We start from the raw sequence: 57,201 nt of genomic DNA on the forward strand, positions 1-57,201 counted from the left end.
GGGCATCACCTTGTCCTCGGCCGCCCAGGCCACCAGGGCGGGGCCGGTGAACCCGGCCAACGCATCCGTCCACCGCAGCAGTTCGGCCTTCGGCGGGACGCCGAGGACGTACCTGCGCAGGTCCCGCAGGACGCCGGGGGTGGTCCACGCGGGACGGAACCAGGCGTCCATCACCTCGGGCTCCACCGGCCGCTTGGACATCCACCCCCAGGTCATCGGGAGCCGACGCAGGGGACGCCACCGCAGGGCGGCGAACGCCAGGCGCAGACCGCCGGGCACCTTGGCCGAACGGACCAGGTTCGCCCCGGGCAGCCCGGGCGGGAAGTTGTCGAACGCCTCGCAGGAGGTGATGACCAGGCGGCCGATCCGCTCGTCCCGGCCGAGGGCCACCAGGGCGAGCGCACCGCCCCAGTCGTTGACGGCCAGGGCGACGTCGCGGAGGTCCAGCGCCTCCAGGAACTCCGCGACCAGCCCGGCGACCCCGGCGACGGACAGGTCGGCGTCCTCCCGCATGGGCGTGCGGTGACCGCCGAGCGGGAGGGTGGGCACCACCACGCGGTGGTCGGGCGTCAGCGAGGGGACCACGGACCGCCACAGCGTGCCGTCCATGGCGACCCCGTGCAACAGCACGACGACGGGGCCGTCGCCGCCGCTGTCCGTGTACTCCACCGTCCCCGCCGACAACAGCACCCGAGCCATGTGGCCCTCCCCCTCACGACCTTGGGGCTCCGGCCGCCCCGTGAACGTCCTGGCGTCCACACGCTATCGGGGACCGGGCGGCGAGGCCCGTCGGGCGCCCCCTTCCGGACGCCTCCTCAGGCGGCGACCGCCTCCACCACGCTGAGCACGGTCGGGGTGTCCACCACCCGGTTCAACCGCAGCCCGGCCGCGGCGAACAGGGTCCGGAACTCCTCGCGGGTGCGTTCGCGGCCCACCAGCGAGGCCATCATCAGCAGGTCCAGGTCCTTCGCCTGGTGGGGACGCCCGTCGGACCGCACCACGGCGTCGACGATCAGGACCCGGCCACCGGGTGCCAGCGCCCGGCGGCAGTGGCTCAACACCCGTACGCACTGGTCGTCCTGCCAGTCGTGCAGGATCCGTTTGAGGACGAGGAGGTCCCCCGTCGGCACCGCGTGGAAGAAGTCGCCCTTCTCGGTCCTCCACCGGCCGGTGAGGGCCGCCTCCCCGGCCAGCCGGTGGCCGGCGAGCACGTGTCCGCGGTCGTGGAGGACACCGGTCAGCCCGGGGGCGCGGCGCAACGCGGCGGCGAGGAATCCGCCTCGGCCGCCGCCGATGTCGACCACGGTGCCGGTGGCCGGGAAGTCGTAGGCGTCCGCGATCGGTCCGTCCTCGACGGAGGACATGGCGGCCATGCCGTCGTGGAACACGGCCGCGGTCGCCGGGTCCTTCGCGAAGTGGTCGAAGAAGGGCCGGCCGAAGACCTCCGGGAAGACGGACTCCCCGGTCCGCAGGCAGTGGTCGAGACGTGCGGCCGGATCCCAGAAGGCGGGGTCGGTGAGCATCAGCACGGCGTCGCGCAGCGATCCGCCCTCCCCGCCGCACAGCGACCGCCCCTCCTCGGTCAGCGCGAACCGCCCCTGCGGGTCCTCGGTGAACACGCCGCGGGTGGCCAGCAGGCGCAGCACCCGGTGGAGGGCGTCCGCGTCCAGGCCGCTGGCCGCGGCCAGTTCGGGGGCGGTCAGCGGTCCCCCGGCGAGGTGGTCCGCCACCCTGCACGAGGCGACGGCGCGCAGTGCGGCCGGCACCACGTAACCGAGCACCTCGTCGAGCAACCGGATGCCGGGCACCCTCCGTTCGGCGCTCCCGGCATCTCCTGCACGCTCCGTCATCGCGCCTCCCTCGGTCTCGTTCACCGGTCCGTCCCTGCCCTTCCCCTCCCGGTGGCCCGCCACCCGCGACGACCTCGACGAACACGCGTGCGACCCGATGCGGGTGGGTCTCCCCGGTCCGTCAGCCGGGCGGGGCGGCGAAGGCCCCGCCGGCGCCGAAGGCGTGCCGTGCGAAGTTCTCGGCGATGCGCCGGTGCCCCGCCGGATCGGGGTGCACGGCATCCGGCAGCGGGAACTCCTCGTGGTCCACCTCCCCGTAGAGCGCGCGCCCGTCGAGGTGGTGCAGGTGCGGGTCCTCGTCCGACCGCTCGGCGACGATCCGGGCGAGTGCGTCGCGGATCACGGTGAGCGTCAGCCGGCCGGCGGACCGTTCGGCCGGGTCGCCGACGGCCTTGAACCGCAGGGTGCCCCCGGTGAAGTCGGGGGCGAGGGGGCCCGGGGTGTCCTCGTGGACCGGACAGAGCAGGGGGGACACGAGCAACAGCGGTGTGGTCGGATGCCCTTCGCGGAGGGTGTCCAGGAAGCCGTGGACGGCGGGGACGAAGGCGCGCAGCCGCATCGCGTCGGTGTTGACGACGTTGATGCCGATCTTCACGCTGATCAGGTCCGCGGGGGCGTCGCGCATCGCGCGGGCGGTGAACGGGTCGAGCAGGGCTCCGCCGCCGAATCCCAGGTTGACCAGTTCCACGCGGGCCCGGGCGGCGGCGAGGGCCGGCCAGGTGGCGGTGGGGTGGGTGGCGTTCGAGCCGTGGCTGAGCGAACTGCCGTGGTGCATCCACACCGGGCGCCCGCGGTCCGGGGCCGGCTCGACCGGGGCGTCGGTGCGCAGGGCGATCAACTCGGTGATCTCCGTGTGCGGGAGCCAGATCTCGACGTCCTTGTCCCCCGCGGGCAGGTCGGTGAAGCGAGCGGTGCCGGCGGGGCCGGGGAGCACCTCCACCGAGGAGGAGGCCGGGTCGAGGATGCGGAGGTTGCCGCCGGCCACCGTGGTGCGGGCGGTGAGCCGACCGTCCACCAGCAGGTCGTACACCCCGTCCGCCGGGTCCGGGAGACCGCGGTAGCGCCGTTTGGTGGGCAGCACGTCCACCGCGACGGTGGTGGCCCGGGTGCGGAAGACCAGCCGCACGCCGGAGGGCTGGGCCTCGGCGGTGGCCAGTTGGTCGTCGGGGATCTGTCGCCGGGCCCGGGCGGGCAGCCGGTGCGGCAGCAGGCCGTGCGCGGTGGTCTCCGCGTCGAGGTGGCCGCGCAGGAGGTCGGTGGTGATCGGGGTGGTGATCCGGGCGTGGTCGGTGGTCATCGTGCGCGTCTCAGTCCCTCGGTCGGGGGTGTGGTGCCGCGTGCCCGGGGGCCGGGGCCCCGCCCCGGGTGCGTAGCAGGGCGTCCAGGGAGTCCACGATCCAGGCCCAGGACTCCCGCGCGTCGACGGCCGTGTGGGCGAAGCCGCCGGCCGCCTCCAGGCTGATGTAGCCGTGGAAGACGCTGCCGAGCAGGCGGACCGCGTGCGTCTGTTCCGGCTCGCCCAGGTCGTAGCCGCGCAGCACGGCCCGGGCCATCCGGGCGTGCCGCACCCCGGCGCTGGCCGCGGCGGTCTCGGGGTCGAGCCGGAGCCGGGCCGCGTCGTAGCGGCCCGGGTGCTCCCGGGCGTAGTCGCGGTAGGCCGCCGCGAAGGCCGCCAGGGCGTCCCTGCCGGCCCGGCCGGCCAGGGCGTCGGCGCACCGGTCGGCGAGTTCCTCCAGGGCCAGCAGGGCGATCCTGGTCCTGAGGTCCTGGGAGCCCTTGAGGTGCGAGTACAGGCTGGCGACCTTGACGTCGAACCGCCGGGCCAGCGCCGAGACGGTCACCTGGTCGAATCCGACCTCGTCGGCGAGTTCGGCCCCCGCCAGCACGAGGCGCTCCACGGACAATCCGGCTCGGGCCATGAACCTTCTCCCTCTAGGCGAAAGCCATTATGTATGTGGCTAAAGCCTTTAGGCAAGAGTGGAGGGGGCGTCCGTCACCGCCGTCCCGGAGCCGGCGCGCCGGTCGGGACTCCGCAGGGCACCCCCGAGGCGGCCCGCTCGGCGAGGGCGCGGTAGGAGACCTTGCCGGTCGGCCCCAGGGGCATCTCCTCGACCAGCAGCAGGTGTTCCGGGTGCTTGTGCCGGGCCAGTCCCCTGGCCCGCAGATGGGCGACCACCGTGTCCAGGGTGGGCGCCGCGGCACCGGGCGCCGGGCGGACGCAGGCGCACAGACGCTCGCCGAGGTCGGCATCGGGCACCGGCACGCAGGCCACCTCCGCGATCGTCGGGCAGGTGCCCAGCTCCGCCTCCACCTCCGCCGCGCTGATGTTCCGGCCGCCACGGACGACGATCCGCTTCGACCGTCCCAGCACGTGCAGCCGCCCCAGGGCGTCCAACCGGCCCAGGTCCCCGGTGCGCACCCAGCCGCCGTCCGGGCTGCGGTAGCGGGCGTCCAGCTCGGGGGCGTCGACGTAGCACAGGGGCGTCATGGGGCCGAGCGCCTCGATCTGTCCCGCCCGCCCCCGCGGCAGCACCCGGCCGTCCGGGGCCGTGATCCGGATGCGGGCGACCTCCGGATCGGGGGTGCCGGTACTGCCCGCGACCGGGACGCGCTCGCCGGCGGTGTGGCAGTTCACCCCGTCCGAGGACCCGTACACCGTGATCACCGGACGGCCGAAGCGGGACCGGCACAACAGGGCCGTCGACGCGGGCAGGGCAGCACCGCTGGAGACCACGGCGCGCAGGGACGAGAGGTCCTCACCGGCCGTGCGGGGCAGGTCGGCGATCCGACGGAGCATGGTCGGCACCCCGAAGAGGTGCGTCGGGCGGTGCGCGGCGACGAGTCGGAGCGCGTCGCCCGGGTCGAAGGACTCCTGCACGACGAGCGTGCCGCCCAGCACGGCCAGGGTGACGGGGGTGCCGAGCGAGCCGAAGGACGAGGCCAGCGACACCAGCACCAGGTGGCGCGGGGGCACGGACGTCTCGGGGTGCAGGGCACGGACGTAGCGGGCCCGCCCCCCGGCCAGGGCCTGATGGCTGTAGGCGACCATCGTGGGTTCGGCCTCCGAACCCGAGGAGACCAGGATGCGCGCCGGCCCGTAGGGGTCGACGCACCGCTGCGGAGGGGCGGAAGGGGTCCCGGGGACGTCCTCGGCGCCGGGGACCAGGACCGCACACGGCAGGAGCGGTGCCGCGAGCGCCGCCCGTTCGTCCGCCGGGAGGACCACGGCCCGGGCCCGGCTGCGCTCCACCAGTCGGCGCAGGTCCCGGTCGTCACCGCCGGGCGGCACCGGCAGGGCGACCGCGCCGCAGGCGTACACCGCCAACTCCGCCGCGACCGCGTCCCGTCCGTTGGGCAGCCGCAGCGCCACCACGTCCCGGGGGCGCACCCCGGCCCGCGCCCACCGCGCCGTCCACCGGAGGACCAGGTCGTGCAGGGCGGCGTAGTCGAGGACCCCGACCGGATCCACCAGGGCGTCCCGGTCCGGGTGGGCCCGGACCCGCCGGACGAACAGGGTGTACAGGTCGTCGTCCGGGCACAGGCCCGCCCTCGCCCAGGCCGCGCGCCGGGCCCGGGGCACCAGATCGGGGAAGGCGAGTCCGGCCCGCGAGGTCCACGCCCCGGCCGGGGCCACGGCGGGGGCGTCCTCGTGGAGCGGTCGTGCCGTCGGGCTCACGCGAACTCCCAGGGGGCGGCCGGTCGGGCGGGGACCGGTGGGCGGGCGTCGGGCTCGGCCGGCAGGACCGCCGAGCGGAAGTCCGGGTCCTGCGGCAGGGTCGCCAGGTCCGTGCGGACGGGGACCGCGGACAGGCCGGACGAGGCGAGGTGCGCCACCAGTTCCGCACTGGTCAGGGTGTGGCCGGGGGCGGGGAGGTGCGGCAGGCCCCCCGGTCGGGAACGGGCCTCCCGGCCCAGGTACACATGGCCGTCCGCGGTGGGCAGGGGCAGGTCCCGGGGCGTCCAGCGGGCCCGCCGCGCGGGGCGGGGCACCAGTGCCGCGGCGGAGGCCAGGGAGGATTCGACCCGGGCGCCGCGTCCGGTCCGCTCCCGGGAGAGCAGCGCGGCGAGCACGCCCTGTGCGCAGACCAGACCGCCGAGCACGTCGGTGAGGGTCATCAGGGACGGCGCCGGCGGGGTGCCGGCGGGGCGCACGGCCGCGGCGAGCCCGTCGTGGACCTGGGCCAGGTAGTCGGTGCCGAGCACCGGCCGGTCACCGAGCGCGGAGCCGAACCCCGAGGCCCAGGCGTGGACCAAGCCGGGACTGTCGGCGGTCAGTGCGGGGGCGTCGAGGCCGAGCCGTTCGGCCCTGCCCGGTGCCCAGTTGTGCAGGAAGACGTCCGCGTCGGCGGCGAGTTCCCGCACCGTCGCCCGGCCGGCCGGGGTGGTGAAGTCCGCCTCGACGACCCGTTTGCCGGCGTTCAGGGCCGCGAACCGGGCGGAGCACTCCCCGACCATCGGGGGCAGCCAGCGCATCGGGTCGCCGCCCGGCTGTTCGATGCGGACGACCTCGGCGCCCAGGAGCCGCAACAGGTGTCCGGCGAGCGGGCCCTGGACCCGGCGGGTGGACTCCACCACGCGCAGTCCGTGCAGGGGTGCCGTGGCCGTACCGCCGGCCGGCCGGGTGCGGGGGCGCCGGGGCGCGGGGGCCGTCGGGTGCAGTGTCCAGGGCTCGGGCCCGGTGATCGGCGCGGGGTCGTCCCCGACGACGAGCAGGCTGACCCCGGTGGCCTCCGCGACGGCCCGCAGCACGGCCGACGGGGTGCCGGCGGCGGCGGCGCGCAGGGTGGACGGCAGGGGGCACACGGCGGTGGCGAACCGCTGCTGGAAGGGTCGCCAGCCCCGGCCCGCGGTACCGGGCGGGAGCCCGAGCCGGGTCCAGAAGTCCCGCCAGGCGTCGGGGTCCAGGGTCTCGATCTCCACCCGGACGCCGTCCGCCGACACCAGGGTCGCCGTACCCGGCCGCTCGGGGGGTTCGGCCTCGTCCGGGTGCCGGGCGGTGGCCGCCGCGAGGTACTGGGTCACGGCCACCAGCGCGCCCTGGGCCACCGAGGTGCGCACCGTGCTCAGTGCGAGGCCCCTGGCCCGGGCGAGCAGGACGGCGGTGGCGCCCTGGGCCGCGAGCGCTCCGGCCACCACCGAGGCGTAGTCCACGGCCAGGGGGAGCGGCCCGCCGGTCGCCCGGCCGTGGACGTGCATGATGCCGCACACCGCCTGCACCGAGCGCTCGTCGGTCAGTTCGGCCCGTACCGGTCCGGCCCAGTCGACCTCGTACGGGACGGGTTCCTGGTCGGGTGCGGCGCGGCGCAGGAGGCGGGCGGCCACCTGCCGGGCGACCTGCGGCCGGAGGACGGTCGGGGTCGTCGTCACCGTGGCCCTCCCCCGGGCCGGCGGCCCTGCACCGAGTAGAAGGGGCTGGAGGCGGCCCGGAAGGAGGGGTCGCGCATCAGGGTGCGCACCCGCGTCAGGTCCTCGTCGGTGAGCCCCTGCGCCCGCAGCCGGTCCCGCAGGTTGTGGGTGTGGTTGTGCTGGAGGCCCAGACCGGGTTCCCCGGCGTGCCGCACCGTCAGGTGGATCTGCACGTCGATGTCGGTGAGGCCGGCCGCCCGCATCGCCGCGGGGGCCTCGCGGCCCCAGTGCGGATCGCCGCCGGCCGCCCGCATCGCCGCGGTCTTCGCCGTCAGGAAGCGCCGGTAGAGCGCCCCGGACGCGCGGTCCGGGGTGAGCAGCGGGGGCTCGTAGGACGCGTCGATCTCATCGACCTGGAGCACCCCGCCGGGCCGCAGCGCGCGCACCAGGACGCCGAGCACGGCCTCGCGCGCGGGCAGGTGCTGGAGGACCAGCCGGGCGACGACCAGGTCGTACGTCGACTCCGGCAGCGGGTCGACGGCCAGGTCCAGGGCCGCCACCTCCAGGTGCGGGCCCGGGCTCAGGTCGCGCGGGTCGACGTCGGTGGCGAGCACGCTGCCGCCCGGGGCGACCCGGTCGGCCAGCCAGCGGGCGACGCTGCCGCCGCCGGCCCCGACCTCCAGGCAGCGCCAGCCGGGACCGACGCCGAGCGCGGCCAGACGGGGCAGGGTGACGGGGTCGTAGGCGGCGGCCAGCCAGCGTTGTTGGTCCCGGCTGTGCGCGGTTCCGTTGCCGAAGACGCGGTCGTCGGACGGGGGCATCGGGTTCTCCTGGGCGGGAAGGGGGTCAGGTCCAGCGGCCGGTGCCGAGGAGCGCGCCGACGCCGGTGAGGCGCTCGGCCAGCACCGCGCGGCGGACCTTGCCGGTTCCGGTGCGCGGCACCTCGTCCCAGCGCAGCACGACGGGTTCGGCGAGCTCCGGCAGCTCGGCGACGGCCCGCTTCCACTCCCCCGGGTCGAGTTCGCCGTCATCGGTGACGACGACGGGCAGCGGGGGCCCGTCGGGGACGGCCAGCACCACGCACTCCAGGGCCTGCGGGAGTCGTGCCTCCACTTCGTCCTCGGTGCCCAGGCAGCTGAGCTCCGGTCCGCTGTCGACCTCCCGGTCCAGCAGGGTGACGCTGCCGTCGTGGTGGTGCACCCCCAGGTCGCCGGTGGACCACCAGCCGCCGTGGCGCTTGGCGTTCCAGCGCTGCGGCTCCTCGACGTAGCCGAGCGCGAGGGCCGCCGTCCGGACCTGGAGCAGCCCGGGCCTGCCCCGGGGCACCGGGCGCAGGGTGTCGCGGTCGACCACCCGCAGCCGGGTGCGCAGGGGGACGGGGCGCCCCAGTCGGCGGGCGTCGCTCGCGGGGCCCAGGGCGGCGCGGCGGGTGTGGAACCGGAAGGTCAGCGGACCCGTCTCGGTCTGCCCCCAGCCCTGCATCCAGACGGGGCGGGCGGCCCGGGCCGCGGTCAGGTAGTCCCGCAGGACCGGTGGGTGCACGGCGTCGTAGGTGCTGATGTAGAGCCGTACCGCGCGGAAGGGGTTGTCCAACCGGGTGGTGAGGGGGCGCAGCCGTACGTAGGTCGAGGGCAGTGCCTCCACGACCGTGGGGCGGTGCGCCCGCAGCAGCGGGTCCGCGCGGTCGGGGTCGTCGCCGGTGAGGATCACCACGGTGGCCGGCGCCCGGGACACCATCACCGCCGTCCAGCAGAAGGTCCGCCCGTGGGCGTAGGCGCTCGCGTTGAGCAGCACGTCCCGGGCGCCCACCCCGATCCGGGGCAGCGGAGTGGTCTCGAAGCGGGCCAGCTTGTGCACCAGGGTGCGGGTGGAGTGGACCACGAGTTTCGGTGTGCCGGTGGTGCCGGAGGTGTGGTGGATGACCAGCGGCTCGTCGTCGTGGCGGCGCACCGGGTCGCAGGGGCCGGTGGGGTCGAGCGTGGCGAGGTGGGTGGCGGCGGGGGCGGGGCCGTCCACCGTGACGCGGATCGGGACGGTGCGGGCGGGGCAGCGGGCGAGGACGTCGACGGTGGTGACCAGGGCGGCCGGGGCGAGCCGGGTGAGGAGCACGGCGAGGGCGTCGTCGTCGAGCCGGTCGGAGAGTTGGGCGGGGACGGCGCCCAACCGCACCACGGCGCAGGCGAGCAGGTCGTAGTCCCAGTGGTTGTCCTTGACCAGGGCCACCCGGTCACCGGGCCGGACCCCGGCGGCGGCCAGCCGGGATGCCGTGGTGCGGACCAGTCCGGCGAGGGCGCGCATCGTCCACCGGGTGCCGGCGTCGGGGGCGATGTCGAAGGGCCGGTCCAGGTGGACCACGGTGCGGGCGCCGTGGTCCACCGCCTCGTCGAAGAGGGTGCCCATGTCATGCGGCCGCACGGTTCGGCTCCGTTCGTTCGGTACCGGACGGCACGGGCCGCCCGAGGTGGCTCAGGACGCGGGAGGCGGCGAGGGCTCCGGAGCGCACCGCGCCCTCGGCGGCCGGCCGCAGCATCACCCAGTCGCCGGCGTACTCCACGGCGCGCGCCGGGCGGGCCAGGAACGCGGGGCGCTCGTGCAGGGCCCGGGGCCGGGCTTCGGGCAGTCCGTGCCGGAAGGCGTGCACGAAGTGGCGGACCACCGCGTCGGGTTCGCCGAGCCCGGGTACGTAGCGCTCGGCGGCCCGGGTGAGTAGGCGGGCCGCCTCCTCCTCGGACGCCGCCAGCAGTTCGGGTACCCGTGCGGGAGCGGCGACCAGGCTGATCAGCCCGTGTCCGGCAGGGGCCCGGCCGGGGTGCTTGGCGTGGTCGACGACCACCCCGGAGAGTTCGGCCTCCTCGACGGCGGGGGTGAGCAGCACGTGCACCGGTCGGTCGCCGGCGGGGTGGAGGGGACGCCGTAGCAGGCAACTCACCTTCAGCATGGGGGTGAAGCTGCTCGCGGTGAGGAACGGGACTTCGTCCGGCGGGAGTTCGGGACGCAGCGCGACCGCGACCGGGGCGGGGACGGCGAGCACCACGGCGCGGGCGGTGACGGCGTCGCCGTCGGCGAAGCGCAGCACGGCCCGGTCGCCCTCGTCGACCACCTCGCGCACCGTGCGGTCGGTGACGACGTCGAGGTCGGCGGCGAGGCGGCGGGCCAGGAAGTCCATCCCGTCCCGGTAGGTGAGCCAGGCCGAGGGGGCGCCGCACTCCCGCAGGATGTCGAGCAGGGGGGCCGCCGCGGATCGGGCGGCGTCCCAGCCGAAGAAGCAGCCGGCGACCGGTTGGAAGAGGTAGTCGTGCAGGTCCGGGTGGTAGCGGTGGGTCAGGTCGCGCAGGGTGGCGGCGCCGGGGCGGGCGAGGGCCGCCCCGGTCAGGAGGCGGAGCAGGTCGAGCCGGGCCCGCGGGGCCAGTCCGGCCCCGGTGAGCGGGGCGGTGGGTTCGCCCACGCCGTACCGGGCGCGGCCCTCGCGCCACACGGCCAGCCCGGCCCCGACCCGGGTGACGTCGTGGGGTGCGACGTCCATTCGGCGCAGCAGTTCCCAGGTCGCGTGGTAGCCGCGTGCCGAGAGTTGTTCGGCCCCGGTGTCCACCGTCCACCCCCGGTGGCGCAGGGTGCGCATCCTGCCGCCCACCTGCGGCGACCGCTCGTAGACCCGGACCTCGCGACAGCCCGCCCGGCGCAGTTCGTGGGCGGCGGTCAGCCCGGCCGGGCCCGCCCCGACCACGGCGACGTCCAGTTCGGGTGCGGCGCTCATCCGGCGACCCCCGCTCCGACCAGGACGTTGGCCGCGACCATCAGCACCACGCTGAGCCGGTGGACGCGGAAGCCGAGGCGGCGGGCGGTCATGATGTCGCCGCGGACGAACCCGGTGCGGTACTGGTGGGTGCGCAGCGCGGTGGCCGGCAGCATCAGCAGCACGAACCAGACGGGGGCGGCTCCGGTCGCCGAGGCGAGGGCGCCGATCAGGAACTCGGTGGCGCACAGGGCGGCGATGAAGACCGCGTTGCCCCGCTCGGACGTGAGCGCGGCCACGGTCGGGCGCCCCACCGCCCGGTCGCCGGCCACGTCGTTGGTGTTGGAGTACACCCCGAACATCAGCGGTCCGAAGCCGAACAGCAGTGCCTGCGTCATCAGGAAGCCGGAGAAGCCGCCGGTGAGCAGGGCGTGCGGAACGATCACCAGGACCGCGCCGAGGGCGACCAGGAACACCTCCTGGAACCCGTGGTAGCTGAGCTTGAGTCCGTAGGAGTACTGGAGCGACACCACGAAGAGGGCGCCGGCCGCGATCAACGCCCAGCCGGGCCGGTGCGGGGCGCACAGCACCGCGGCGGTCCACAGCACGGCGCCCCCGACCGCCGACGCCACGGCGAAGCGCAGCGCCTGGGGCACCGTCAGGGTGCCGGCCACCAGCGGCTTGCGGGCCTTGGCCCGCAGCCGGTCGTCGGGGGCGTAGTTGGTGAGGTCGCTGCCGTCGCGGAAGCCGGTCACGTCGTCCAGGGCGACCATCGCCATCAGCACGCCGACCGAGCCCGCCGTGAACAGCACGAGCACCAGGGCGTCTCGGCCCGTGAACGCCGCCAGCGGGAAGGCCACGGCGGCGAGCACCATGAAGACGCCCAGGTAGTAGTCGTACACATCGAGCTTCCCGAGCCGCGCGTAGGTGCGCAGCGGGCTTTCGCGGTGTTCCGCGGCCGGCCGGGGGCCGGCGGCGACGCTGTCCGTCAAGGTGACCTCTCTGGTGTGTCGGGAGGGTGCGCGCGGCGCGCGGGCCCGGATGACGGACCGCGTTCGCGGTGCCGCTCAGACGCGGGCCCGCCGGCGGACGAAGGAGACGACGCCCTCGGCGACCCGTTCGACCTGGGCGTCGGTCAGCAGGTGGTGGACCGGGAGGGCCAGGTGCCGGTCGGCGGCGGCGCTCGCGTGCGGCCAGTCGGTTCCGGCCCGGGCGTACGGGGCGAAGGCACGGTGCTCGGGGAGCGGTCGGGGGTAGTACACGTGGGTGGACACGCCCCGCTGCGCGAGGTGGGCGGCGAGGGCGTCCCGTTCCTCGGCGAGGACGGCGTACACGTAGAAGCAGCGGCCGTCCGCGTCGGGCACCGGCGGGTGCACCCCGTGGTCGGCCAGCGGAGCGAAGCGCTCGGTGTAGTGGGCGGCGATCTCCGCGCGGCGCGCCAACCGGTCGGCGAAGCCGGGGAAGCGGTGCGCCTGGAACGCGGCCTGCACCTCGTCGAAGCGGCTGTTGACGCCCACCGCGTGGTGGACGAAGCGCTGCCCCGGCCGCTGGCCGTGGTTGCGCAGCATCCGCAGTCGGTGTCCGAGTTCCTGGTCCCGGGTGGTGATCACGGCGCCCTCGCCGGGCATGCCGCAGGTCTTGACCTGGACGAAGGAGTACACCCCGGCCTCGCCCCACAGTCCGGCGGGCACCCCGCGCAGCGTGCCGCCCTGGGCCACTGCCGAGTCCTCCACCAGGCGCAGGTCCCGGCGGGCGGCGAGGTCGACGAAGCGGGGCATGTCGGCCATCACGGAGAACATGTGGGCGGGCATCAGCGCCCGGGTCCGGGCGGTCACCAGGCGTTCGGCCCGGTCCGGGTCGATGGTCAGGGTGTCCGGGCGGACGTCGGCGAAGACGGGTACGGCGCCGGCCCGGATCACGGAGGCGGCGAGCGGTGCGCAGCCGAAGGCGGGCACGATCACCTCGTCGTCCGCGCCGATCCCCATCGCCGACAGGATCAGGGTGAGCGCCGAGGTGCCGCTGGAACAGGCGATCACGTCGGCGGCCCCGAGCGCGGTGCGCAGGAGGTCCTCGAAGGCCGCGGTGCGACGGCCGAGGATGAACCGTTGTTCGGGGTCGAGCCCCACCTCGCGGACCAGGCGGATCAGGGCGTGCCGGTCCTCCTCGAAGAGTCCGGGCGGGAAGAAGTCGACGGTGTCGGGGGTGCCCGGGGCGCCGCGGTGGGCCGTGGGGGCGTCCGCGCGGCGGACGGGGTGCGGGGTCATCGGGTCCTGTCCGTCGGGGTGGTGTGGAAGTCGCGGACGACCGCGCAGACGCGCTCCAGCCCGGCGGTGTCGAGGTCGGGGTGGAAGGGCAGGGCGACGGCGTGGCGGGCTGCCGCCTCGGCGTGCGGGAACTCCCCCAGCCGGTGGCCCAGTTCGGCGAAGGCGGGCTGGTGGGGCAGTGGCAGCGGGTAGTACACCTCGGTCTCGATGCCGTGGTCGGCGAGGTGCTCCACCAGGGCGTCCCGTCGTTCGCTCTCGATCAGGTACACGTAGAACACGTCGCGGTCGCCCGGCTCCTTCGCCAGGGAGCGGGGGAGCCTCAGCAGGCCGGGCAGGCCGTGCAGACGGGCGGTGTACTCGGCCGCCAACTCGGCCCGGCGGGCGATCTGTTCCTCCAGCACGGAGAGCTTGGCCAGGAGCACGGCCGCCTGGACGTCGTCCATCTTGCTGTTCACTCCGGGCAGGGCGCTCTCGGTGGCGACCGCCGGGAAGTCGTCGAGGGTGCGGCCCCCGCGTCCGTGGTGGCGCAGGGCGTCGACGGTCGCCGCCACCGACGGGTCGTCGGTGAGCACCGCGCCGGCGTCCCCCAGGGCGCCGAGCGTCTTGGAGGGGAAGAAGGACAGCACGCCGCCGACGCCGTGCAGGCCGGCGTGCACACCGGCGCGGCGCATCCCGATCGCCTCGGCGCTGTCCTCCACGACGGTCAGCCCGTGGTGCCGGGCCACCGCGGTGATCGCGGCGGTGTCGGCCATGGTGTGGAAGAGGTGGACGGGCATCACGAAGCGGCTGTCCGGGGTCACCGCCGCGGCCAGCGCGTCGGGGTCCATGGCATAGGTCTCCGGGTCGATGTCCACGAACTGGGGCCGTCCGCCCGCGAGGACGACCGCGGAGGCGGTGGCGAAGAAGGAGTAGGCGGGCACCAGGACGCCGTCGCCCGGCCGCAGTCCGCAGGCGCGGAGCAACAGGACCAGGGCGTCGGTCCCGCTGTTGACGCCGATCACATGGCGCGCGCCGGTGTACGCGGCGAGCGCCTCCTCGCACGCGCCCACCTGTTTTCCGTGCGAGAACTTTCCGTTGTCGAACACCTCCCCCAACAGGCTTTCGATTAACGGCCACAAACGTTCGAACGACGACGCCTGGGAGAAGAAGGGGATCGCGGCGCCCCCTCCCTCCTCGGACGCGTCCGCACTCCCCCGACTCGACAGGGAATCCCCGACACCGGCCACTTCCCGCCCACCCCCTCGGAACTCAGACCGGGAACGTTAGTCAGCTCGGCGCGGGAGGGGGAAAACAAAAGGATCATGTTCACACGTGCGGGTTATATGAATTCGAAAGGCTTGACGTTCCCGGTTCCGTACGGCAATAGTCCCTGGGCGCCTCCCTGTTGGCGGCACCGGAATCCGTCCGCCCCGCGCCGGGGACGGAATCCCGTGGGGCCCGTGCGGGGACGCGGTTCGCCGCGGGTCCGCCGCACCCCGTCCCGAGCGGGGCCGCGACCCATGCCCTCGGCCGGCCCCACGGCCGCCCCCCTGACGGAGGTCACATGCTGCAACCGCTCCTGGTCGGACTCGGTCGGTCCGGTGTCGGGCTCCATCTGCGGACCCTTCGGAAACTGGCCCACCGCCCCGTCCCGTTGGTGCGCTTACCGGCGGTCGGCTGCGACCCCCGCGCCGCCGACCTCGCCCTCGACTCCCCCGACCTCCTCGTCGTGCCCACCCTGGAGGACGCCCGGTCCCGCCTGGACCCGACCGACACCGTCGTCCACCTGTGCACTCCCCCGGGCAGACGCCTGCCCGCCCTGCGCACCCTGGCCGAGCTCGGCTTCCGGCGGGTACTCGTCGAGAAGCCGCTCGCCGCCGACCGGGACGAACTCGACGCCCTGGTGCGGTTGCGCGAGGAAGCCGCCCTCCACCTGGTCGTCGTGGCGCACTGGACCACCTCGCAGCTGGCCGCACGGCTGCGCGCGCTGGTGCGTTCCCACGGACTGGGAACCCTGCGCGGCATCACCATCGACCAACACAAGCCCCGGTTCGCCCGGTCCTTGGCCAACCACGGCCATCCGAGCGCCCTGGACGTCGAGATCCCGCACGGCCTCGGCCTGGCGCTCGACCTGGCCGGCCCCGCGGACCTGCACACCGCGCACTGCTGGGACCTGCGGTGCCCGGACCGCACCCTGCCCCGACTCGGCGGTGCCCGGGTCGAACTCCGCCACCACAACGGCGTCCTGACCCGTCTGCGCTCCGACCTCGGGGCGCCCGTCCGACAGCGCAGCGTGGTGTGCGCCTTCGACCACGGCACGGCCACCGCCCACTTCCCGCTCAGCGAGGACGACCACCACGCCCAACTCGTCCTCGACCCCGGTCCGACCGCCGGCGAGGGGGCCGCCGGCGCCGATCACCACGTCCTCCACGACGACGCCCTCACGGACTTCCTCGCCCACGCCTACCGGGCCTTCCGATCGCCCGGGGCGACGGGCCCGAGCCCGGCGTCCGGCCCCCGCACCGACTTCCCCGCCGCCCACGACGCCGCTCGCCTGCTCTGCGAGGCCAAGGAGCGCTGCGCCACGCCCCACGACCCGACCGGGACCCATGACTGACCCCGCACCGCACCGCTTCGGCCCGCTGACCGGCATCGGCGACGAGGCCGCCCACGCCCTGCCCGACCAGATCGCGGCCGTCCACCGACTGGGCTGGCGACACCTGGAACTGCGCAACGTCGACGGCACCGCACTGGCCGACCTCGACCGCACCGCCTTCCGCGCCCTCGTCCGACGGCTGTCGGACGCCGGGATCGGCGTCGCCGCGGTCGCCTCCCGGGTCGGCAACTGGTCCCGGCCCGTCACCGGCGACTTCGACCTCGACCTGCGAGAACTCGACACCCTGGCCGACCGGTGCGCGGCCCTGGACTGCCGCATCGTACGGATCATGTCGTATCCCAACGACGGCCTCGACGAAGCCGACTGGGCCGACCGCGTCCTCGACCGCACGGCCCGCCTCGCGGAACGCGCCGCCGCGGCGGGCCTCGTCCTCGCCCACGAGAACTGCGCGGGCTGGGCCGCCGACCGGGCCGACCGCGCACTGCGCCTGGTGCACGCCGTGGACAACCCGGCGCTACGGCTGCTGTTCGACACCGGCAACGGCGTCCCCCACGGCTACGACGCCCTCGCCCTGCTGCGCGAGGTGGCGCCCCACGTCGTCCACGTCCACGTCAAGGACGCCGTGCGCGCCCCGGACGGCACCACCCTCTACACCCTGCCCGGCCACGGGGACGCGCAGGTCGCCGAGTGCCTACGCGTCCTGGCGGCACACGGCTACCGCGGCGCCCTCTCCCTGGAACCGCACCTCGCGATCCAGCCGCACGCCGACCTGCTCCGGCACGGCGAGGACGCCCCGGACCTCTTCGTCAGGGCCGGACGGGCGCTCACCGGGCTGCTGACCACCGACCGGCACCCCGTCGGGAGGCCGGAGTGAGCACCCTGTTCACCGACCGTGACCGCGAGCTCCTGCTCGCGCTCCTGCGCCTGCGGACCGTCAACCCGCTGGAAGGACCCGAAGGCGCGGCCTCCCCGGGGGCGTTGGCCGAAGCCCAGCGGAGGTACGCGGCAGCCGCCGCGGCGACGGGACTGCGCACCGTGCTCCACGCGAGCCCGCCCCCGACCGTGCTGGAGCGCCCCGGGGTGCCCGCGCCGGTCCTCCGCGCCGCCCGCGACCCCGGCTTCCTCGCCGCCCAGCCCAGCCTGCTGCTGCGCCTCGGCCCCCCGCAGCCCCCCGCCCGCACCCTGATGTTCAACGTCCACCTCGACACCGTCGCCGGGGCCGAACCCGTCGCCTTCGACGGCGTGCGGTTCACCGGACGCGGCTCGGCGGACGCCAAGGGACCCGCGGTCGCCCTGCTCGCCGGGTTGCGGGCGGCAGCCGCCCACCCACGGGTGGGGTCCGCGCTCTCGGTCCTGGTCCAGGCGGTCGCGGGAGAGGAGGGCGGCGCCCTCGGCACCTACGGCACGCGCCCCCTGATCGAGGCCGGACACTACGGACGCCTCAACGTGTTCTGCGAACCCACCGGGCTGGTCGCGCTCCCCCGGGCCACCGCCGCCATGACCGCCCGGATCACCGTCACGGGTCGGGACGCGATCGACGACCGCCCGGACGCCGGGCACAACGCGAGCGTGCTGCTGGGCTTCCTCGCCCACCACCTGGCGCGAGGTCTCGACGGCGCCGTGCCCGGCACCCGGGTCTGCGTCGCCGGACTCCACACCGGGCACCTCCACAACCGGGTGCACGGCACCGGCACCCTCCTGCTGAACCTCTCCTACCGCACCACCCGGGGCGGGGCCCGGCTCGCCGACGCGGTCGCCGAGCACCTCGACGCGGGGCTGCACTCCTTCGGCGAAGCCTTCGGCGCGACCCGGGAGTTCAGCCGTACCGCCCGGGACGCCGCGCGCATCACGCGACTCGACTGGGACAAGCGGGACCTGCCCGCCCTGGACAACCCCCGACCGTGGGCCGATCGACTGCTCGCCCGGGCCGGCGCCCTGCCCGCACCGCCAAAGGACCCGGGCTTCACCTGCGACGCCATCTGGGCCGCCGGCCTGGAGGACGCCCACACCACCGTGCTCGGCCCGGGCCGGCTCGACGCCAACCGGGCGCACGCCGAAGGCGAGTTCATCGACCTGGACGACCTGGAGGCCTACGCCCACCTGGTCCACCGGCTCACCACGCTGTACGCCGAGAGCCTGCCGCCCCGGGACGACACCGGCGACACCGGCCGGCCCCGGCGGGCTTCCGCCCGACCGTCATCCCCTCACCCCTCCCAGGAATCACCATGACCACACCGCCCGCACCCGCCCCGACCGACGGGAACGCTCCCGTCCTCGTGGACCATCCACGGTTGCGCACCGCCCTCACCGAGTTCTTCGCCCGGCACGGCCTGCCGTCCGCTCGCGCCGAACTGGCCGCCGACGCACTCTGCCACGGCGATCTCACCGGCCACGCCTCCCACGGGGTCTTCAACCTCGCCCGGCTCTACCTGCCCCTGCTGGAGTCCGGCCGGTGCGACCCGGGGGCCACCCCGCGCACCCTCACCGACCTGGGCGCCTGCGCCCTGGTCGACGCCGAGCGGGCGCTCGGCCTCTGGGCCGCGGCCGAGGCCATGGACGACGCCGTCGCCCGCGCCCGCCGCCACGGGGTGGGACTGGTGTCCGTGCGCGGCGCCACCCACTTCGGGTGCGCCGGCTTCCACGCGGCGCGCGCCGCCGAGGCCGGCATGATCGGCGTGGTCATGAGCAACTGCGGTGGACAGCGCATCGCCTGCCCGCCCGGCGGCACGCTGCCGATGCTGGGCACCAACCCGCTGAGCGTGGCCGCGCCGGCCCTGCCCGGACACCCGTTCCTCCTCGACATGGCGACCACCACCGCCCCGTCCGGGCGCGTCCGGCTGGCCGCCCGCGAAGGCCGTCCGGTGCCGGGCGGCTGGCTGGAGGACGCGGCGGGGAACCCGGTCACCGACCCGGCCGCCTTCGACCGCGGCGAAGCGTTCCTGCGCTGGTTGGGCGGCACCCCGGACGAGGGGGTCCACAAGGGCTACGGGCTCGGGCTCGCGGTGGAGCTGCTGGCCGCGGTGGCCTCCGGCGCCGGTCGGGGTCCCGCGCCCGCCGCCCTCGACGGCGACGGCGGCCCGCACGGCCGCGACGACGACATCGGCTTCCTCCTCCTCGCCCTCGCGCCCGACGTGCTGCGCCCCGGCGCCGACACCCCGGCCGAGGCCCGGTCCCTGTTCACCGCCCTCACCGACTGTCCGCCCCGGCCGGGGCGACCCCCCGTGCGCTACCCGGGCTGGCACGAGGCGGAACGCGCCCGTCTGCGCCGCCGGGACGGGATTCCGCTGCCCGGACACGTCCACGAGGAGCTCGCCGCCCTCGGATTGTTCGCCCCCGCGACGGGAGGCGCCCGATGACGCGTCCCCTGCGGTTGGGCGTGATCGGCCTCGGCGCGATCTCCCCCTACTACCTCGCCGCCGCCGAGCGCTCCCCGCGCTGGGAGCTGGCCGCGGTCTGCGACACCCGCCCGGCCCGTCCGGACCTCGACGCGCCGCACTTCCGCGACCACCGCGAACTGCTGGACCGGGTCCGGCCCGACGCGGTGGTCGTCGCCGTCCCCAACCACGCGCACCTGGAGGTGTGCCGGGACGCCCTGCTCGCCGGGGTGCCGGTCTGCGTGGAGAAGCCCCTGGCGCTCACCGCGGCCGAGGGGCGCACCCTGGTCGACCTGGCGACGGTCCGGGCGGTTCCGCTGATGACGGCCTTCCACCGCCGTTACAACGCGGCGGTGCACGATCTGCTGGACCGGATCGGCGACCGCCCCGTCCGCTCGGTGCGGGTGCGGTACCTGGAACGCATCGAGGAGCACCTGGGCGGCGAGGACTGGTACCTCGACCCGGCCCGGTGCGGCGGCGGCTGTCTCGCCGACAACGGCCCCAACGCCTTCGACCTGGTACGGCAGTTGATTCCCGACGTGACCCTCTCGGTGACCGCGGCGGAGGTCCGGCGCGACACCTCGGGGACCGACCGGCAGGCGGTGGTCGAGCTGCGCGCCGGCGCCGCATCGGCACGGGTGGAGCTGGACTGGTCGTACCCGGGGGAACGCAAGGACCTGGAGGTCGTGCTGGCCGACGCGTCGACGCTCCGGGCAGACGTGCTCGCCGGGCACACCGGCTTCAAGGGCTCCCTGTGGCACGAGTACGAGGCCCTGCTGGCCGAGTTCGCCGCCCTGGTCGAAGGACGTGCGGCCCTGGACCGGGGCGCGCACGGCGGCCTGCGGGCCCTGGAGCTGGTGGAGGCCGCCTACGCCCTCGCGGCCGAGCGGGCCGAGGGGGCCGACCCGGCGACGGCGAACACGGGCGCGGACCGGTGAACCCCGTGGAGGACGGCCCCAAGCGGACGGTCACCGGGCGGGTGGTGAAGGTGCTGGTCCACCGCCGCACCGACCGCGGCATGCGGCTCCAGGAGTACGCGTCCCGCTGTGTGCGCCGGGGCGAGGTGCACGAGTTGGTCACGACCGACCAGGGGGACACGGCTCCCGGGGCCAGGATCGACCGGGTGGGGTTCCTGGGCTTCGCCGAGTTGGAGCACGGCGGGGTCATCGACCGCGGGGACACGGTGACGGTCGACGGCGTCGAGATCGGCACCGTCCTCGGTTTCGACGGCTGTCACCTGCCCAACCACCTCAACATCCTCGTCCGCGCCCGTGCCCCGCTCACCGGTTCCGACCTGGGGTTGGGGCCGGAGGCTCCGGTGGTCTTCCGGCAAGGGCCCCCCGTGGAACGGCGGTAGGCGCCCGGGAAGCCGTGGCGTGCGCGAACGAGCGGGCCGGACGGTCGCTGACGCCGTCCGGCCCGCTCGTTCCGTGCCCCGCCGCCCCCGCCCGGCCCGTGGTACGGACCACGGGCCGGGTGCAGGGGGACGGCGGGGGTCCGGGGCGCTCAGCCCAGCAGTTCGACGTCCAGCCGACCGAAGTGGAACTCCCGCAGGACGCGCAGCAGTTCGTCCTCGGACAGCAGGCCGTTGCCGTCGGTGTCCACCTTGTCGAACAGCCCCTCGCTCTCACCGGCCGGCAGGCCGATGCCGACCAGCCAGGAACGGAACTCGGAGGCGTCGATCTGCCCGTTGTGGTCGTCGTCGCAGATGCCGATGATCGCCTTGACCAGCGGGGAGAGCGCACGGTTGAAGCTGGCCTCGCCCTCGCTGAAGAGCAGGGCGCCGGTGACCTCCAGGAACTGCTCCCGGGTGAGGCCCTGTCCGGCGGGGACCCCGGCGAGCCCGGCGAGGTGCTCGTAGAGACCGACGAACGCGGCGGTGAGGGCCTCGGCCTGCGGCGAGTCGCTGCGGCCGATGTTCTCGGCGATCCGCGAGGCTTCGGCCTGGAAGTCACCGGCTTCGAGCAGCCCGTTGCCGTCGGTGTCCCACCGCTGGAAGCGCTTCTCCAGGCGGGCGTTGGCGATGGCGGTGCTCATGATGGTCTCCTAGCGGATGAGTGGTGACGCGGGAGGGACCGGCGGTCCCCCCGTCCGCGCGGTCCGTCCTTCGACCGCACGGGGACTGTGGGCCCCGCGGCGTGCGCGGGGGCGCGACCTCGACGGGCCGCGAGGGGTGGCGGCGTCAGAGCAGGGTGACGCGGCGGCCGGCGGCTCTGCCCCGGGTGTCGAGGAGCGCGCAACGGGCACGGACCAACTGGCCCATGTCGTAGCAGGGATGTTCCTGGAGCAGGATGGCGAGGTCGCTGTCGTCCAGGGCGGTCGTCAGTTCCGTGGCGCGGGACAGGGGGCGCCCCTCCACCGAGAAGCCGTCCACGTACGGGTCGTGGTAGCTGACCTCCACCCCCACCGCACGCAGTCCTGCGGCCACGGGCCGGGCGGGACTCTCCCGGACGTCGGCGACCCCGGGTTTGTAGGCGACGCCCAGCAGCAGCACCCGCGCGCCGCGCGGATCGCCGCGGACCTCGGTCAGCAGACGGAGCGCACGTTCGACCACGTGCCCGGGCATGCGACCCAGGACGTCGTGCGCGGCGGCGAGCATGCGGAAGGGGAAGCCCTGCGCGGCGGCTCCGGCCGCCAGGTAGTGCGGGTCCACGGGGATGCAGTGGCCGCCCACTCCGGCCCCGGGCGTGAACGGCGCGTAGCCGAACGGCTTGGTGGCCGCGCAGTGCAGGACGTCCCAGGTGTCGATGCCGCTCTCGTGGCAGAACAGGGCGATCTCGTCGACGAGGGCGATGTTGACGTACCGGTAGGTGTTCTCCAGCAGCTTCGCCATCTCGGCTTCCCGGGTGCCCCGGGCGACGACGAGGTTGTCCACGAGCCGCCCGTAGAAGGCGGTCGCGCGCTTGGCGCAGCGGGGCGTGTGCCCGCTGACGATCTTGGGGGTGCTGCGGACGGTCCAGTGCGCGTTGCCCGGGTCGATCCGCTGGGGCGAGTAGGCCAGGTGGAAGTCGTCGCCGGCCCGTAAGCCGCTGGCGTCCTCCAGCAGGGGACGCACCAGGTCGCGCGTGGTGCCCGGGTAGCTGGTGGACTCCAACACGACCAGGGCGCCGGGACGCAGTTCGGTCGCCACGCTCCGGGTCGCCGCCTCCACCGAGGAGAGGTCCGGCGTTCCGTCCTGGGCGAGGCCGGTGGGCACGCAGATCACCACGGTCCGTGCCGCGCCCAGGACCGTGGGGTCGACGGTCGCCTCGAAGCCCGCGCCGAGCATGGCCGCCACCTGTGCGTCGTCGACTCCGCCCACGTGGGACCGGCCGGCCGACAGCCCGTTCACCACCGTCTCGGACACGTCCAGGCCCACGGTGCGCAGACCGGCCTCCGTGGCCCGGTGTGCCAGGGGGAGCCCGACGTGGCCCAGGCCCACGACGACGAGATCGACGGACATTCGCAAGGAAGTGCTCCAGGAGGACGTGAGCGGTGGGGGTGCGGTCAGGCAGAGGGACTGCCGTTTCCGGGGACCACGACGAGGGCGGGACCGAGGCGGAGCGGATCGATCTGCACGGCGACGGGACGCTGCGACCGGCCCGTGTCGCACATATGAAGATCCTTTCGGCTCCGCGTGAGGCAAGTGTCGCCCCCCACCGGAACGGTCCTCGCAATTCTCGACGCCGTTCCCACGAACGAGTGATCTTGACCGGACGGCATTAACGAACTGTTCGAAATGAGAGGGGGCGAAGAGGGCTCGTTTCGAACTCATGACCACACGTCATGGGCCAACGGGCCCGGGCCGGAATGTCAACTGGCTCTGGACACGCGTCAGATGACGTCCGATATCACGGAGAATCCCTCGGCTCCACATCCCGGCGAGGAGCGGAATCGATCCGGGGCCCCTCAGGTGGGGAGGTGGAAGGGAACGGTGGTGATGACGATCTTCGGCAGCCGGCGCAGGGCACGTCGCAGCCGGGTGGCGGTGCGACTGTGCAGGAACCGGTGGCGACGGCGGCGGGTGACCACCTCGGGGAGGAGCACGGTGAGCGTGAGGTCGGGGTGGAGGCGGTGCAGGGTCTCGATGTAGTGCACGAGGGGTGCCACCACGGCGCGGTACGGGGAGAGGACGATCTGGAGGGGCAGGTGATCGCCCCACAGCTCCCAGTAGGCGCGGAACCGCCGGGCCTCCTCGTCGGTGGTGCTGATGTGGACGGTCAGGACCGGCTGCGCCAGGGACGCCGCGTACGCGAGGGTGCGCATGGCGGCGAGGTCGAGGGTGGCGATCGCGACCACCGACAGGTGGTGCACCTCCTGCGGGATCTCCTCGGCCTCCAGGTCCTCGCGGGCGCCACCGCCGCGCACCGCCGGGGCGAGCGGTCCGGTGCCCGTGGCGGCCGGGATGTCGACGGCGTGCGGTCGCAGGCGGAGCGCCTCCCGGGCGACGGCGTAGTGCCGCTGGATACGGGTCGTCACCCACAGGAAGAGGGCGATCGCGATGAGCGCCACCCAGGCCCCGGAGGTGAACTTGCTGAGGCCCGCGGTCAACAGGACCAGCCCGGAGAGCACGGCCCCGGTGGCGTTGAAGACCAGACTCTTGCGCCAGTGCGCGTCCCGTCGACGCCACCAGTGGACGACCATCCCCGTCTGGGAGAGCGTGAACGCGAGGAACACCCCGACCGCGTAGAGCGGGATCAGGGCCCCGGTGCGGCCGTCGAAGGCGACGTACACCGCCGCCGCGGCCAGGGAGAGGAGCACGATGCTGTTGCTGTAGGCGAGGCGGTCGCCGAGCCGCAGGAAGACCTTGGGCGCGTAGTCGTCGCGGGCCAACAGGGAGAGCACCCGCGGGAAGTCGTTGTACGCGGTGTTGGCGGCCAGCAACAGCACCGCGGCGGTGGCCGCCTGGACGTACACGTAACCCCAGCCCTGCCCGAAGGCGAGGTGGGCGAGTTGGGACAGGACCGTCTCCTGCGCCCGGGGGACCACTCCGGCGAGGTGGCTCAGGACGACGATGCCGGCGAACATCGTGATCAGCAGCCCCACCATCCACGTCAGGGTGGTGCGGGCGTTGCGCCACTCCACCGGCCGGAAGGCCGGGACGGCGTTGGAGATGGCCTCGATGCCGGTCATGGCCGTCGCCCCGGAGGAGAACGCACGGGTGATCAGCAGCAGCCCGACCGCCTCGACGACCGGGACCCGGGGTGCGGGGGCCGCGGCGAAGCCGCCCCGGGCGGCGTCGACCAGGCCGAACGCGATCAGCGCGCCCATGGCGACGACGAACGCGTAGGTGGGGGCGGCGAAGAGGGCGCCCGCCTGGCGGATGCCGCGCAGGTTGCCGGCGAGGAGCACGAGGATCACCGCCACCCCCAGGGGAACCCTCCAGGGCGTCAGTCCCGGGAGCGCCGAGGTGATGGCGGCCACCCCCGAGGCGATCGACACGGCGACGGTGAGGACGTAGTCCGTCATCAACCCGGCTGCCGCGACCAGCCCGGGCACCGGCCCCAGGTTGTCGCCCGCCACGATGTAGGAACCGCCGCCGTGCGGATACGCCCGGATCGTCTGACGGTACGACAGGCCCACGGCCAGCATGAGCAACACGATCACCGCGGCGACCGGAAGGGAGTACCCGAGGCCCACCGTTCCGGCCAGCACCAGGACCGCCAGCATCGCCTCCGGCCCGTACGCCACCGAGGACAGGGCGTCCGCGGAGAGCACGGGCAGGGCCACCAGCTTGCGCATCCGCTCCGTCACGAAGGCCGAACTCGCCAGGGGAGCGCCCAGCAGGACGCGGCGGGCCCGGGACGCGGCCGGGGGAACCGGAGCCCCCTGCTCGACCGCGCTCCGTCCGTCCCCGGCGCGCGTGCGCAACGGGGGGAGCGGCACCAGCCGCCCGAACCACGCCGGCGCGGCCTCGGCCGTCACCGGGAAGCGGCCCACGTCGGGCTCCAGGGGCAGGGCCCGCCGCCACACCGCGGGCTGAGCCGAGACCCGCCCCCAGGCCCGTCCGACCCGGCGCAGCGCCCGCACCTGCTCCTCGTTCATGCCCGGCAGCACCGCCGCCGGACCCGGAGGTCCCGCCGTGTCGCCGCTCCGGCGACCGCGCCCGTCTGTCACACCGGACATCGTGGACGCGGACTCCGACCTGGTCCGTCAGCGACACCCGGGGACCGCCGATGCACGGGCCCGGCGCTTGTAGGCTCCCGGGATGGCATGCACGAGCATTCCGCACTGCTTCCTGTGACCGGAGGGCACTGAGGGCGACGCCGAACGGCATCGCCCTCCTCGGCGTGCCCGCGGCACGACCGGCCGCGCGATCCGCCCGAGCGGAGCGTCCGGTGCGGTCCCGCACGTGGGCACGGTCCCCTTCCCACCGCCCTGACCAGGAGTGCCGTGTTGCTTCGCCCTGCCCTCGAACTCTTCCTCGACGTGTTGCGCTGCCCCCTCTGCCGCACGTCCCGGCTCCACCCCGAACGCGGCGCGCTGCGCTGTCCCGCCGGCCACGGTTTCGACATCGGCCGCCACGGCTACGCCGCTCTGCTCGCCGGCACCCGTGCCACCAGTGGCGACGACGCGGCCATGGTCCGGGCCCGGAACCGGTTCCTGGCCGGGGGCGGGTACGCCCCCGTCCGCAGCGCCGTGGCCGCCCTGGCCGCAGAGCCCCGGCCGGAACGGGCCGCCGTCCTGGACGTGGGGTGCGGCACGGGCCACTACCTGGCCGGGGTGCTCGACCGGTTGCCCGACGCGCACGGCCTGGGTCTGGACACCTCGGCGCGTGCACTGCGTTCGGCGGCCCGGGCACACGGGCGGGCCGCCGCCGCGGCCTGGGACGTCTTCCGTCCCTTCCCCCTGGCCGACGAGGCGGTCGACGTGGTCCTGAACGTCTTCGCCCCGCGCAACCCGGCCGAGTTCCACCGGGTGCTCCGCCCCGCCGGAAGGCTGGTCGTCGTCCGCCCCACCCCGCGACACCTGGGCGAACTGCGCCGACGGCTGACGGCGATGCCCCGCGTCGACCCGGTCAAGGAGGACCGGCTGCACCGGGCGCTGGACCCGTCCTTCGAGGCCGTCGCGACCGTGCCGGTGGAGTACGTCCTGCCCCTCACCGAGGCCCTGGCCCTGGACCTGGTGGGGATGACGCCCGGCGCCCGCCACCTCGACCCGGCGGCGCCGGTGGACGGCCGCGCCCTGCCCCGGGAGGTCACCGTCTCCGTCCTGGCCACCGCCTACCGACCGCGGTGACCGGACACCGCGCACGGCGCCGGCGACCACGAAACGGCCGGCGATTCACCGTTCCCCCGACCGGTCGCCATTCCGCAATAAGGACTAGGACCAAGGTATCAGCGGCATTCGTGCATGATTCACGGAAACCTCCCGGTAATCTCGGCAGGAAAGTCGCCCCATTCGACGCGTTGAATTCCCTCGTTCCCCTCGGAACGTCTCTCCGCGCACCACTGCAACCGAATCGGCCGCAGCGCCCGCGCGTGAGGACGCACCGCCCGCGCAGAGAAGAGTGCCCCATGCCGTACGCCGATCACCCCCAGGGCTCCGTCCACTACGAGGTCGAAGGAAGCGGCCCGGGCCTGGCCCTCATCCACGGAGTCGGCGGCAGCGCCGAAGGAGCCTTCGGCACCGTCGTCGAGGCCCTCGCCCGGAAGCACACCGTGGTGCGCCCCAACCTCAGCGGAAGCGGGGAGACCACCGACGGAGGCGGTCCGCTGGTCCTCCAGCAGCTCGCCGAACAGGTGGCCGGCGCCCTGGAGGCCAGCACGGACGGACCGGCTGACGTGCTGGGATTCTCCCTGGGCGGAGCGGTGGCGGCGACCTTGGCGGCCACCCGGCCCGAGCTCGTCAACCGACTCGTCCTGGTCGGCTCCTGGGCGTACCCCGACCCCCGGCACCGGTTCTACTTCGAGACCTGGGCCAAGTTGCTGACCGCCGACGTCGACCTGTTCAGGCGGTTCACCACGCTGACCGGGTTCAGCCCGGCCACCGTGAACGGCTGGGGCGACGAGGGGCTGGCCGCCTCGCTTGAGAACCACGCCTGGCCCGAGCCCGGCATCGCGCGCCAGGTCGAGGTGGGCCTCCACAGCGACGTCCGCGACCTGCTGCCGAAGATCACCGCTCCGACCACGATCATCGGATTCGGCCAGGACGAAATGATTCCCGTCGAGGGTTCACGGCACCTGCACGCCGGAATTCCCGGCAGCAAGCTCATCGAACTGGAGAAGCAGGGCCACATGGACTGGATCGGGAATCCGGACGAGATGCTGGGACTGCTCCGCGACATCCTCGGCTGACCCGCGCCGACGGAAGTCAGCCCGTACCGGACGCTCCCGTGTCGCCGGCCAGTCGCGGCGCGGGGGCTTCCGGGCGGGCCGCCCGCGCGGGAGCCGGCCCCGTCCCGCGCCACGAGCGCACCACGGGGGGCGACACCGCACGCCACCAGGGGTCCACGGGGAGGTCCCCGGCCGGTTCGAAGGGCTCGCCCGGGCGGGGCAGGGCCACGGGCTGCGCCGCCTCCTCGGCCGCGTCCGCGGTCCACTCCCCCGGCTCCGCCCAGGCGTGCGGAGCCAGGTTGAAGGTTCCCCAGTGGATCGGCAACAGCACCCCGTGCGGCCGGCCGCCCTGGAGGTCCAGGTGGGCGCGCACGCCCTGGGACGGCAGCATGTGGATGTCCATCCAGAACTCGCTGTAGGCGCCGATCTGGATCATCGTCACGTCGAACGGACCGTGCGCCGCGCCGATCTCCCGGAACCCCTCGAAGTACCCGGTGTCACCACTGTGGTACGCACGGTGGCGGTCGCCCTCGACGACCCAGGAGGCCCAGAGGGTGTGCTGCCGGTTGCGCAGGCCGCGGCCGCAGAAGTGGCGGGCGGGGGTCGCGGTGAGGGTGAGGCCGCCGATCCGGGTGGACTCCGTCCAGTCCAGTTCGCGCAGCCGGTCCGGCCGCACGCCCCAGCGCTCCAGATGGGCGCCGACCCCGAGCGGCACCGCGAACACGGTGTCCGTGCCGGCCAGCGCCTTGATGGTGGGCATGTCCAGGTGGTCGTAGTGGTCGTGGGAGATGACGACGGCGTCGACCTCGCCCAGCGCGGCCAGCGGCAGCGGGAGGGGGTGCAGCCGCTTGGGGCCGGCGAAGGCGAACGGGGAGCAGCGCTCGCCCCAGACCGGGTCGAACAGCACCCGGTGCCCGTCGATCTCGGCGAGCACGCTGGAGTGTCCCATCCAGGTGATCCGCAGCCCGGACTCCGGAGGGCGGGAGAGTCGCGCGGCGGTGTCCCGGTGGACCGGGATCGGGCCGCGGGGGGCGCGCAGGACGCGCTGTTCCTTGTCGAAGTAGACCTTCGCGAAGCCCCTCGCGGATCCCGAGGGGCGCGTCCGGGTCTCCTCGGGATTGCGGAACGCCCCCCGTACGAAGTGCGGCGAGCGGTGGATCCGGGCCAGCCGCTCCCCCGACGGATCCGCGCCGAAGGCCGCGGGCCGCAGGGCGCGCAGTCCGGAACGCAGGGAACGCGCGGGGGGCGGTGGGGTCACGTGGTCTCCTCGGGCATGCGGTCGGCGTTCCCATTATGGGCGGGGCCCCGGTGCGTCCGGGAGGGTCGGCGCGTCGTGCCCGGCCGGCGTCTCCCCGCGGCCCGGGCCGGGGCCGCGCGGGCCGGGATGTCACATCCGGCGGGGCCCATCCGTCGTACGGGTGAGACAGCCTGCACCCCGTACGTCCGGAGGGCGATGACCATGACCCGCGTTTCGATGAATCCACCCCGTACCCCCTTCTACCGCGCCGTCGAGTGGTACGCGAAGCGGTCGTACGGTCGGGTGCTCGACCCGGTGCGGGCCGCGGGACACCATGCGGGGGTGTTGCGGGCCGTGTTGGGCTTCGAGCGGTCCGCCGCGAAGTGGAACCGGCTCGACCCGACGTTGAAGGCACTTGCGGAAATGGGGTCCGCGACCGTGATCGGCTGCTCGTGGTGCGTGGACTTCGGCTACTGGGAGAGCAGCCGCCGGGGCGTGCCCGCGGCCAAGCTGCGCGGGGTGCCGTCCTGGCGCACGAGCGAGGTGTTCACCGCCGTGGAGCGGGACGTCCTGGAGTACGCGGAGGCCATGACCGCGACTCCGCCCGCGGTGACGGACGGGTTGGCCGACCGGCTGCGGGACGGGTTGGGGGAAGCCGCCTTCGTGGAGCTGACCGCGGTGGTGGCGCTGGAGAACCTGCGGTCGCGCACGAATGCGGCGCTCGGATTGAGCAGTCAGGGGTTCAAGGACTCCTGTGAGGTCCCGCCCCCGCCGGGGTCCTGATCCGTGCCCGGGCCTCCGGGGTGTCGGAGGCCCGGGCAGGGCTCCCGCCGTTCGACGCGCAGCGGTTCCGGCGGGCGGCCCGGCGGTCCGTCTCGCGGGAGGGGCACGGGGGCTCCGGAATCCCGCCCGGACGGCTGATCAGGTCGCGTTGACAGGCCCCTGACGGGGTCCCGATACTGACCGGCACTTCAGTTCCTTCGGGGCCGGCCGGCCCGGGCCCTGCCTCCCTCTCGGGCTGTCGTGGGCCGTCGCGGTCCCCGTGATCCGCCCCAGCCCCAGGAGTGCGCGTGTGCAGTCTCCCGTCCCGGCCAGACCCCCTGATATCCCTCGTGTGGACCGACCACGTCACCTCTCGGCGGGGGTACTTCGTGGTGGACCGGTTAGTGCGCGGGGTGGCGAGCGGCGGCCTGCGGATGCGCCGGGGGTGCACCTCGGAGGAGGTCACGGCGCTGGCCCGGGGCATGACGGTGAAGGAGGCCCTGCGCTACGACCCGAAGGCGCGCTCCGTGCCCCTGGGCGGCGCGCAGGGCGGCATCGACTGCGATCCCCGGGATCCGGCGGCGTACGGGGTGCTGGTGCGGTTCCTGCGGGCGGTGCGCCCCTACGTCGAGCGGTGCTGGACGACCGGGGAGGACCTGGGCCTGAGCCAGGAGACCGTGGACCGGGCCAGCAACGAGGCGGGGCTGGTGTCGAGCGTGCAGGCGGTGTACCCGCTGTTGGACGACGCGGGCGGCGGACACGAGCGGCTGGCGGACGCGTGCGCGGTCGAGGTCGACGGGATCGGGCTGGCCGAGTTGGTGGGCGGTTGCGGAGTGGCCGAGGCGGTGCTCGCCGCACTGGACCACGGCCGGACGCCGTACGCGGGCACCCGGGTGGCCGTCCAGGGGTTCGGCACGATGGGCGGGGCGACGGCGCGCTTCCTGGCCCGGGCCGGATTGACGGTGGTCGCGGTCTGCGACGACCGGGGAGCCCTGGTCAATCCGTCCGGCTTGGACGTGGAGGCGTTGCTCGCGGCGCGCGACGGCTTCGGGACCGTGGACCGGTCGGCGCTGCGGGAGGGCGATCGGGAGATGCCCGGCGGTGACGCCTGGCTCTCCGTCGATGCGGACGTCCTGGTTCCGGCCGCGCTCTCCCACGTCATCGACGGGACCAATCAGCACCGGGTGACGGCGCGGTGGATCGTCGAGGCCGCGAACATGCCCGTGCTTCCGGCGGCCGAGTCGTTGATGGCGGGGCGCGGGATCGCCGTCCTGCCGGACGTGGTGGCCAACTCGGCGACCCACGCGTGGTGGTGGTGGACCCTCTCCGGCGACCTCGCGGCGGAGCCGGAGGCGGTGTTCGCCCGGGTCCGCACCTCGGTGCGCGAGTCGATCGGGCGGGTGCTGGCCCGGGCGGAGGCCGACGGCACGAGTGCCCGGGCCGCCGCGCACGCCCTGGCCGGCGAGAACCTGGCGGAGATCACGGAACGGTTCGGGGCGTACGACTGAGCCTCGGGCGTGACGACGACCCCGGCCGGGGCCCGCGGGCCCCGGCCGGTCCGCCGGGTGCGTCATGAACACATAAGGTTGGGGGGTGGCGAGAGTGCGGTTGAGCGTCGGCGAGCGGCGCGAGGAGTTGGTGCTGGCCGCCATCGAGCAGATCGAGGCGCGGGGCGTGGCGGCCGTGCGGATCGCCGACGTGGCCGCGGCCCTCGGGGTGAGCAATGCGCTCGTCCTCTACCACTTCGCCTCCAAGGAGAAGCTGGTCGCTGCCGCGTTCACGCACGCGGCCGAGGCCGATCTGGCGCGGCTGCGCGCCTCGCTGGCCCGTCGGACGAGCGCGGTGCGGCGGCTGCGGGCGGCCGTGCGGTGGTACGCGCCCACCGGTCAGGCCAAGGGGTGGCGGCTGTGGATCGAGGGGTGGGCGGTCTCCCTGCGGGAGCCCGCGCTCCGCGCGGTGACGCGGGACCTCGACCGGCAGTGGAAGTCCGCGATCGCCGAGGTGATCGCGGAGGGCGTCGCCGCCGGGGAGTTCGTCTGTGCGGACCCCCGGGCGACGGCCCTGCGCCTGACCGCGCTGCTGGACGGGCTGGCGGTCCAGGCAGCGGTCTACACGGGTAGTGTCTCCCGGGCCCGCCTCCAGCAGTGGGTGGACGAGGCACTGGCCAAGGAGCTGGGGCTCACGGCCGGGGAGTTGGCGGCCATCCCGCGCCGTTCCCGGGCCTGACCGCCGGGCTGACGGGCCACTGGTCAGGTCTCGCGCAGTGGTGCGTACTCCGCGGCGGTGAGGCCGAAGGTCCAGGCCACGCCCTCGCGGGCGGTCGTGGTGCTCGGCGGCACCCGGAGCCAGTAGGTGCGGCTGGTGCCGTCGGGTTCGGGCGTGGAGTTGACCACCTCGACCATCACCACGTCCTCGTCGCCGGCCAGGGGAATCGACCAGAGCCGGCCCGTCCCGTCGCGGTGCAGCGGCACCGCGCCGGACTCGGCGAGGTAGCGCTCGTAGCCGAAGTGCTCCAGCATCACCCGACGGAGCTCCGCGTTCTCCTCCTTCCTGATGCGCTCCGGGGTGAGTCCGGCGAGTTCGTCCAGGAACGCGCCCGGTACGGGCATGCCGCGCCAGGAGTGCAGGGCGAAGCCGTCCGGGTAGGCGACGGCCGGGCCGTCGGCGCGGTCGAGGCGGCCGGCCTCGTCGCGGTGGAGCACCAGGGGGCGTTCGCACACCACGGCGACCTTCTCGTACGGCCACCACCACCCGGCCGCGCGGGCGACGGCGGCGATGCCGCCCAGCGGGCCCTCGGTGTCGAAGGCGCAGAGCCAGGCGGCGTCGTGCTGCCCGAGCACCGCGTCGAGGAGCAGCAGCCGCAGCTCGCCCTCCTTGCGCACCCGTTCGGCGCGGCGGGCCGGGGCGTCCGGTGCCGTCTCCCGTCGGCCGGCGGGGCCGGTCGGGGCGGCCTCCTCGATCAGGCCCTGGCGCAGGCGTCGGACCAACAGGTCGGCGGACTCCCCCAACTGTCCGCCGGTGGTGGCCCAGTGCGCGGACCAGCCGAGCGGCCCGAGCGCGTCGAGCAGGCGGGCGCGTTCGGCGGCCCAGGGCACGTTGCGGACCGTGTCGCGCACGCAGGGCCCGGGTTCGCCGCCGAGGGCGTCGGCACCCCGGGCGATCAGGTGCACGGCGTGGTGGGGCGAGTCCGCCCACACGATCCGCTCCGGCTCGGCGAGCCCGGCGTTGCGGTAGGCGAGGCGCACCCCGGCCTCGGCGGACGGCCGGTCGGCGGCTCCCGTCGCCGAGGCCGTGGCCCGCCACCGCGCGACGCGTTCCAGCACGTCCCCGCCCGTTCCGTCCGTTGCCGCCTCGGCCACCTGCGCTGTCATGTTCCGCCGCCCGCTTCCTGGTGTTCGGTTCTGTTCTCGGGTTCTCGGGTTCTCGTGGTCTCGTGGTGCCGGTGGTGCCGGTGGTGCCGGTGGTGCCGGTGGTGCCGGGTGGTTCAGTCCGCGACGATGCGCACGGCGTCCGGTGCGTACTCCCGCTGCCTGACCACGCGGTACCAGCCCTTGGGCAGCGGGATCGCCGCGTGCTCCTCGTGCACCACCCGACCCCCGTCGGGGAGGTGCAGCAGGAACGGCCCGAGCGGCCCCGGTTCCCGGACCAACCGGCCCGGCCCCACGACGGCGTGGGCGTGGCCGGTGACCTCGCCGAGCGCCAGGATCAGCCGGCCCCGCGCGTCCCTCGGCTCCCCCGCCGCCTCGCGGGCGTTCGTCGGCACGGCCTCCGGCCGCACCGGTACGACGAGCACGTCTCCCTGCCGGTACATGGCTCTCCCCTCCGTTCCGCCGCCCGGTGCGACGACCCGGTTCCGACCGTAGGGGCGGGGTCTGACAACGGGGTCCGACCGGCCGTCCGGTCCGCTTCGCCGACCCCGTCAGCACGTCCTGTCAGTGGGACTTGGTACAACTTCAGGCACATCGGGCCCGAGGCCCTCGACCCGTCGTCCGGATTCCCTCCAGGAGCAGCGCATGATCTCGTCCTACCAGGAAACGCACTTCGGTCTGCCGGTCTTCGACTTCCCCCGGAAGGGCGAGGACGTTCCGGCGGTGTACCCGGAGGCCGGGTCGGTGACCTGGCGCGTCGCGGTCGCCTCGTACGACAACGAGGAGACCTGGGCGGAGGCGTTCGAGCGGTTCCGCGCGGCCGTCGACCTGCGCGGGGTGGTCGCCCTGATCGTGGGCGCGTGGGAGGAGCCGTACGACACCAGCCCGCGGTCCGTCATAGACGCGCTGGTGAGGGCCGGGGAGGAGCTCACGGAGCTGCGCTCGCTGTTCCTGGGCGAGATGTCCTCGGAGGAGTGCGAGATCTCCTGGATCACCCACACCTCCGTGAACCCGCTGCTGGAGGCCTTCCCCCGGTTGCGGGAGCTCACCGTCCGCGGCGCTTCCGGGCTGGAGTTCGCCCCGGTGCGGCACGAGGGCCTGGTCAGGCTGAGGTTGGAGGCCGGCGGCCTGCCCCGGGAGGTGGTCCAGGGGGTCGCCGGCAGCGACCTCCCCTCCTTGGAGGAGCTCGACCTGTGGCTCGGCACCTCGGAGTACGGCGGGGACGGCACGGTGGCGGACGTCGCGCCGATCCTGTCCGGGGCCCGACTGCCGGCGTTGCGGCACCTGGCCCTGCGCAACAGCGAGATCCAGGACGAGATCGCCGCGGCCACGGCCACCGCACCGGTCGTCGCCCAGCTCCGGGTCCTCGACCTGTCGATGGGGGTGCTCACCGACGAGGGCGCCGCGGCGCTGCTGTCCGGGCAGCCGTTGACCCACCTCGCCACCCTGGACCTGCACCACAACTACCTCGGCGAGGAGATGCGGGAGCGGGTGCGCCGGGCCCTGGGGCCGGCCGGGGTGACGGTGGACGTGGACCAGGACGACGCCGAGGAGTACGACCAGGGCGACGGCGACGTCTGGCGCTACGTGGCGGTGTCGGAGTAGCCGTGCGCGTCGAGTCCCCCCGTTTCGTGGTGGTCGGGAACCCCGACAACCGGCGCACCGCGTTCTTCCAGGACGCCGTGCGCGCCGCCGGGCTGCCCCCGGCTCGGGTGCTGCCCTGGCGTCAGGTGCTCCGCGGCGCCACCGCCTTCGAGCCCGGGGAGACGGTGCGCATCGACTCCCCGGGGGAGGACGCCGAGGTGGAGCAGGTGCTGCGCGGCACGGACGATCCCGCACGCGTGGAGGGGACGGCGCGGTGGTACGAACGGTTCACCCGGTCCGTCCGGGAGGTGGCGGCCGAGGCCCGGGCGGCCGGCTGCCGGCTCCTGGACGACCCGGCGGAACTCGCCGAGCTGTTCGACAAGCGGCGGTGCCATGCGGTGCTGGACCGGGCGGGGGTGCCCGTGCCGGCCTCGCCGACCTCCGACGGTCGTGCCCCGGTGCGGGGCTGGGAGGACCTGCGGACCCTGATGCGGGAGCACCGGATGCCCCGGGTGTTCGTGAAGCTCGCGCACGGTTCGTCCGCGTCGGGGGTGGTGGCGGTGGAGACCGCGGGCCCCGGTCGGGTCCGGGCGGTCACCTCCGTCGAGGGCACTCCCGAAGGGTTGTTCAACTCGCTGCGGGTGCGCCGGTACGGCACGGAACGCCAGGTGGGGGCGTTGGTGGATGCCCTCGCTCCGGACGGTCTGCACGTGGAGCGGTGGTTGCCGAAGGCGTCGTTCGGGGACCGGGCGGTGGACCTGCGGGTGGTGGTGGTCGCCGGTCGGGCCACCCATGCCGTGGTGCGCACCAGCCGTTCGCCGATGACCAATCTGCACCTCGGGGGCGAGCGGGGGGACCTGGCGCGGGTGCGGGAGGCCGTGGCCGGGGCGGGGGGCGACTGGCGGGACCTGCTGGCGGTCTGCGAGCGGGCCGCCGCCTGCTTCCCCCGCACCCTGTGCGTGGGCGTGGACCTGCTGCCCGCGGTGGGCTGGCGCCGGTTCGCGGTCGGCGAGGTCAACGCCTTCGGCGACCTGCTGCCGGGCCTGACGGGGCTCGCGGGCAGCGGCGCGGAGGGCTGGGACACCTACCGTGCCCAGGTCGCCGCCGTGGGGGGCACCCGCGCCTCGACCGCCGTCCCCGCACCGAGCGCGTACCCGGAAGGACCCTGAGGTGAAGAACCCGGACATGAACGAGGTGGTCGGACGGGACGACCTGCTCCTCGTCACCCTGGACACCCTGCGCCACGACGTGGCCGCCGAGCTCGCCGCGGCGGGCCGGCTGCCGAACCTGGCCGCCCACCTGCCGGGCGGGAGGTGGGAGCGACGGCACGCACCGGGCAGCTTCACCTACGCCTCGCACCAGGCCATGTTCGCCGGCTTCCTGCCCACTCCGGCGGCGCCCGGTCGGCATCCCCGGCTGTTCGCGGCCCGGTTCGCGGGCAGCGAGACGACCGAGCGGGGCACGTTCGTGTACGACGCCCCGGACCTGGTCGCGGGTCTGGCCGGGGCGGGCTACCGCACGGTGTGCATCGGTGGGGTCGGGTTCTTCAACAAGCGGGGTGCCCTGGGGGACGTGTTGCCCGGGATGTTCCAGGAGAGCCACTGGGAGCCCGCGTTCGGGGTCGCCTCCCCGACCTCGTTCGAGGCCCAGGTCGCCCGGGCGGAGGAGGTGGTGGCCAAACTGCCCGCAGGGCAGAGGCTGTTCCTGTTCCTGAACGTGTCGGCGCTGCACCAGCCCAACTGGTTCCACCTGCCGGGCGCGACCCGGGAGGCGGGCGACGACCGGGGCACCCACGCCGCCGCGCTGGAGTACGTCGACCGGCACGTCGGCCGGCTGTTCGCCGCGATGAGCAGCCGCCGCCGGTGCTTCGCGATCGTCTGCTCGGACCACGGCACGGCGTACGGCGAGGACGGTTACACGGGTCACCGCCTCGGTCACGACGTCGTCTGGACCGTTCCCTACGCCCACTTCTTCCTACCGCCGTCGTCCCCGGCCGACGCGCCGTGAGTCCGAGAGGCACCCGATGAGCACCACCTTCCCGACCGAGGTCCCGACGGCGCTGGAGACGGCACCGCCGCGCCCGTACCAGCACTACGTCTACGCCTATCCGCACAAGACGGCGTACCGTCCGCTGCCCGCCCGCGGCCCCCGCCTCGCGGAGCTGTGGCGCGGGGAGCCGAAGGACGCGCTCTCGCTCTACCTGCACGTGCCGTTCTGCGAGGTCCGGTGCGGGTTCTGCAACCTGTTCACGCGGATCGGCGCGCCCGGGGAGTTGACGCGTCGCTACCTGGACGCCCTGGAGCGGCAGGCGGACGCGGTGCGGGAGGCGCTCGACGGGGACGGTCCGGTGCGCTTCGCGACGGCGGCGTTCGGCGGGGGCACGCCCACGTACCTGACCGCGGACGAGTTGGGCCGGCTGTGCGACCTCGCCGAGTCGCGGATGGGCGCGGACCTGCGGTCGGTGCCGCTGTCGGTGGAGGCGTCGCCGGCGACGGCCACCGCGGACCGCCTGGCGGTGCTGGCCGAGCGCGGGGCGACCCGGCTCAGCCTGGGGGTGCAGAGCTTCGTGCCCGAGGAGGCGCGGGCGGCGGTGCGGCCCCAGCGACGGGCGGACGTCGAAGCGGCCCTCGGACGGATACGGGAGGCCGCGATACCCGTGCTGAACATCGACCTGATCTACGGGATCGCGGGCCAGACCGAGGAGTCCTGGCTGGGCTCCTTGGACGCCGCCCTGGCCTGGCGCCCGGAGGAGCTGTACCTGTACCCGCTGTACGTGCGGAACCTCACCGGGCTGCACCGGAGGGTGGACGTGGCACAGCGCGCGTGGGACGAGCAGCGGTTGCGGCTCTACCGGGCGGGTCGGGACCACCTGCTGGCCCGGGGCTACGAGCAGCGGTCGATGCGGATGTTCCGGCGGGCGGACGCCCCGGCCGAGGGGCCCGAGGACCACGCCTGCCAGACGGACGGCATGGTGGGGCTGGGCTGCGGGGCGCGCTCGTACACCTCGACGCTGCACTACTCCTTCGACTACGCGGTGAACGAGCGCGAGGTGCGGTCCATCATCGACGCGTACACCACGACGGAGGACTTCGGCCGGCCGGTGCACGGCCGGTACGTGGCCGGGGGCGCAGGGGGCGGGGAGGCGCGGCGCCGCCATCTGCTCCAGTCGCTGCTCCAGGCCCCGGGCATGGCCCGGGAGGAGTACCGCACCCGGTTCGGCGCCGAACCGGAGGAGGACTTCCCGGGCGAGCTGGCCCGGTTCGCGCGCCGGGGCTGGCTCGATCCGGCGGCCCCGGCGGGGGTGCTGCGGCTGTCGGCGGAGGGACTGGCGCACTCCGACGCGGTCGGCCCGGAGCTCTTCTCCCCCGAGGTGCGGGCCGCGATGGCCGCCTACGAGGCACGGTGAGTGCCGTGGGCGCCGACCTCACGGTGCTGTACCGGGGCCCGCTGGCGTCCTGCGACTACGACTGCCCGTACTGCCCGTTCGCCAAGCGTCGGGACAGCCGGGAGCAACTCCGGGCCGACCGGGCCGCGTTGGAGCGGTTCACCGCCTGGGCGACGGGGTACCGGGACGGCCGGCTGTCGGTGCTGTTCACCCCCTGGGGCGAGGGCTTGGTGCGGTCCTGGTACCGGCGGGCCCTGGTGGAGTTGTCCCGGCAGGAGCACGTGGAGCGGGTGGCGATCCAGACGAACCTGAGTTGCCGCACCGACTGGCTCGACGCGGCGGACCTCGACACGGTGGCCTTGTGGTGCACGTACCACCCGGGCCAGACGCCCTACGCGCGGTTCCTCGACAAGTGCCGCGCCCTGTCCGAGCGCGGGGTGCGGTTCAGCGTCGGGGTGGTGGGGCTCGGGGAGCACCTGGAGCACGCCCGGCGGCTGCGGGCGGCGTTGCCGGAGCGGGTGTACCTGTGGGTGAACGCGGCCGAGGGGCACGTGTACACCGACGAGGAGGCCGCGGCCTGGACGGAGGTGGATCCGCTGTTCCCGTTCAGCCGTCATCCGCACCGCAGCGGAGGGCTGCCGTGCCGGACGGGTGCGTCGGTGGTGTCGGTCGACGGGGACGGCACGGTGCGGCGTTGTCACTTCGTCCGGTCCGTGCTGGGCAACCTCTACGACGGTTCGTACCGGGCGGCGCTGGCACCGCGGCCGTGCCCGCTGGCGCGGTGCGACTGCCACATCGGGTACGTGCACCTGGAGTCCCTGCCGCTGTACGACGTGTTCGCCGGGGGCGTGCTGGAGCGGATTCCGGCACCGTCCGGGACGGTGTGGCTACCGTCGCCGGGCGATCCCGGCTGACCCCGGCGGCAGCGGCCGTTCAGAGGGGGAGCAGATCGGGGCGCTTGGCCTCGACCTGGTCGCCGGAGGACACCCCGCGCAGTCGGCGTCCGATCCAGGGCACCAGGTACTCGCGCGCCCAGTGGATGTCGTCGCGCCGTTCTTCGAGGACGCCGCGGGGCGGTAGCGGGGGCCAGGGCTGGTCGGGGTCGGCGGGCACCTCGACGTCGAGGACCTGGGCGGCGCGGAGCGCGACCCGGGTGTGCCCCTCGGGCGAGAGGTGCAGGCGGTCGGTGTCCCAGGCCCGGCGGTCCTGCACGGTCCTGAGGGACCACAGGTCGAGGACCGGGCAGTGGTAGCGGTCGGCGATGGCCCGCACATGGCCGTTGTAGGTGGCGATCTTGCCGCGGAGGCGACGGAAGACGGGGACGCCCCGGGTGTCGAACCCGGTGGTCAGCATGACCGTGCCGACGGTGGAGGCGAGGTGGGCGACGGCGCGTTCGAAGCGTTCGGCCACCTCGTCGGGATCGCTGCCGGGGCGGATGATGTCGTTGCCGCCCGCGCAGAAGGTCACCAGGTCGGGGGCGAGCTCCCGGGCCCGGGGTATCTGCTCCTCGACGATCTGGTCGAGGAGCCGCCCGCGGACGGCGAGGTTGGCGTAGCGGAAGGCGTGCTCGGGGAGCCGGTCGCCCAGGAGGACGGCCAGCCGGTCGGCCCAGCCCACGAACGATCCGTCGGGCCCGGGGTCACCGACGCCCTCCGTGAAGCTGTCGCCGAGCGCTGCGTAGGACCGGATGCCGTCAGGGGGGAGGAACGTCGACTCTGCTGTCACATCGACCCATCCTTCCTCGCCCGGCGTGACCTACGCCACCGTAACAATGCCTTCCAGGGGGTTGACGGGACGTGAGAAAGGCCATGCGGTCGACCGGCACGACACGGGAATAGGGGAACGGCCAGGCCCGTACAGCGCGACGCGGGGCCGCATCGGAGGATGCGGCCCCGCGTGCGGGAGCTCCCGGCGGGTCGCCGGACGGATCAGACGGAGACGCCCTTGGACCGCAGGTAGGTCAGCGGGTCGATGTCGGAGCCGTACGTCGGCGAGGTGCGGATCTCGAAGTGCAGGTGCGGCCCGGTGCTGTTGCCGGTGGAACCGGCGAGGCCGATCTGCTGGCCGCCCGAGACGGACTGTCCCGCGCTGACGCCGAGCTGCGAGAGATGGGCGTACTGGGAGTACTTGCCGTCGGCGTGCTGGATGATCACCTGGTTGCCGTAGGCGCCCGCCCAGCCCGCCGAGACGACGGTGCCCGGGCCGACCGCCTTGAGCGGCGTGCCGGCGGGGACGCTGAAGTCGACGCCGGTGTGGTAGCCGCTGGACCACATGCTGCCGGAGGCCCGGTAGGGGGTGCCCACCCCGCTGGCGACCGGCAGGGTGAAGCCTGAGGCGTTCGCGGCGGCGGGCGCCTCGGCCGCCGCGGGCGCGACCTTCGGGGCGGCGGGCTTCGGAGCGGCGGGCTTCGGAGCCGGTGCCTTCTCGGGGGCCGCCTGCCGGACCTCGGGCGCCTGGGGCTGGGCGGCCTTCGGGGCCGGGGCCTCGGGCGCGGCGGCCTTCGGCGCGGCCTGCTTCGGGGCGGCGGACTGCGGGGCGGCGGCCGGGGCACCGATGGCGAGCTCCAGACCGGGGCGGATCAGGTTCGGGTCGGCGCCGACCGCGGCCCGGTTGTCCTGGTACAGCCGCTGCCAGCCGCCGCGCACGTCCTGCTCGTCGGCGATCTTCGACAGGTGGTCGCCGATCTTCACGGAGTACGTGGTGACCTCGGCGCGGGGGGTGGCGGTCCGCTCCGCGGGGGCCTGCGGGGCGGCCGGGGCGGTGACGGCGGCGGAGCCCTTGGGGGCGGGGGCGGCCTCCCCGGCCTGGGCGTGGGCCTGGGCGGCGCCCATCAGCGGAAGCGCCAGGGCCGCCGCGCCACCGGACCCGGTGAGGGCGATGGCGCGGACGAGCCGGGCGGACGTGGGACGGCGGTGCTTACCCGTCGCGGGCATGGTGCGTTCCTCTCCGGCGCCTACGAGGTGAGCTGTCGGATTCGGGCGGGAGGTGCCCGGCCGCGCTCGCGCGGCTTCACCCCGAGCCGGTCCGGTCGCCCGGACTCGGCGTACTGCGTGTGGGTTCCCCGCTCCTGCCGATGTCGGTACGACGGTGGGTGCCGGACGGTGGCAGGACTCGGCGTCCGCCCGGAGTGAGCGTGACGCTAAGCGAGCCGGAACGGCCCGGACAACCGCGAGCACGTCGATGACCAGGTATTCCTTGATCCTTGCGGGATTTCCCGGTCACCCTGCGTCGACGACGGCGGGGGCCGCGGAACTCAATTCCCGGGCTGTGGACGGCAGGCGGAGCACGGCCGGCCACCACGTTCGGTGACCTCTATGATCCCGGTCACGACCGGCTTCCCCAGGCGGCTTTATTCCCGGCCCAGTTGGGATGAGGACCACCAAGATTCGCGAACGCTATGAAAATGCACATTGCAGGACATAGAGGCCAGGGCTCGCCCTCCGTGTTTCACAAGAAAAGCCCATCACATCCCGATTGTCGGACGATGTGATGTCGTATCGTCTGAACCGGCCCGCCGTCCGACGGCGCCGGCGGGGGAACCGGAGGAGCCCCGTGACGCAGCAGATCCCATCCACCGAGCCCGAACTGACCGGCGTGCGCAACTTCCGGGACCTGGGAGGACTGCCGACCGCGGACGGTCGCCGGATCCGCCACGGGGTGCTGTTCCGCAGCGGCCACCTCGCCCGCGCGACGGCACGGGACAGCCGGTACCTCGACTCGCTCGGTCTGCACACCGTCTTCGACTTCCGCAACGACGCCGACCGCGCCCTCGACGGCCACGACGTGGAGCTCCCCGGGGTGCGCCAGGTGAACATCCCGCTCAGCGACCCGGCCGACGGCGCCGCGTTCTGGCACATGGTGCGCAACGGCGACCTCACCGAACTCCGCGCCCTGCTGGCCGGGGGGCGCGCCGTCGACCAGATGGTGACGTCCTACCGGGTCATGATCGAGCAGCGGACGGCGGAGCACGCCCGGGTGCTGCACGCGCTCGCCGAGGACAGCGTGCCCGCCCTGCTGCACTGCGCCGCGGGCAAGGACCGGGCCGGACTCACCGTGGCCGTGGCGCTGCTGGCCCTCGGGGTCGAGCGGAGCGCGATCGAGGAGGACTACCTCAAGTCCAACGCGGCGCACCGGCGGTACCGGGTGCGCCGCGACGCGGACGCCGTCGACGGCTCCGCGCCCGAGGCCATGGAGTTGCTGAGCCCCCTCTTCGACGCCCGGGTCGAGTACCTGGCGGCCGCCTTCGAGACGATCGACCGATGTTGGGGCGACACCGACACCTATCTGCGCCGGGCCCTCGGTCTCACCCCCGGGCTGCGCGAGCGGCTGCGCGGACGGCTGCTCGACTGAGCCGGTCCCCGGCCGCCGGCGGGGTCACTTGGCTCCGACCTCGAACAGCAGCCAGATGAAGGCGGCGACCAGGTGGCCGACCGCGACGTAGATGACCAGTCGGATCCAGATGCTCGGCGGCATCTTGTCCTCCATGCGGGGCGTGGAGGTCCGCGGGGCGACCGGAGGCGCCGCGGGGTCGGTGGGGGGTACGGGTTCGGTCATCGGAGGTCTCCCGGGGTGTGGCCGTCCGCCGGGCCGAGGCACAGCGCGGCGGTCGGACTCTGCAACAGGGTATGCACGAAGAGGAGGTCGGTGCCGTCCTCGTCGGCGGCGCCGATCCGGTGCGGGGTCAGCGAGTCGAAGTGGGCGCTGTCACCGGGGCCGAGGAGGTGGGTGCTGTCCCCGAGCCTGAGCCGCAACCGCCCGGACAGGACGTACAGCCACTCTTCGCCCGGGTGGACCCGCACGATGTCGCCCTGGGTGCCGTACGGCACCCGGACCCGCAGGGCCTGCATCCCCCGGCCGGAGGCGCCGGCCTGCCAGTACGTCCAGCCGCCGGCCCGGGTGGGCTCCATGGTGGCGGCCTGCACCACGGCGTCGCGGTCGACGACCGTTTCGCCGAGCAGTTCGGAGACCGTGGTGCCGTACACCCGGGCGAGCGCCAGCAGCATCGGCAGGGAGGGCTGCCGTCGACCGGTCTCCAGCCGGGACAGGTGCGCCGGGGACAACCCGGCCGCGGCGGCAGCCGTCTCCAGGGTGAGCCCCGCGCCGCGCCGGAGCTCCCGCAGCCGGGGGGCGACGAGGGGGACCGCCGTCTCCGGGGCGGGGGCCGCGGCGGCGGGCGGTTCCTCGGGAGGGACGGACTCTGGGTGGCTCATGCTTCGATTGAGCCAGAAAAATGCCCCTCGGGCAAATTTCTTGCCCGAGGGGTAAAAAACGAGATCGCGGGTCGCTGCACCGCTCAGCGGACGGCCACCGCCTGCTTCACCAGTGTCCTCCCGAAGTCCCATATGAGGCCACCCCCCCGGTGCGCGTCGTCCATCACGGCGGTGAAGGCCGTGACGAAGCGGTCCACGTCCGCCTCGTCCACCACCAGCGGCGGGATCAGTTTGATCACTTCCAGCCGGTCCCCGGACACCTGGGTGAGGATGCGGTGCCGCTGGAGCAGGGGGGCCACCACCATCTGCGCGAACAGGCCCTTGCGGGCGGCCTGGAGCATGGTCCAGCCGCCCCGCAGCTTCAGCGACCGGGGGCGGCCGAACTCGATCCCGATCATCAGCCCCCGGCCCCGCACCTCGCTCAGCAGCTCGTAGCGGTCCACCAGGGCGGCCAGCCGGGAACGCAGCAGCTCCCCGACGGTACGGGCGCGCTCCACCAGGTGCTCGGACTCCAGCACCCAGAGCACCGCGAGCCCCGCCGCCATGGCCTGCGCGTTCGATCCGAAGCTCGCCGAGTGCACCAGGACCCGGTCCATGGAGGCGTACACCTTCTGGAAGATCCAGTCCCGCCCCAGGGTCGCCCCGACCGGGACGTACCCCCCGGACAGGGCCTTCGCCACGCAGATCAGGTCCGGCTCCACCCCGTCCTCGTGCTGGTGGGCGTAGAAGTCCCCGGTCCTGCCCAGCCCGGTCTGCACCTCGTCCGCGATCAGCAGCGCCCGGTGCGCACGCAGCAGCTCCTGGGCGCCGCGTAGGTACCCGGGCGGGGCCTCGTGGACGCCCTTGCCCTGGATCGGCTCCACGATCAGCGCGGCCACGTCGCCGCGCGCCAACTCCCGGGCGAGCGCATCGAGGTCGCCGAGCGGCACCGCCGTGTCGGGCAGCAGGGGCCCGAAGCCCTCCCGGAAGCCGGACTCCCCGTTGACGGAGAGGGCACCGGTGGTGAGCCCGTGGAAGGCGTGCGTGCAGTACAGCACCCGGGGCCGGCCGGTGGCGCAGCGGGCGAACTTGAGCGCGGTCTCCACCGCCTCCGTGCCGCTGTTGCCGAAGAACACCCGGTCCAGATGGGGGCTGTGGGCGAGCAGGCGTTCCGCGAGCAGCCCCGGCAGCGGCGGGCAGTCGAAGCGGGTGAGGTCGGCGAGGGAGGCGTCCAGCACGTCGTGGAGGGCCTTGCGCACCACGGGGTGGTGCCGACCGACGCCCATCACCCCGAACCCGGCCAGCATGTCCAGGTGGTCGTTGCCGTCCGCGTCCCAGAAGTGCGCGCCCTCGGCCCGTTCGTAGACCTTGTCGAAGCCGATGGTGCGCAGCATGCGGGGGAGCTGGTGGTTGAGGTGGCGGGAGTGCAACGCGTACCGCTCGCCGCCGCGTTCGGAGAGCAGTGCGCCGAGGTCGAACGCCTCGCTCATCGCGGACCGCCCTCCGTTCCCTCCGTCGTCGGCCCGGGGGGCGGTGCCGTCACGCGCGGTTGCCCGAGACCGTGTCGCGGGCGGCGCGCAGGCTCTCCCTGAGCGATCCCATGGTGGCGAGGACCGCGGTGGGTTCGTAGCCGCAGTGGGCCATGCAGTTGGCGCAGCGCGGGTCCTTGCCCCGGCCGTAGGCGTCCCAGTCCGTCTGCTCGACGAGTTCCCGGTAGGTGGGGACGTAGCCGTCGCTCATCAGGTAGCAGGGGCGCTGCCAGCCGAAGAGGGAGTAGTTGGGGATCGCCCAGGCGGTGCAGGGGAAGTCGACCCTGCCCTCCAGGAAGTCGAGGAACAGCGGCGAGTGGTTAAGTCGCCAGCGGCGGCGGTTGCCGCCGGCGAACGCCTTCCGGAAGAGTTCGCGGGTCTGTTCCACGCCGAGGAAGTGCTCCTGGTCCGGTGCCTTCTCGTAGGCGTAGGCAGGCGAGATCATCATCTCGTCCACCCGGAGGTCGTCGTTGAGGTAGTTGAGGACCTCGATGACGGTCTGCGGGGTGTCGGTGTTGAAGAAGGTGGAGTTGGTGGTGACCCGGAAGCCGCGCTCCTTGGCCTGCTCGATCGCCGCCACCGCCTCGTCGAACACGCCCTCCTTGGCCACCGACTCGTCGTGACGCTCCCGCAGTCCGTCGATGTGCACGGCGAAGGCGAAGTACGGGGAGGGGGTGAACCTCTCCATCTTCTTGCGCATCAGCAAGGCGTTGGTGCACAGGAAGACGTACTTCTTCCTGGCCACCAACTGGCGCACGATCTCGTCGATGTGCGGGTGCATCAGGGGTTCGCCACCCGCGATGGAGACCATCGGGGCCCCGGACTCCAGGACCGCCCCGACAGCCTGCGCGACCGGCATCCGTTGCTTCAACACCCCTGCCGGGTGCTGGATCTTTCCGCAGCCCTCGCACTTGAGGTTGCAGGCGAAGAGCGGTTCGAGCTCCACGATCAGCGGAAACTTGTCCCGCTTGCGGAGCTTCTGTTCGAAGAGGTAGGTCGCGACCTTGACGGACTGGCGGAGCGGCATGGCCATCTCAGCTCACCTCCGGGGGAGCATCACAGTGCGGTGCCATTCACTGAAGACGGGGAGCACGGCGCGGAGAACGCGGAAAGCCGATATTCCACCGCGCAGGGTGCCGATGCGGACGAGTTCGTGTGCGGGGGCGTCGACGACCACCCGGACGGCCGCAACGGGGCGGGGGCCCGGCCGGGAACCGCTTCCGGGGGCGCGCACGGCGGTGCGCAGGCTCACCGCCGACTCCATGTCCACCGCGATGGCCCCCGTGGCGCGCAGCGCGGCGCGTTCGGCCCCCCGGATGACGTGGTCGGAACCGATCAGCACTCCGGTGTGCACGGTCCGCCCGGGCGACTGTCGCAGCAGCGCCTCGACCAGCGGACCGGTGCCGGAGCAGCGGACCGAGCCCTGTGCGTCCCGGGTCTCCTCGGCGACCACCAGGTCCCCCGGGCGCATCCCCGGGGCGAGCCCCGCGCAGAAGCCGGTGGCCAGGACTGCCGCGTCGTGCAGGGCGGGGCGCTCCAGGGCCCGGGACAGCGCCCGGGCCGCAGCCCGGGGCCCCATGCCGGTGCGCACCACCGTCGGCTGCGGGGCCGCGGTCGGGCCGTGGGTGCCCAGGCGCAGGGCGAGCCGTTCGATGCCGAGTGCACAGGCGACCAGGAGGGGGACGGCCGTCCCGGGGTCGGTTCGGCCGGCCGACGACCCCGCATCCGGCGGCTCGTTGGGGGCGGACCGCATCAGCCCGCCTTGCCGGTCCGCTCGGCGATGCGTCCGGCTGCCGCCGCGACCAGCGATCGTGCGGTGCGCACCACCGTCGGACGGACCGGGCGGCGGTCCGGGGGGCGGGTCCCCGGGCCGGCGGGGGCGGTCCCGGCGGCGGTGCCGCACCCCGGAGCACGGTCCGCGAGCGGGTCCCCGTGCAGGAAGCGCCCGAGCGCGGTCAGCGGGAACACCTGCCGGTACAGGTGGTAGTTGATCGAGAAGTCCCAGGGGAAGCCGGTGCCCGTGTAGTACGGCTCGTCCCAGGAGCCGTCCTCGCATTGGGTCTCCACCAGCCAGGAGACACCGCGCTCGGCGGCCTTGCCGTGGCGTTCCCCCGCGGCGAGCAGTGCCATCAGCGCCCAGGCGGTCTGGGAGGCGGTGGAGGCTCCGCGACCGCCCCAGCCGGGTGCGTCGTGGTAGGAGCGCAGGTCCTCGCCCCACCCGCCGTCCTCGTTCTGCACCGCCTCCAGCCAGGCCACGGCGCGCCGGATCGACGGGTGCGAGCGCGGGAGCCCGGCGGCGACCAGTGCGGGGACCACCGATCCGGTGCCGTACACGTAGTTGACGCCCCAGCGGCCGAACCAGGCGCCGCCGGACTCCTGGGCGGCGAGCAGCCAGGCGATCCCGCGGCGGGCGCCCGGCTCCCCCGCCCGGCCCTCGACCGCGAGCATCTCCACCACGTGCGCGGTGACGTCGGCGGACGGCGGATCGATCACCTTGCCGAAGTCGCAGAACGGCAACCGGTTGGGGAACGGGCTGGTGTTGTCCACGTCGAAGGCGCCCCAGCCGCCGTCCCGGGACTGCATGCCGAGGGTCCAGGCGACGCCGCGGGCGACGGCTCCCTCCAGCCGTTCGCGGTCCGGGTGAACCACCCGGCGCAGGGCGAGCACCACCTCGGCGGTGTCGTCGATGTCGGGGTAGGTGTCGTTGTGGAACTCGAACGCCCATCCGCCCGGGGCGAGTCCGGGGCGCCGCACCGACCAGTCCCCGTGCCGGTCGATCTCCTCGCCGAGCATCCACTCGGCGGCCCTGACCAGTTGGGGGTGGTCGCCGGGCACTCCGGCGTCGGCCAGGGCGATGGTCGCCAGGCAGGTGTCCCACACCGGCGACTGACACGCTTCAATCATGCGGGAGCCGTCCGGACGCCACACGGCGAACCGGTCCAGGGAGGCGAGCCCGGCCTTCAGCACGGGGTGGTCCAGGTCGTAGCCCAGCAGGTGCAGGGCGATGATCGAGTAGACCGCGGGCGGTTGGATGCCGCCCCAGCAGCCGTCCCGTTCCTGGCGTTCGATGATCCAGCGGGCCGAGGAGCGCATGGCCGCCGCGCGCAGCGGCCGGGGGGCGATCCGGTGGTAGAGCCGCAGCACCTTGTCGAACCGTTGGAACACCCCGTCCCAGGAGGTCACCGGCGCCAGCGGGCGGTGCGGGCAGGGGTCGGTCGGATCGGTGTGCAACTCGTCCAGGGCGAAGGGCGCGGGGCGCACCGGTCGCTGGGCGGAGACGACGGCGAGCGGCACGATCGTCTGCCGGGCCCAGCAGCCGAAGTCGTAGATGTTCAGCGGGAACCAGCGCGGGACGTAGATGACCTCCGGGGGCACCTCGGGCAGGTCCTCCCACCGCCACCAGCCGAACAGGGCCAACCAGATGCGGGTGAAGACCCGGGCCGCGGCGATCCCGCCGCGGGACCTGATCCACTCGGCGGCCTGCGCCATGTGCGGTTCGTCGGGGTCGTCGCCCGCGAGCCGGAGGGCCACGTACGCCTCGACGGTGGCGGAGAGGTCACCGGGGCCCTGGTGGAAGGTGGCCCAGGTGCCGTCGCTGCGTTGTTCGCCCCGGACGAAGAGGGCGGCGGCCCGGGTGGTGGCCTCGTCCCGGATGCCGAGGAACTCCCTGAGCAGCAGGTCCTCGGCGTCCATGGTGACGTTCGTCTCCAGGTCCCCCTTCCACCAGCCCTCGGGGCTCTGGAGGGAGAGCAGGAAGTCACCGGCGCGGCGGGTGGCGCGCCGAACGGCTTCGTGGTCGTCGGGCGCGCGGGGGGTCTGGTCGGCGTGTTCGTCGGTCGCCGAGGCCGCGCGGGGCGGTACCGCCCCGTTGCCTCCGTCGGTCCTCGCTGTCATGGCTTCCCCTTCGATGCAGTGTGGATCTTCTGCTGGGTCCGCCGTCGGCCGGCGCCCGGGAGGGCACCGGCCGGCGACCGCGAGTCATATGCTCCGGATGTCGATGGTCATCTCTTTCGTACGACGACGAAGTCGGCGAGCGCCACGAACTGCGCCCGCACCAGGTCGGGCATGTCCACGGAGTCCAGGGCCTCGACGGCGACGGCGTGCTGGCGGCGCGCCTCCTGGGAGGTCCACTCCCGGCCGCCGGCCTGCTCGATGAGGGCGGCACGGGCGGCGAACTCCGCCTCGGAGAAGGTGTCGAAGTCGTTGCTCTTGGCGTCGGCGGCCAGCAGCTCGGCGAGTTGCTCGGAGGCGGGGCCGCCCGCGTCGAGGGCGGCGACCACGGGCAGGGACTTCTTGCGCTGGCGCAGATCGCTCCAGGTCTGCTTGCCGGTGGCCTCCGGGTCGCCCCAGATGCCCAGCAGGTCGTCGATCGCCTGGAAGGCGAGGCCGAGGTGGTGGCCGTACTTCTCCAGGCTGTCGGCGGTGCGGTCGTCGGCGCCGCCGAGCACCGCACCGATGGAGGAGGCGCAGGCCAGCAGGGCGCCGGTCTTGTTGCCCTCCATCTCCAGGCACTCGGCGACGGTGACCCGCTCCCGGTGCTCGTAGGAGATGTCCTGGGCCTGGCCGTCGATGAGGGCGCGGGTGGCGCTGGTGAGCCGGCGGGTGGCGCGCCCCGCCTCGACGGTGCCCAGCTCCAGCAGGACCTCGCCGGCGAGGGCGAACAGGGCGTCGCCGACCAGGATCGCCTGGGCCGGACCGTGCACCTTCCACACCGTGTCGCGGTGGCGGCGCTGTTCGTCGCCGTCCATCAGGTCGTCGTGGAGCAGGGAGAAGTTGTGCACCAACTCCACGGCGACCGCACCGGGCACGCCGGTCTCGGGCGGGGCTCCGGCGACCTCGGCGGACAACAGGGCGAGCGCGGGGCGGACGGCTTTGCCGCCGTCGCTGTCCGCCGGGTTGCCGTGGGCGTCGATCCAACCGAAGTGGTAGGAGGCGACGGTGTCCATGGGCGGGGCGAGGCGATCCACCGCGGCCTTGAGCACGGGGGTCGCCAGGGTTCTGCCCCGCTCCAGCAGCGCGGCCACGTCCACGGCCTCGGCGGACGCTTGGCCCGGGGGCACAGTGGGCACAGTCTCTCCTCTTGTTGCGGTGGTGCCGGGGGCGCGCAGATCGATGGTCATGCCGCCTCCCGGAAGAGATGGTCACGTGGCCGGCCCAGGGCGTGGAGGGCGGCGTCGGCCGCACTGACGCCGCTGCGCACCGCTCCCTCCATCGTGGCCGGCCAGCCGGTGGCGGTCCATGCTCCGGCCAGGAACAACCCGGGTGACCTGGTGCGTGCACCGGGGCGCAGGGCGCCGCTGCCGGGCGCGGGCGTGAAGGTGGCCGTGCGCTCCCTGGTCACGAAGAAGTCGCGGACCTCCGCGCCTCGGGTGGCGGGCAGCAGCCGTTCGAGTTCGGGGAGGTAGCGCTCGCGCAGGACGGCGACCGGCTCGTCGATCTCGTGCTGCACCGCGGACTGGGAAACGGCGAGGTACTGGCCCTCGGTCAGTCCGGAGGCGGCGGTGCGGTCGAACACCCACTGCACGGGCGAGCCCAGGGCCGCGAAGAACGGCCGGCGCAGCACCGTGCGGTCGTAGATCACGTGCAGGTTGAGGATCGGCGAGGTGCCGAGCGCGAGCAGCTTGCCGGGGGCGTCGAGGGCGCCCGGGGGCAGCAGGTCGTGCGTCTCGCGCTGGGGCGCGGCGAGCACGACGGTGTCCGCCGTGATCTCGCCGCCCGGCGCCTTCACCGTCCAACGGCCGTCCGGCGTCGGGGAGATGCCGGCGACCCGGGTGCGCAGTTCGGTGTGCACCCCCGCGGTGTCGAGCGCCTTGCGGGCGAGGGTGTCGTGGAGTTCGCCGAGGGGGACCGAGGCCCAACCGATGTCGGCGGCGCCCGGTTCCTGGAGCAGCCCGGTCCGGAAGACCATGGCGGCCAGGGCCAGGGACACGTCCCCGGCGACGGCGTTCAGGGTGGCGACGCCGACGAGGTCCCACAGCGCTTCGACGGCGCGCGCCGACTGGCCGTGGCGCGCCAGCCAACTGCCGAAGTCCTGGGCGTCCAGGGCGGGGTCGGCGGGGTCGAGGGCCTTGAGGGCGAGCGCCGCCCGGGCGACGGACAGCCGCTCGGCGACCGACAGGTGGGGGTAGGCGGCGAGCGAACGCGTGAGGTGCAGCGGTACCGGCAGGGCGGATCGGCGCAGCGTGCCCAGCCGCGGGCCCTCGCCGGAAGGGGTGCGCACCCGGCTCGCAGCGTCCACCACGGGGACGGTGAGCCGGTCCTGGACGGGGGCGAGCGCGGTCGCGTCGATCCGGTCGAGGAACCAGCGGTAGGCGGTGCAGCACCGCAGGTACACGTGCTGGCCGTTGTCGACGGTGAGGTCGCCGCGCTGGAAGGAGAAGGCGAGTCCGCCGAGCCGGGGACGTCCCTCCAGCAGGGTCACCCGGACCCCGGCGTCGGCGAGCGAGAGGGCGGTGGTGGTCCCGGCGATGCCGCCGCCGACGACGACGGCGGTGGGCGGCTCCGCGTCCGTGGGCGCCGGCCCGTGGGAACCTGGGTCGGTGGTGGTCACGCGGCTCCCCCGGGGGTGTGGTTCTGGTACCCCGGGCCGGGGGCGGCGAGTGGTGCCGAGGCCCTCATCAGGCACGCCTCCTGACGGTCCGTCGAGGACGGTGGCGGGTGTCGAGTCCGGACAGCCCCCGCACGGCCACGTACGCCTTCTCGTGGCCCGGGAGGGAGACCCGGCCGCGCAACACGGCCTGCGGGTCGCGCTCGATGCGGTCGAGGAGTCGGCGGTAGATCCCGGCCATGGCGGCCACGCAGGCTCCGCTGCGACGGTCGAGCAGCGGCAGCAGCCGGTAGCCCTCGGCGAACAGCGCCCGGGCGCGGCGCACTTCGAAGCGGACGAGCCCCTCGAAGTCGCCGCCTTCGGGCGGGCGGGGCCCGTCGAAGCCGGCGGAGCAGCCGAACTCGGCGAGGTCGTCGGCGGGGAGGTAGACCCGTCCGCCGAGGGCGTCCTCGCGAACGTCCCGGAGGATGTTGGTGAGTTGCAGGGCGAGTCCGAGGGTGTCGGCGTACTCGGGTGCGCGCTCCGCACCGCGGGCACCCGGTTCGGAGCCGAAGATCCCGAGGGAGAGCCGGCCGATGCCGCCGGCGACGCAGCGGCAGTAGACCTTGAGCTCGTCCCAGGTGGCGTAGGTCTGCCCGCGCACGTCCATCAGGACGCCGTCGATGAGTTCGTCCAGGGCGTCCAGGGGGATCGGGAAGGCCCGGGCGGTGTGGCTGAGGGCGACCGCCACCGGGTCGGTGTCGTCCTCGGCGACCTCGCCGTCCCGGACCCGGGACAGCACGGTGCGGGTGTCCTCCAGCCGCTTCTGCTTGACGTCCGGGGGGAGGTCGCCGTCGCCGATGTCGTCCACCCGCCGGGAGAAGGCGTACAGCGCGGACATGGCGCGGCGCTTCGCGGTCGGCAACAGCCGGATGCCGTAGGCGAAGTTGCGGGCCTGTTGCCCGGTGACGGTCTCGCAGTAGCTGTACGCGGCGAGCACCGGCGCGGATGCGCGCGGCTCTGACTCCACGGCCCGGTTCACCCCTCTCCTCGCAGTGTGGTGGCCACCTCGCGCAGGAGCTGGACCTTGGTGGGCTTGGGCGGGCCGGGCAGCACGTCGTAGGCCGCGGCGGCGAGGGCGCGGACGGCGGCGCGTCCACCGCCCACGAACCCGGCGAGGAGCAGCCGGAGCCGGCCGTGGACGCTGCCGACCAGGGCGCCGCCCTCGGCAAGCAGGTCGTGGGCGCGTTCCGCTTCGTGGGCGACGAGGGCGCGCACCGAGGCGCCGGTGCTCGGGGCGGCGAGGTCGGCCTCCCGGACGTGGAAGCGCGCCATGGATTCGGCGGGCAGGTAGATCCGGTCGCGGGCGAGGTCCTCGGCGACGTCCTGGAGGTGTTCGACGATCTGGAGGCCGGTGCACACCGCGTCGGAGCGGCGGACGCGTTCCGGGGTGGTGGTGCCGGTGACGGCGAGGACGAGCCGGCCGACCGGGTTCGCCGACAGTTCGCAGTACGCCAGCAGGTCGTCGTAGGTGGCGTACCGGGTGACCGTCTGGTCCTGCCGGTTGGCGGCGATCAGCCCGAGGAAGGGTTCGGGGTCCAGGCGGTGGCGGTGGACGGTGGGCGCCAGGCGCTGGAGCAGCGGGTGGCGGGGGCCGTCGGAGGCGGGGGCGAAGACGCGGCGCAGGTCGGCCTCGAAGGCGTCCAGGAACAGCAGTCGGTCCGCCGCGTCGGCGGGCGCGAGGCCGAGGTGGCGGGCGTCGGCCCCGCCGGGGGCGAGGTCGCCGTCGCCGATGTCGTCGACGAGCCGGGCGTAGCCGTAGAGGGCCATCAGGTCGCCCCGCCAGGCGCGCGGCAGGAAGAAGGGGGCGACCGGGAAGTTCTCGTGCGCGGCCTTGTCCAGGGTGGCGAGCACCACGGGGTCGGCGGGTGCGGGGGCCGCGGCCGGTCCGGGGGGCCGCGGGTCGTCCGCGCGGGCCGCGAGGGCTCCGCTACGGAACGTGCTGTGCATGGGGGTCCTCTCGGCGTCCGTCACCACGCGCCACCCGGTACGGAGACTGCGGAAGCGTCGCGGAGCCGGAGACTTTCCGTAGCCATTGCCGTCACATCTCCGTTCTACACTACCGACCGAAAACATCCCCTTTCGGACACACCGCCCAGGTCAATCATGGTGGAGGCACCGGGGCTTTGACCGCTATCGCCCCAGTTGCCGCGAATCGGTACCGCTCCAGCTTACGTTGTACGGCGTCGAAGCACGGGCCGGGGCTCCTCCCCACGCTTCCCCCTGTTCTCTCCCTCCGGGCAACGAACCGGCCCCCGCCCGGGTTCCGGAACAGCGGGACGGTTCACGAAGCGTCAGGGCCGCGCCGCGGTACGGGGGGTCGTGGCCCGGCGCACGGGGACCCCGCCCGTTGGTTGCGGCGGGGTCCGTGCGCGGCCGGGCTCGGGGCGGGGCCGCTACTTCCCGGTGAACTTCTCGTACTCCTTCAGCACGTCCGCCGTGGGGCCGTCCATCCTCAGCTCGCCGTGTTCCAACCAGATCACCCGGTCGCAGGTGTCCCGGATGGACTTGTTGTTGTGGCTGACCAGGAACACCGTGCCGGCGTCCTTGCGCAGCTCCCGGATGCGGGCCTCGGAGCGCTTCTGGAAGCTGCGGTCACCGGTGGCCAGTGCCTCGTCGATCATCAGGACGTCGTGGTCCTTGGCCGCGGCGATGGAGAAGCGCAGTCGCGCCGCCATGCCCGAGGAGTAGGTGCGCATGGGAAGGGTGATGAAGTCGCCCTTCTCGTTGATCCCGGAGAAGTCCACGATCTCCTGGTACCGGGACCTGATCTGCTCCCGGGACATCCCCATCGCGAGACCGCCCAGGATGACGTTCCGCTCCCCGGTGAGGTCGTTCATCATCGCCGCGTTCACGCCGAGCAGGGACGGCTGGCCGTCGGTGTAGACCTTGCCGCGCTCGGCGGGCAGCAGCCCCGCGATGGCCCGCAGCAGGGTCGACTTGCCGGAGCCGTTGGAACCGATCAGGCCGATCGCCTCGCCCCGGTAGGCGACGAAGGAGACGCCGCGCACGGCGTGCACCTCGCGCACCCCGCGTTCCCGGCCGCGCCGGGCGATGCGGCTGAGGGCCGAGGTCGCACTGCCCTTGCCGGTCTTCGCGCCGTTGACGCGGTAGACGATGTGCAGCTCGTCGGCGATGACGGTGGGGCGCCGGGCGCCCGTGCTCTGCTCAGCCACGGCCGTACCGCTCCTCCGCCTTCCAGAAGTACACGAAACCACCGACCGCCACCAGCACCGCCCAGCCCAGGGCGACGGCCCAGACGTGCGCGGGCAGGTACCCCGAGCCGTAGTCGTCGATCAGGGCGAACCGCATCAGGTCCATGTAGACCGCGGCCGGGTTCCACTGGAGCACGTCCGCGATCCACGCCGGCTGGTCCTCCAGCATGACCGGGAGGGAGAACATCACGCCGGAGGCGTACATCCAGGTCCGCATCACGAACGGCATCAGCTGGGCGAGGTCCGGGGTCTTCGCCCCCAGCCGGGCCATGATCAGGGCGAGTCCGGTGTTGAAGAAGAACTGGAGCACCAGCACCGGCACGATCAGCACCCAGGACAGGGTGGGGTAGCTGCCGCAGGCGACGACCACCGCGAAGACCACCAGCATCGAGAACAGCAGTTGCTGGAGTTGCTGGAGCGCGAAGGAGACCGGCAGCGAGGCCCGGGGGAAGTGCAGCGCCCGCACCAGTCCGATGTTGCCGGAGATCGCCCGGACCCCGGCCATCACGGAGCTCTGGGTGAAGGTGAAGACGAACACCCCCGTCACCAGGAAGGGGATGTACACCTCCCTGTCCATGCCCCGGTCGGCGTTCAGGATCAGCCCGAAGATCAGGAAGTAGACCAGCGCGTTCAGCAGCGGCGTGACCACCTGCCAGAGCTGGCCCAGCTTGGCCTGGCTGTACTGGGCGGTGAGCTTGGCCTGGGAGAACGCCAGGATGAAGTGGCGCCGGCCCCAGAGCTGGCGGACGTACGCCACGAGCCCGGGACGGGCACCGCTCACGGACAGCCCGTGCTTGGCGGCCAGGGCCGCCGGGGAGAGCCCGTCGTCGGGCGACGGGGGCGCACTCACCGCGACACCGCCGTCATGCGTTGTCTCACTCACAAGTGGAAACTTTCGTCTTCAAGAGATGAGCTGCCTGGCCGGACACGGACGGTGCCGGGTGCCCGCCGGGGCACGGCAGGACGTCCTCGGACCCGATTCTCCCTCGGACCCGAACGTGCCGGAATCTCCGGTGGGCGACCCCGGTCGGATCGCTCGCCACACCGTACGCCACCGCGTCGAACGCCGGGGAACCGCGATCGGGCTCCGCCGGGCCGGTGGCCGTTCCGGTCGGTGCCGTGCGGCACCGACCGGACGCCTCACTTCAGTCTGCTGGAGACCAGGATCGAGACCAGGTGCAGCAGGGTCTGGAGCAGGGCGATGCCGGCGAGGACGGCGACGCCGAGCCGGCTGAAGAACAGGTCCCCGCGGACCGTGTCCACGATCGCCAGGGCCAGGATCAGCAGCGAGGCCTCGATGCCGAGGATCAGCCGGTGGAACTTGAGCGCGGCGGCGGCGCGACGCGCCAGGGCCATGCCGGAGGAACGCGGCTCCGCCGCCGACTCCTTGACCGGCGGCAGTCCGCCCTGGTGACGGGCCACCCCCACCAGGTCCGTCTCGGCCTTGATCAGGATGGCGCCGAGCGCGGCCAGGGTGCCGAGGAAGGCCCACAACCAGTCGATGCGTCCCGTCCCCCACAGGTCCGCGGCGCGCAGGCCGAAGCCCACCAGCACCGCGGCGTCGGTGAGGTAGGCCCCGACCCGGTCCAGGTAGACCCCGCTGAGCGAGAACTGCTGCCGCCACCGGGCGATCTCGCCGTCCACGCAATCCAGCAGCAGGTACAGCTGGACCATCACCACGCCGAGCACGGCGCCCGGGACCCCCGGCACCAGCAGGGCCGGGGCCGCGAGCAGGCCGCAGACGGTCATCAGGTACGTGAGCTGGTTGGGGGTGACCCGGGTGTCGACCAGGTACCGGTCCACCCGGAGCGAGACCTCCCGCATGTACAGGCGTCCCGCCCAGTGCTCACCGCTGCGCCGGTCCTTGACCCCCGCGGGGTGCACGACCGGGCGGAGTTCAGCTACCGATGGCCTTGGCATAGTCGGCGTATGCGTCCTTGATCTGGTCGGTGTTGAGGTCGAGGTGTTCGAGGATGGTGTAGCGGCCGGGCCGGGTCTGCGGGGCGAACTCCACGGCCCGCACGAACTCCTCCGTGCTGAAGCCGATCTCCTGCGGCAGCACGGGCAGCCCGTGCCGGCGCAGCACCTCGGCCATCCGCCGGGACTCCTCGTGCGCCCCGCGCAGGTGCATGGCGAACGCGGCGCCCAGGCCGACCTGCTCGCCGTGGCTGGCGGCCCGCTTGGGGTAGAGCAGGTCGAAGGCGTGGTTGATCTCGTGGCACGCGCCGGAGGCGGGACGGGAGTCGCCCGCGACCGACATGGAGATGCCGGTGAGGACCAGCCCTTCGGCCAGCACCTGGAGGAAGCCGTCGTCGCCGACCCCGCCGGGGTGGCGCAGCACCGCCTCGCCGGCCTGCCGGGCGATCGCCGCGGCCAGTCCGTCGATGGACTCGCCGGTCTCGCGGTGGGCGAGCTCCCAGTCGGCGACGCAGGAGATGTTGGAGACGGCGTCGCCGATGCCGGAGCGGACGAACCGCACGGGCGCCTCGCGGACCACGTCGAGGTCGATGACGACCGCGATCGGGTTCGGGACGCCGTACGAGCCGCGGCCCGCGTCGTTGTCGAGGGTCGCGACCGGCGAACACAGGCCGTCGTGGGCCAGGTTGGTCGCGACCGCCACCAGGGGCAGGCCGACGCGGGCAGCGGCGAACTTGGCGCAGTCGATGATCTTGCCGCCGCCCAGGCCCACCACGGCGTCGTAGCGGCCCTTCTTCATCGCGTCGGCGAGCCTGACCGCGTCGTCCAGCGTGCCGCCGCCGACCGGGAACCACTCGGCCCCGGGGAGCGCGGGCTCCAGCCGCTCCCGCAGCCGGGCGCCGCTGCCGCCGCTGATGGCGACGGCGAGCTTGCCCGACGTGGAGATGCGCTGGTCCGCGAGGACCCCCACCAGGTCGTCGAGGGCACCCGCACGGATGTCGACGACCAGGG

51 protein-coding genes and 1 riboswitch (2 of these 52 running past the window's edge) are annotated in these 57,201 nt (G+C 74.0%); of the genes, 17 read left to right on the forward strand and 34 right to left on the reverse strand.

Going from position 1 to position 57,201, the window contains the following annotated elements; all coding sequences use genetic code 11:
* From ABT092_RS15795 to ABT092_RS15850, 12 genes are all read right to left on the reverse strand, one after another.
* On the reverse strand, positions 1-699 hold the 5' portion of the coding sequence (locus ABT092_RS15795; RefSeq protein ID WP_351244054.1) for an alpha/beta fold hydrolase. Its footprint begins 153 nt before the window's first position; 699 of the gene's 852 nt are visible here — the first part of the coding sequence; its start codon is at positions 697-699; the stop codon falls past the left edge of the window.
* A 116-nt stretch (positions 700-815) separates the two neighbouring features.
* On the reverse strand, positions 816-1,850 hold the full coding sequence (locus ABT092_RS15800) for a methyltransferase (protein WP_351244056.1): 1,035 nt from the start codon (positions 1,848-1,850) through the stop codon (positions 816-818).
* A gap of 121 nt (positions 1,851-1,971) precedes the next feature.
* A complete protein-coding gene (locus ABT092_RS15805; RefSeq protein WP_351244058.1) occupies positions 1,972-3,147 on the reverse strand; it encodes a GDSL-type esterase/lipase family protein in 1,176 nt (391 codons plus the stop codon).
* 10 nt (positions 3,148-3,157) lie between these two features.
* Positions 3,158-3,769, reverse strand: a complete 612-nt coding sequence (locus tag ABT092_RS15810) for a TetR/AcrR family transcriptional regulator (protein WP_351244060.1) — start codon at positions 3,767-3,769, stop codon at positions 3,158-3,160.
* A 74-nt stretch (positions 3,770-3,843) separates the two neighbouring features.
* The gene (locus tag ABT092_RS15815; RefSeq protein WP_351244061.1) at positions 3,844-5,526 is read right to left on the reverse strand and encodes a class I adenylate-forming enzyme family protein; all 1,683 of its coding nucleotides are present in this window, start codon (positions 5,524-5,526) and stop codon (positions 3,844-3,846) included.
* Complete coding sequence (locus ABT092_RS15820; RefSeq protein WP_351244063.1) at positions 5,523-7,217, reverse strand: CoA transferase; 1,695 nt, start codon at positions 7,215-7,217, stop codon at positions 5,523-5,525. Before ABT092_RS15820 ends, ABT092_RS15815 begins: the two co-directional genes overlap by 4 nt.
* Positions 7,214-8,017, reverse strand: a complete 804-nt coding sequence (locus ABT092_RS15825; RefSeq protein ID WP_351244065.1) for a methyltransferase — start codon at positions 8,015-8,017, stop codon at positions 7,214-7,216. The genes ABT092_RS15820 and ABT092_RS15825 overlap by 4 nt, the downstream gene beginning before the upstream one ends.
* Positions 8,018-8,042: 25 nt before the next feature.
* A complete protein-coding gene (locus tag ABT092_RS15830; protein ID WP_351244067.1) occupies positions 8,043-9,611 on the reverse strand; it encodes a class I adenylate-forming enzyme family protein in 1,569 nt (522 codons plus the stop codon).
* Positions 9,598-10,950: a protoporphyrinogen/coproporphyrinogen oxidase gene (locus tag ABT092_RS15835; protein WP_351244069.1), complete on the reverse strand. Its 1,353-nt coding sequence runs from the start codon at positions 10,948-10,950 to the stop codon at positions 9,598-9,600. The genes ABT092_RS15830 and ABT092_RS15835 overlap by 14 nt, the downstream gene beginning before the upstream one ends.
* A complete protein-coding gene (locus ABT092_RS15840; RefSeq protein ID WP_351244071.1) occupies positions 10,947-11,921 on the reverse strand; it encodes a UbiA family prenyltransferase in 975 nt (324 codons plus the stop codon). Before ABT092_RS15840 ends, ABT092_RS15835 begins: the two co-directional genes overlap by 4 nt.
* Positions 11,922-11,996: 75 nt before the next feature.
* Positions 11,997-13,193, reverse strand: coding sequence for a DegT/DnrJ/EryC1/StrS family aminotransferase (locus tag ABT092_RS15845; protein ID WP_351244073.1), 1,197 nt, complete (start codon positions 13,191-13,193; stop codon positions 11,997-11,999).
* Positions 13,190-14,278: a DegT/DnrJ/EryC1/StrS family aminotransferase gene (locus ABT092_RS15850; protein ID WP_351244075.1), complete on the reverse strand. Its 1,089-nt coding sequence runs from the start codon at positions 14,276-14,278 to the stop codon at positions 13,190-13,192. Before ABT092_RS15850 ends, ABT092_RS15845 begins: the two co-directional genes overlap by 4 nt.
* Before the next feature lie 458 nt (positions 14,279-14,736).
* Here ABT092_RS15850 and ABT092_RS15855 point away from each other — a divergent pair, with 458 nt between their 5' ends.
* The 6 genes from ABT092_RS15855 to ABT092_RS15880 are packed head-to-tail and all read left to right on the forward strand — an operon-like array spanning position 14,737 to position 20,520.
* On the forward strand, positions 14,737-15,789 hold the full coding sequence (locus tag ABT092_RS15855; RefSeq protein ID WP_351244077.1) for a Gfo/Idh/MocA family oxidoreductase: 1,053 nt from the start codon (positions 14,737-14,739) through the stop codon (positions 15,787-15,789).
* Positions 15,782-16,663: a sugar phosphate isomerase/epimerase family protein gene (locus tag ABT092_RS15860; RefSeq protein WP_351244079.1), complete on the forward strand. Its 882-nt coding sequence runs from the start codon at positions 15,782-15,784 to the stop codon at positions 16,661-16,663. Before ABT092_RS15855 ends, ABT092_RS15860 begins: the two co-directional genes overlap by 8 nt.
* The gene (locus tag ABT092_RS15865) at positions 16,660-18,018 is read left to right on the forward strand and encodes a M20/M25/M40 family metallo-hydrolase (protein ID WP_351244081.1); all 1,359 of its coding nucleotides are present in this window, start codon (positions 16,660-16,662) and stop codon (positions 18,016-18,018) included. Before ABT092_RS15860 ends, ABT092_RS15865 begins: the two co-directional genes overlap by 4 nt.
* Positions 18,015-19,145, forward strand: coding sequence for an Ldh family oxidoreductase (locus ABT092_RS15870; RefSeq protein WP_351244083.1), 1,131 nt, complete (start codon positions 18,015-18,017; stop codon positions 19,143-19,145). The genes ABT092_RS15865 and ABT092_RS15870 overlap by 4 nt, the downstream gene beginning before the upstream one ends.
* Positions 19,142-20,101, forward strand: coding sequence for a Gfo/Idh/MocA family protein (locus tag ABT092_RS15875; protein ID WP_351244085.1), 960 nt, complete (start codon positions 19,142-19,144; stop codon positions 20,099-20,101). Before ABT092_RS15870 ends, ABT092_RS15875 begins: the two co-directional genes overlap by 4 nt.
* Complete coding sequence (locus ABT092_RS15880) at positions 20,098-20,520, forward strand: DUF6917 domain-containing protein (RefSeq protein WP_351244087.1); 423 nt, start codon at positions 20,098-20,100, stop codon at positions 20,518-20,520. Before ABT092_RS15875 ends, ABT092_RS15880 begins: the two co-directional genes overlap by 4 nt.
* A gap of 149 nt (positions 20,521-20,669) precedes the next feature.
* On the opposite strand, the gene ABT092_RS15885 is transcribed toward ABT092_RS15880, so the two are convergent.
* The 3 genes from ABT092_RS15885 to ABT092_RS15895 all read right to left on the reverse strand — a co-directional run bounded on the left by ABT092_RS15885 (position 20,670) and on the right by ABT092_RS15895 (position 25,187).
* Positions 20,670-21,200 carry an EF-hand domain-containing protein gene (locus ABT092_RS15885; RefSeq protein ID WP_351244089.1) on the reverse strand — a complete coding sequence of 177 codons (531 nt, stop codon included), beginning with the start codon at positions 21,198-21,200 and terminating at the stop codon, positions 20,670-20,672.
* Between the two features lie 145 nt (positions 21,201-21,345).
* Positions 21,346-22,605 (reverse strand): nucleotide sugar dehydrogenase, encoded by a 1,260-nt coding sequence (locus ABT092_RS15890; protein ID WP_351244091.1) that lies wholly within the window; start codon positions 22,603-22,605, stop codon positions 21,346-21,348.
* Positions 22,606-23,051: 446 nt separating this feature from the next.
* Positions 23,052-25,187 carry an APC family permease gene (locus ABT092_RS15895; protein WP_351244093.1) on the reverse strand — a complete coding sequence of 712 codons (2,136 nt, stop codon included), beginning with the start codon at positions 25,185-25,187 and terminating at the stop codon, positions 23,052-23,054.
* Positions 25,188-25,535: 348 nt separating this feature from the next.
* Here ABT092_RS15895 and ABT092_RS15900 point away from each other — a divergent pair, with 348 nt between their 5' ends.
* Both ABT092_RS15900 and ABT092_RS15905 read left to right on the forward strand, forming a co-directional pair.
* The gene (locus ABT092_RS15900; RefSeq protein ID WP_351244095.1) at positions 25,536-26,381 is read left to right on the forward strand and encodes a methyltransferase domain-containing protein; all 846 of its coding nucleotides are present in this window, start codon (positions 25,536-25,538) and stop codon (positions 26,379-26,381) included.
* A 278-nt stretch (positions 26,382-26,659) separates the two neighbouring features.
* Positions 26,660-27,439 carry an alpha/beta fold hydrolase gene (locus ABT092_RS15905; protein WP_351244097.1) on the forward strand — a complete coding sequence of 260 codons (780 nt, stop codon included), beginning with the start codon at positions 26,660-26,662 and terminating at the stop codon, positions 27,437-27,439.
* Positions 27,440-27,455: 16 nt separating this feature from the next.
* On the opposite strand, the gene ABT092_RS15910 is transcribed toward ABT092_RS15905, so the two are convergent.
* Positions 27,456-28,676 carry an MBL fold metallo-hydrolase gene (locus ABT092_RS15910; protein WP_351244099.1) on the reverse strand — a complete coding sequence of 407 codons (1,221 nt, stop codon included), beginning with the start codon at positions 28,674-28,676 and terminating at the stop codon, positions 27,456-27,458.
* 216 nt (positions 28,677-28,892) lie between these two features.
* Between ABT092_RS15910 and ABT092_RS15915 the strand changes: the two genes are divergently transcribed.
* The 3 genes from ABT092_RS15915 to ABT092_RS15925 all read left to right on the forward strand — a co-directional run bounded on the left by ABT092_RS15915 (position 28,893) and on the right by ABT092_RS15925 (position 31,643).
* On the forward strand, positions 28,893-29,438 hold the full coding sequence (locus ABT092_RS15915; RefSeq protein WP_351244101.1) for a carboxymuconolactone decarboxylase family protein: 546 nt from the start codon (positions 28,893-28,895) through the stop codon (positions 29,436-29,438).
* A 329-nt stretch (positions 29,439-29,767) separates the two neighbouring features.
* Positions 29,768-30,925 (forward strand): Glu/Leu/Phe/Val dehydrogenase dimerization domain-containing protein, encoded by a 1,158-nt coding sequence (locus ABT092_RS15920; protein WP_351244103.1) that lies wholly within the window; start codon positions 29,768-29,770, stop codon positions 30,923-30,925.
* An 85-nt stretch (positions 30,926-31,010) separates the two neighbouring features.
* A complete protein-coding gene (locus tag ABT092_RS15925) occupies positions 31,011-31,643 on the forward strand; it encodes a TetR family transcriptional regulator C-terminal domain-containing protein (RefSeq protein WP_351244105.1) in 633 nt (210 codons plus the stop codon).
* A 23-nt stretch (positions 31,644-31,666) separates the two neighbouring features.
* Here ABT092_RS15925 and ABT092_RS15930 read toward each other — a convergent pair whose 3' ends face one another.
* A complete protein-coding gene (locus ABT092_RS15930) occupies positions 31,667-32,737 on the reverse strand; it encodes a DUF6745 domain-containing protein (RefSeq protein WP_351244158.1) in 1,071 nt (356 codons plus the stop codon).
* A gap of 164 nt (positions 32,738-32,901) precedes the next feature.
* Positions 32,902-33,228: a DUF8820 family protein gene (locus ABT092_RS15935; protein WP_351244107.1), complete on the reverse strand. Its 327-nt coding sequence runs from the start codon at positions 33,226-33,228 to the stop codon at positions 32,902-32,904.
* Positions 33,229-33,430: 202 nt separating this feature from the next.
* Between ABT092_RS15935 and ABT092_RS15940 the strand changes: the two genes are divergently transcribed.
* The 5 genes from ABT092_RS15940 to ABT092_RS15960 are packed head-to-tail and all read left to right on the forward strand — an operon-like array spanning position 33,431 to position 38,668.
* The gene (locus tag ABT092_RS15940; protein ID WP_351244109.1) at positions 33,431-34,390 is read left to right on the forward strand and encodes an STM4015 family protein; all 960 of its coding nucleotides are present in this window, start codon (positions 33,431-33,433) and stop codon (positions 34,388-34,390) included.
* A gap of 2 nt (positions 34,391-34,392) precedes the next feature.
* Positions 34,393-35,538, forward strand: coding sequence for an STM4014 family protein (locus ABT092_RS15945; protein WP_351244111.1), 1,146 nt, complete (start codon positions 34,393-34,395; stop codon positions 35,536-35,538).
* 16 nt (positions 35,539-35,554) lie between these two features.
* Positions 35,555-36,376 carry an STM4013/SEN3800 family hydrolase gene (locus ABT092_RS15950; RefSeq protein WP_351244159.1) on the forward strand — a complete coding sequence of 274 codons (822 nt, stop codon included), beginning with the start codon at positions 35,555-35,557 and terminating at the stop codon, positions 36,374-36,376.
* Between the two features lie 16 nt (positions 36,377-36,392).
* Positions 36,393-37,775, forward strand: a complete 1,383-nt coding sequence (locus tag ABT092_RS15955; RefSeq protein ID WP_351244113.1) for an STM4012 family radical SAM protein — start codon at positions 36,393-36,395, stop codon at positions 37,773-37,775.
* Positions 37,776-37,780: 5 nt separating this feature from the next.
* Complete coding sequence (locus ABT092_RS15960) at positions 37,781-38,668, forward strand: STM4011 family radical SAM protein (protein WP_351244115.1); 888 nt, start codon at positions 37,781-37,783, stop codon at positions 38,666-38,668.
* Positions 38,669-38,687: 19 nt separating this feature from the next.
* Here ABT092_RS15960 and ABT092_RS15965 read toward each other — a convergent pair whose 3' ends face one another.
* Together ABT092_RS15965 and ABT092_RS15970 are read right to left on the reverse strand one after the other, a co-directional pair.
* Positions 38,688-39,479, reverse strand: a complete 792-nt coding sequence (locus tag ABT092_RS15965) for an SGNH/GDSL hydrolase family protein (protein WP_351244117.1) — start codon at positions 39,477-39,479, stop codon at positions 38,688-38,690.
* Positions 39,480-39,682: 203 nt separating this feature from the next.
* Positions 39,683-40,687: a M23 family metallopeptidase gene (locus tag ABT092_RS15970; protein WP_351244119.1), complete on the reverse strand. Its 1,005-nt coding sequence runs from the start codon at positions 40,685-40,687 to the stop codon at positions 39,683-39,685.
* 2 nt (positions 40,688-40,689) lie between these two features.
* Positions 40,690-40,808: riboswitch (cyclic di-AMP (ydaO/yuaA leader) on the reverse strand.
* A 498-nt stretch (positions 40,809-41,306) separates the two neighbouring features.
* Between ABT092_RS15970 and ABT092_RS15975 the strand changes: the two genes are divergently transcribed.
* On the forward strand, positions 41,307-42,104 hold the full coding sequence (locus ABT092_RS15975) for a tyrosine-protein phosphatase (RefSeq protein ID WP_351244121.1): 798 nt from the start codon (positions 41,307-41,309) through the stop codon (positions 42,102-42,104).
* Positions 42,105-42,128: 24 nt separating this feature from the next.
* On the opposite strand, the gene ABT092_RS15980 is transcribed toward ABT092_RS15975, so the two are convergent.
* The 14 genes from ABT092_RS15980 to ABT092_RS16045 all read right to left on the reverse strand — a co-directional run.
* Entirely contained in the window at positions 42,129-42,308 is a 180-nt protein-coding gene (locus tag ABT092_RS15980; RefSeq protein WP_351244123.1) for a DUF6126 family protein, read from the reverse strand.
* Complete coding sequence (locus ABT092_RS15985) at positions 42,305-42,964, reverse strand: helix-turn-helix domain-containing protein (RefSeq protein WP_351244125.1); 660 nt, start codon at positions 42,962-42,964, stop codon at positions 42,305-42,307. Before ABT092_RS15985 ends, ABT092_RS15980 begins: the two co-directional genes overlap by 4 nt.
* 83 nt (positions 42,965-43,047) lie before the next feature.
* Positions 43,048-44,433: an aspartate aminotransferase family protein gene (locus ABT092_RS15990; protein ID WP_351244127.1), complete on the reverse strand. Its 1,386-nt coding sequence runs from the start codon at positions 44,431-44,433 to the stop codon at positions 43,048-43,050.
* Between the two features lie 49 nt (positions 44,434-44,482).
* Entirely contained in the window at positions 44,483-45,505 is a 1,023-nt protein-coding gene (hpnH, locus tag ABT092_RS15995; protein ID WP_351244129.1) for an adenosyl-hopene transferase HpnH, read from the reverse strand.
* 6 nt (positions 45,506-45,511) lie between these two features.
* The gene (locus tag ABT092_RS16000; protein WP_351244131.1) at positions 45,512-46,225 is read right to left on the reverse strand and encodes a phosphorylase family protein; all 714 of its coding nucleotides are present in this window, start codon (positions 46,223-46,225) and stop codon (positions 45,512-45,514) included.
* Positions 46,225-48,366, reverse strand: coding sequence for a squalene--hopene cyclase (gene shc, locus ABT092_RS16005; protein ID WP_351244133.1), 2,142 nt, complete (start codon positions 48,364-48,366; stop codon positions 46,225-46,227). Before shc ends, ABT092_RS16000 begins: the two co-directional genes overlap by 1 nt.
* A gap of 107 nt (positions 48,367-48,473) precedes the next feature.
* Positions 48,474-49,592 carry a polyprenyl synthetase family protein gene (locus ABT092_RS16010; RefSeq protein ID WP_351244135.1) on the reverse strand — a complete coding sequence of 373 codons (1,119 nt, stop codon included), beginning with the start codon at positions 49,590-49,592 and terminating at the stop codon, positions 48,474-48,476.
* A complete protein-coding gene (hpnE, locus tag ABT092_RS16015) occupies positions 49,589-51,022 on the reverse strand; it encodes a hydroxysqualene dehydroxylase HpnE (RefSeq protein WP_351244137.1) in 1,434 nt (477 codons plus the stop codon). The genes ABT092_RS16010 and hpnE overlap by 4 nt, the downstream gene beginning before the upstream one ends.
* Before the next feature lie 67 nt (positions 51,023-51,089).
* Entirely contained in the window at positions 51,090-52,040 is a 951-nt protein-coding gene (gene hpnD, locus ABT092_RS16020; RefSeq protein WP_351244139.1) for a presqualene diphosphate synthase HpnD, read from the reverse strand.
* Entirely contained in the window at positions 52,037-53,008 is a 972-nt protein-coding gene (hpnC, locus tag ABT092_RS16025; protein ID WP_351244141.1) for a squalene synthase HpnC, read from the reverse strand. Before hpnC ends, hpnD begins: the two co-directional genes overlap by 4 nt.
* 446 nt (positions 53,009-53,454) lie before the next feature.
* On the reverse strand, positions 53,455-54,234 hold the full coding sequence (locus ABT092_RS16030) for an ABC transporter ATP-binding protein (protein ID WP_351244143.1): 780 nt from the start codon (positions 54,232-54,234) through the stop codon (positions 53,455-53,457).
* Positions 54,227-55,156 carry an ABC transporter permease gene (locus ABT092_RS16035; RefSeq protein WP_351244145.1) on the reverse strand — a complete coding sequence of 310 codons (930 nt, stop codon included), beginning with the start codon at positions 55,154-55,156 and terminating at the stop codon, positions 54,227-54,229. The genes ABT092_RS16030 and ABT092_RS16035 overlap by 8 nt, the downstream gene beginning before the upstream one ends.
* A 257-nt stretch (positions 55,157-55,413) precedes the next feature.
* Complete coding sequence (locus ABT092_RS16040; protein WP_351244147.1) at positions 55,414-56,193, reverse strand: CDP-alcohol phosphatidyltransferase family protein; 780 nt, start codon at positions 56,191-56,193, stop codon at positions 55,414-55,416.
* On the reverse strand, positions 56,171-57,201 hold the 3' portion of the coding sequence (locus ABT092_RS16045) for an iron-containing alcohol dehydrogenase family protein (RefSeq protein ID WP_351244149.1). The gene runs 31 nt beyond the window's last position; the window shows 1,031 of its 1,062 coding nt (coding positions 32-1,062); its start codon lies beyond the right edge, outside the window; its stop codon occupies positions 56,171-56,173. The genes ABT092_RS16040 and ABT092_RS16045 overlap by 23 nt, the downstream gene beginning before the upstream one ends.

The organism is Streptomyces sp. NPDC002490, assembly GCF_040296045.1.
GTDB lineage: Bacteria > Actinomycetota > Actinomycetes > Streptomycetales > Streptomycetaceae > Streptomyces.

Bases quoted from the DNA above. Each gene is read 5' to 3' on its own strand.
- ABT092_RS15800 (WP_351244056.1), bottom strand. From the start codon at position 1,850: ATGACGGAGCGTGCAGGAGATGCCGGGAGCGCCGAACGGAGGGTGCCC.
- ABT092_RS15805 (WP_351244058.1), bottom strand. From the start codon at position 3,147: ATGACCACCGACCACGCCCGGATCACCACCCCGATCACCACCGACCTC.
- ABT092_RS15810 (WP_351244060.1), bottom strand. From the start codon at position 3,769: ATGGCCCGAGCCGGATTGTCCGTGGAGCGCCTCGTGCTGGCGGGGGCC.
- ABT092_RS15825 (WP_351244065.1), bottom strand. From the start codon at position 8,017: ATGCCCCCGTCCGACGACCGCGTCTTCGGCAACGGAACCGCGCACAGC.
- ABT092_RS15835 (WP_351244069.1), bottom strand. From the start codon at position 10,950: ATGAGCGCCGCACCCGAACTGGACGTCGCCGTGGTCGGGGCGGGCCCG.
- ABT092_RS15845 (WP_351244073.1), bottom strand. From the start codon at position 13,193: ATGACCCCGCACCCCGTCCGCCGCGCGGACGCCCCCACGGCCCACCGC.
- ABT092_RS15855 (WP_351244077.1), top strand. From the start codon at position 14,737: ATGCTGCAACCGCTCCTGGTCGGACTCGGTCGGTCCGGTGTCGGGCTC.
- ABT092_RS15860 (WP_351244079.1), top strand. From the start codon at position 15,782: ATGACTGACCCCGCACCGCACCGCTTCGGCCCGCTGACCGGCATCGGC.
- ABT092_RS15870 (WP_351244083.1), top strand. From the start codon at position 18,015: ATGACCACACCGCCCGCACCCGCCCCGACCGACGGGAACGCTCCCGTC.
- ABT092_RS15875 (WP_351244085.1), top strand. From the start codon at position 19,142: ATGACGCGTCCCCTGCGGTTGGGCGTGATCGGCCTCGGCGCGATCTCC.
- ABT092_RS15885 (WP_351244089.1), bottom strand. From the start codon at position 21,200: ATGAGCACCGCCATCGCCAACGCCCGCCTGGAGAAGCGCTTCCAGCGG.
- ABT092_RS15890 (WP_351244091.1), bottom strand. From the start codon at position 22,605: ATGTCCGTCGATCTCGTCGTCGTGGGCCTGGGCCACGTCGGGCTCCCC.
- ABT092_RS15895 (WP_351244093.1), bottom strand. From the start codon at position 25,187: ATGAACGAGGAGCAGGTGCGGGCGCTGCGCCGGGTCGGACGGGCCTGG.
- ABT092_RS15905 (WP_351244097.1), top strand. From the start codon at position 26,660: ATGCCGTACGCCGATCACCCCCAGGGCTCCGTCCACTACGAGGTCGAA.
- ABT092_RS15915 (WP_351244101.1), top strand. From the start codon at position 28,893: ATGAATCCACCCCGTACCCCCTTCTACCGCGCCGTCGAGTGGTACGCG.
- ABT092_RS15935 (WP_351244107.1), bottom strand. From the start codon at position 33,228: ATGTACCGGCAGGGAGACGTGCTCGTCGTACCGGTGCGGCCGGAGGCC.
- ABT092_RS15940 (WP_351244109.1), top strand. From the start codon at position 33,431: ATGATCTCGTCCTACCAGGAAACGCACTTCGGTCTGCCGGTCTTCGAC.
- ABT092_RS15950 (WP_351244159.1), top strand. From the start codon at position 35,555: ATGAACGAGGTGGTCGGACGGGACGACCTGCTCCTCGTCACCCTGGAC.
- ABT092_RS15955 (WP_351244113.1), top strand. From the start codon at position 36,393: ATGAGCACCACCTTCCCGACCGAGGTCCCGACGGCGCTGGAGACGGCA.
- ABT092_RS15970 (WP_351244119.1), bottom strand. From the start codon at position 40,687: ATGCCCGCGACGGGTAAGCACCGCCGTCCCACGTCCGCCCGGCTCGTC.
- ABT092_RS15980 (WP_351244123.1), bottom strand. From the start codon at position 42,308: ATGACCGAACCCGTACCCCCCACCGACCCCGCGGCGCCTCCGGTCGCC.
- ABT092_RS15985 (WP_351244125.1), bottom strand. From the start codon at position 42,964: ATGAGCCACCCAGAGTCCGTCCCTCCCGAGGAACCGCCCGCCGCCGCG.
- ABT092_RS15990 (WP_351244127.1), bottom strand. From the start codon at position 44,433: ATGAGCGAGGCGTTCGACCTCGGCGCACTGCTCTCCGAACGCGGCGGC.
- hpnH (WP_351244129.1), bottom strand. From the start codon at position 45,505: ATGGCCATGCCGCTCCGCCAGTCCGTCAAGGTCGCGACCTACCTCTTC.
- ABT092_RS16000 (WP_351244131.1), bottom strand. From the start codon at position 46,225: ATGCGGTCCGCCCCCAACGAGCCGCCGGATGCGGGGTCGTCGGCCGGC.
- shc (WP_351244133.1), bottom strand. From the start codon at position 48,366: ATGACAGCGAGGACCGACGGAGGCAACGGGGCGGTACCGCCCCGCGCG.
- ABT092_RS16010 (WP_351244135.1), bottom strand. From the start codon at position 49,592: ATGACCATCGATCTGCGCGCCCCCGGCACCACCGCAACAAGAGGAGAG.
- hpnC (WP_351244141.1), bottom strand. From the start codon at position 53,008: ATGCACAGCACGTTCCGTAGCGGAGCCCTCGCGGCCCGCGCGGACGAC.
- ABT092_RS16040 (WP_351244147.1), bottom strand. From the start codon at position 56,193: ATGCCAAGGCCATCGGTAGCTGAACTCCGCCCGGTCGTGCACCCCGCG.